The 56,315-nt window shown below is 56.9% G+C and carries 53 protein-coding genes (1 of these 53 running past the window's edge); 23 read left to right on the plus strand and 30 right to left on the minus strand.

The features are described from left to right. Positions 1-175 precede the first annotated feature (175 nt). Positions 176-2,482, plus strand: a complete 2,307-nt coding sequence (gene glyS / locus ATO67_RS15940; RefSeq protein WP_067651425.1) for a glycine--tRNA ligase subunit beta — start codon at positions 176-178, stop codon at positions 2,480-2,482. A 90-nt stretch (positions 2,483-2,572) separates the two neighbouring features. Here the strand turns inward: glyS and ATO67_RS15945 are convergent, their stop codons facing one another. The 3 genes from ATO67_RS15945 to purD form a co-directional block, all read right to left on the minus strand. Continuing rightward, positions 2,573-4,405: a methyl-accepting chemotaxis protein gene (locus ATO67_RS15945; RefSeq protein ID WP_067651428.1), complete on the minus strand. Its 1,833-nt coding sequence runs from the start codon at positions 4,403-4,405 to the stop codon at positions 2,573-2,575. A gap of 172 nt (positions 4,406-4,577) precedes the next feature. Continuing rightward, a complete protein-coding gene (locus ATO67_RS23890; protein ID WP_067651431.1) occupies positions 4,578-5,027 on the minus strand; it encodes a plant virulence effector HPE1-like domain-containing protein in 450 nt (149 codons plus the stop codon). A 104-nt stretch (positions 5,028-5,131) separates the two neighbouring features. After that, entirely contained in the window at positions 5,132-6,406 is a 1,275-nt protein-coding gene (gene purD / locus ATO67_RS15955) for a phosphoribosylamine--glycine ligase (RefSeq protein WP_067651434.1), read from the minus strand. Positions 6,407-6,577: 171 nt separating this feature from the next. Here purD and ATO67_RS15960 point away from each other — a divergent pair, with 171 nt between their 5' ends. The 3 genes from ATO67_RS15960 (at position 6,578) to ubiA (ending at position 11,322) form a co-directional block, all read left to right on the plus strand. Further along, the gene (locus ATO67_RS15960; protein ID WP_067651438.1) at positions 6,578-8,890 is read left to right on the plus strand and encodes a Tex family protein; all 2,313 of its coding nucleotides are present in this window, start codon (positions 6,578-6,580) and stop codon (positions 8,888-8,890) included. A gap of 154 nt (positions 8,891-9,044) precedes the next feature. After that, positions 9,045-10,301 carry a cyclopropane fatty acid synthase gene (locus tag ATO67_RS15965; RefSeq protein ID WP_067651441.1) on the plus strand — a complete coding sequence of 419 codons (1,257 nt, stop codon included), beginning with the start codon at positions 9,045-9,047 and terminating at the stop codon, positions 10,299-10,301. 67 nt (positions 10,302-10,368) lie between these two features. Beyond that, positions 10,369-11,322: a 4-hydroxybenzoate octaprenyltransferase gene (gene ubiA / locus ATO67_RS15970; RefSeq protein ID WP_067651444.1), complete on the plus strand. Its 954-nt coding sequence runs from the start codon at positions 10,369-10,371 to the stop codon at positions 11,320-11,322. Between the two features lie 63 nt (positions 11,323-11,385). Here the strand turns inward: ubiA and ATO67_RS15975 are convergent, their stop codons facing one another. From ATO67_RS15975 to ATO67_RS15990, 4 genes are all read right to left on the minus strand, one after another. Further along, entirely contained in the window at positions 11,386-11,952 is a 567-nt protein-coding gene (locus ATO67_RS15975; RefSeq protein WP_067651951.1) for a DUF6101 family protein, read from the minus strand. Between the two features lie 441 nt (positions 11,953-12,393). Continuing rightward, entirely contained in the window at positions 12,394-13,824 is a 1,431-nt protein-coding gene (locus ATO67_RS15980) for an FAD-binding oxidoreductase (RefSeq protein ID WP_067651449.1), read from the minus strand. A gap of 21 nt (positions 13,825-13,845) precedes the next feature. Beyond that, positions 13,846-14,823, minus strand: coding sequence for an L-threonylcarbamoyladenylate synthase (locus tag ATO67_RS15985; protein WP_067651453.1), 978 nt, complete (start codon positions 14,821-14,823; stop codon positions 13,846-13,848). Between the two features lie 102 nt (positions 14,824-14,925). Then, positions 14,926-15,534, minus strand: coding sequence for a DUF6656 family protein (locus ATO67_RS15990; RefSeq protein ID WP_067651456.1), 609 nt, complete (start codon positions 15,532-15,534; stop codon positions 14,926-14,928). Positions 15,535-15,855: 321 nt separating this feature from the next. Between ATO67_RS15990 and ATO67_RS15995 the strand changes: the two genes are divergently transcribed. The 4 genes from ATO67_RS15995 to ATO67_RS16010 all read left to right on the plus strand — a co-directional run bounded on the left by ATO67_RS15995 (position 15,856) and on the right by ATO67_RS16010 (position 19,538). Beyond that, positions 15,856-17,100: an aromatic ring-hydroxylating oxygenase subunit alpha gene (locus ATO67_RS15995; protein WP_067651954.1), complete on the plus strand. Its 1,245-nt coding sequence runs from the start codon at positions 15,856-15,858 to the stop codon at positions 17,098-17,100. An 11-nt stretch (positions 17,101-17,111) separates the two neighbouring features. Continuing rightward, positions 17,112-18,185 (plus strand): FAD-binding oxidoreductase, encoded by a 1,074-nt coding sequence (locus ATO67_RS16000; protein ID WP_173645946.1) that lies wholly within the window; start codon positions 17,112-17,114, stop codon positions 18,183-18,185. 156 nt (positions 18,186-18,341) lie between these two features. Next, positions 18,342-18,818: a BA14K family protein gene (locus ATO67_RS16005; protein ID WP_067651458.1), complete on the plus strand. Its 477-nt coding sequence runs from the start codon at positions 18,342-18,344 to the stop codon at positions 18,816-18,818. Positions 18,819-19,043: 225 nt separating this feature from the next. Further along, positions 19,044-19,538 (plus strand): BA14K family protein, encoded by a 495-nt coding sequence (locus ATO67_RS16010; RefSeq protein ID WP_067651460.1) that lies wholly within the window; start codon positions 19,044-19,046, stop codon positions 19,536-19,538. 60 nt (positions 19,539-19,598) lie between these two features. Here ATO67_RS16010 and ATO67_RS16015 read toward each other — a convergent pair whose 3' ends face one another. Further along, positions 19,599-20,594, minus strand: coding sequence for a transporter (locus ATO67_RS16015; RefSeq protein ID WP_067651463.1), 996 nt, complete (start codon positions 20,592-20,594; stop codon positions 19,599-19,601). A gap of 203 nt (positions 20,595-20,797) precedes the next feature. Here ATO67_RS16015 and ATO67_RS16020 point away from each other — a divergent pair, with 203 nt between their 5' ends. The 3 genes from ATO67_RS16020 (at position 20,798) to ATO67_RS16030 (ending at position 23,763) form a co-directional block, all read left to right on the plus strand. Then, positions 20,798-22,582: an acyl-CoA dehydrogenase gene (locus tag ATO67_RS16020; RefSeq protein WP_067651465.1), complete on the plus strand. Its 1,785-nt coding sequence runs from the start codon at positions 20,798-20,800 to the stop codon at positions 22,580-22,582. A gap of 9 nt (positions 22,583-22,591) precedes the next feature. Then, on the plus strand, positions 22,592-23,350 hold the full coding sequence (locus ATO67_RS16025; RefSeq protein WP_067651466.1) for a crotonase/enoyl-CoA hydratase family protein: 759 nt from the start codon (positions 22,592-22,594) through the stop codon (positions 23,348-23,350). A 92-nt stretch (positions 23,351-23,442) separates the two neighbouring features. Further along, on the plus strand, positions 23,443-23,763 hold the full coding sequence (locus ATO67_RS16030) for a hypothetical protein (protein ID WP_067651472.1): 321 nt from the start codon (positions 23,443-23,445) through the stop codon (positions 23,761-23,763). A 4-nt stretch (positions 23,764-23,767) separates the two neighbouring features. Here ATO67_RS16030 and ATO67_RS16035 read toward each other — a convergent pair whose 3' ends face one another. Continuing rightward, positions 23,768-25,018, minus strand: a complete 1,251-nt coding sequence (locus tag ATO67_RS16035; RefSeq protein ID WP_067651474.1) for a class I SAM-dependent RNA methyltransferase — start codon at positions 25,016-25,018, stop codon at positions 23,768-23,770. Next, the gene (locus tag ATO67_RS16040; protein ID WP_067651961.1) at positions 25,015-25,767 is read right to left on the minus strand and encodes a TlyA family RNA methyltransferase; all 753 of its coding nucleotides are present in this window, start codon (positions 25,765-25,767) and stop codon (positions 25,015-25,017) included. Before ATO67_RS16040 ends, ATO67_RS16035 begins: the two co-directional genes overlap by 4 nt. Before the next feature lie 271 nt (positions 25,768-26,038). Here ATO67_RS16040 and ATO67_RS16045 point away from each other — a divergent pair, with 271 nt between their 5' ends. Further along, positions 26,039-28,063 (plus strand): methyl-accepting chemotaxis protein, encoded by a 2,025-nt coding sequence (locus ATO67_RS16045; RefSeq protein WP_067651476.1) that lies wholly within the window; start codon positions 26,039-26,041, stop codon positions 28,061-28,063. A gap of 94 nt (positions 28,064-28,157) precedes the next feature. Here ATO67_RS16045 and dxs read toward each other — a convergent pair whose 3' ends face one another. From dxs to ATO67_RS16080, 7 genes are all read right to left on the minus strand, one after another. Beyond that, positions 28,158-30,068: a 1-deoxy-D-xylulose-5-phosphate synthase gene (gene dxs, locus ATO67_RS16050; protein WP_245304006.1), complete on the minus strand. Its 1,911-nt coding sequence runs from the start codon at positions 30,066-30,068 to the stop codon at positions 28,158-28,160. Between the two features lie 100 nt (positions 30,069-30,168). Then, positions 30,169-31,092, minus strand: coding sequence for a pirin family protein (locus ATO67_RS16055; RefSeq protein WP_067651483.1), 924 nt, complete (start codon positions 31,090-31,092; stop codon positions 30,169-30,171). 116 nt (positions 31,093-31,208) lie between these two features. Beyond that, positions 31,209-31,463: an exodeoxyribonuclease VII small subunit gene (locus tag ATO67_RS16060; protein ID WP_042618153.1), complete on the minus strand. Its 255-nt coding sequence runs from the start codon at positions 31,461-31,463 to the stop codon at positions 31,209-31,211. A 2-nt stretch (positions 31,464-31,465) separates the two neighbouring features. Then, positions 31,466-32,401 carry a histone deacetylase family protein gene (locus tag ATO67_RS16065; protein ID WP_067651485.1) on the minus strand — a complete coding sequence of 312 codons (936 nt, stop codon included), beginning with the start codon at positions 32,399-32,401 and terminating at the stop codon, positions 31,466-31,468. A gap of 34 nt (positions 32,402-32,435) precedes the next feature. After that, positions 32,436-32,999, minus strand: a complete 564-nt coding sequence (locus ATO67_RS16070; protein ID WP_067651488.1) for a biotin transporter BioY — start codon at positions 32,997-32,999, stop codon at positions 32,436-32,438. Between the two features lie 14 nt (positions 33,000-33,013). Next, positions 33,014-33,634 carry a CbiQ family ECF transporter T component gene (locus ATO67_RS16075; protein ID WP_067651490.1) on the minus strand — a complete coding sequence of 207 codons (621 nt, stop codon included), beginning with the start codon at positions 33,632-33,634 and terminating at the stop codon, positions 33,014-33,016. Beyond that, positions 33,631-34,311 (minus strand): energy-coupling factor ABC transporter ATP-binding protein, encoded by a 681-nt coding sequence (locus ATO67_RS16080; protein ID WP_067651493.1) that lies wholly within the window; start codon positions 34,309-34,311, stop codon positions 33,631-33,633. Before ATO67_RS16080 ends, ATO67_RS16075 begins: the two co-directional genes overlap by 4 nt. A 112-nt stretch (positions 34,312-34,423) precedes the next feature. Between ATO67_RS16080 and ATO67_RS16085 the strand changes: the two genes are divergently transcribed. Next, positions 34,424-35,614: a winged helix-turn-helix domain-containing protein gene (locus ATO67_RS16085; RefSeq protein WP_067651495.1), complete on the plus strand. Its 1,191-nt coding sequence runs from the start codon at positions 34,424-34,426 to the stop codon at positions 35,612-35,614. Between the two features lie 6 nt (positions 35,615-35,620). On the opposite strand, the gene ATO67_RS16090 is transcribed toward ATO67_RS16085, so the two are convergent. After that, the gene (locus ATO67_RS16090) at positions 35,621-36,100 is read right to left on the minus strand and encodes a carboxymuconolactone decarboxylase family protein (protein ID WP_067651497.1); all 480 of its coding nucleotides are present in this window, start codon (positions 36,098-36,100) and stop codon (positions 35,621-35,623) included. A gap of 62 nt (positions 36,101-36,162) precedes the next feature. Between ATO67_RS16090 and ATO67_RS16095 the strand changes: the two genes are divergently transcribed. Then, the gene (locus ATO67_RS16095) at positions 36,163-36,627 is read left to right on the plus strand and encodes a MarR family winged helix-turn-helix transcriptional regulator (RefSeq protein ID WP_067651498.1); all 465 of its coding nucleotides are present in this window, start codon (positions 36,163-36,165) and stop codon (positions 36,625-36,627) included. A gap of 54 nt (positions 36,628-36,681) precedes the next feature. On the opposite strand, the gene ribB is transcribed toward ATO67_RS16095, so the two are convergent. From ribB to ATO67_RS16110, 3 genes are all read right to left on the minus strand, one after another. Continuing rightward, the gene (ribB, locus tag ATO67_RS16100) at positions 36,682-37,782 is read right to left on the minus strand and encodes a 3,4-dihydroxy-2-butanone-4-phosphate synthase (protein ID WP_067651500.1); all 1,101 of its coding nucleotides are present in this window, start codon (positions 37,780-37,782) and stop codon (positions 36,682-36,684) included. 14 nt (positions 37,783-37,796) lie between these two features. Next, the gene (gene aroC, locus ATO67_RS16105) at positions 37,797-38,894 is read right to left on the minus strand and encodes a chorismate synthase (RefSeq protein ID WP_067651964.1); all 1,098 of its coding nucleotides are present in this window, start codon (positions 38,892-38,894) and stop codon (positions 37,797-37,799) included. 140 nt (positions 38,895-39,034) lie between these two features. Then, the gene (locus ATO67_RS16110; protein WP_067651502.1) at positions 39,035-42,184 is read right to left on the minus strand and encodes a bifunctional diguanylate cyclase/phosphodiesterase; all 3,150 of its coding nucleotides are present in this window, start codon (positions 42,182-42,184) and stop codon (positions 39,035-39,037) included. A 283-nt stretch (positions 42,185-42,467) separates the two neighbouring features. Here ATO67_RS16110 and ATO67_RS16120 point away from each other — a divergent pair, with 283 nt between their 5' ends. Continuing rightward, entirely contained in the window at positions 42,468-42,728 is a 261-nt protein-coding gene (locus tag ATO67_RS16120; RefSeq protein ID WP_067651511.1) for a DUF1344 domain-containing protein, read from the plus strand. 3 nt (positions 42,729-42,731) lie between these two features. Here ATO67_RS16120 and ATO67_RS16125 read toward each other — a convergent pair whose 3' ends face one another. The 4 genes from ATO67_RS16125 to ATO67_RS16140 form a co-directional block, all read right to left on the minus strand. Further along, positions 42,732-43,334, minus strand: a complete 603-nt coding sequence (locus ATO67_RS16125; protein ID WP_067651514.1) for a histidine phosphatase family protein — start codon at positions 43,332-43,334, stop codon at positions 42,732-42,734. 111 nt (positions 43,335-43,445) lie between these two features. Beyond that, positions 43,446-44,264: an enoyl-ACP reductase FabI gene (fabI, locus tag ATO67_RS16130; RefSeq protein WP_067651516.1), complete on the minus strand. Its 819-nt coding sequence runs from the start codon at positions 44,262-44,264 to the stop codon at positions 43,446-43,448. Positions 44,265-44,417: 153 nt separating this feature from the next. Further along, a complete protein-coding gene (locus tag ATO67_RS16135; protein ID WP_067651967.1) occupies positions 44,418-45,509 on the minus strand; it encodes a DnaJ C-terminal domain-containing protein in 1,092 nt (363 codons plus the stop codon). 218 nt (positions 45,510-45,727) lie between these two features. Beyond that, entirely contained in the window at positions 45,728-46,132 is a 405-nt protein-coding gene (locus ATO67_RS16140; RefSeq protein WP_425352224.1) for an RT0821/Lpp0805 family surface protein, read from the minus strand. Positions 46,133-46,234: 102 nt separating this feature from the next. Here ATO67_RS16140 and pdxH point away from each other — a divergent pair, with 102 nt between their 5' ends. After that, positions 46,235-46,855, plus strand: coding sequence for a pyridoxamine 5'-phosphate oxidase (pdxH, locus tag ATO67_RS16145; RefSeq protein WP_067651518.1), 621 nt, complete (start codon positions 46,235-46,237; stop codon positions 46,853-46,855). 104 nt (positions 46,856-46,959) lie between these two features. After that, entirely contained in the window at positions 46,960-47,265 is a 306-nt protein-coding gene (locus tag ATO67_RS16150; protein WP_067651520.1) for a pyrophosphohydrolase domain-containing protein, read from the plus strand. Here ATO67_RS16150 and ATO67_RS16155 read toward each other — a convergent pair. From ATO67_RS16155 to ATO67_RS16175, 5 genes are all read right to left on the minus strand, one after another. Beyond that, positions 47,258-47,920: an HAD family hydrolase gene (locus ATO67_RS16155; RefSeq protein WP_245304007.1), complete on the minus strand. Its 663-nt coding sequence runs from the start codon at positions 47,918-47,920 to the stop codon at positions 47,258-47,260. The genes ATO67_RS16150 and ATO67_RS16155 overlap by 8 nt on opposite strands. A 13-nt stretch (positions 47,921-47,933) precedes the next feature. Then, complete coding sequence (locus ATO67_RS16160; protein ID WP_067651527.1) at positions 47,934-48,371, minus strand: bleomycin resistance protein; 438 nt, start codon at positions 48,369-48,371, stop codon at positions 47,934-47,936. 13 nt (positions 48,372-48,384) lie between these two features. Continuing rightward, a complete protein-coding gene (locus tag ATO67_RS16165; RefSeq protein WP_067651530.1) occupies positions 48,385-48,927 on the minus strand; it encodes a GrpB family protein in 543 nt (180 codons plus the stop codon). An 8-nt stretch (positions 48,928-48,935) separates the two neighbouring features. Next, a complete protein-coding gene (gene tldD / locus ATO67_RS16170; protein WP_067651541.1) occupies positions 48,936-50,351 on the minus strand; it encodes a metalloprotease TldD in 1,416 nt (471 codons plus the stop codon). 65 nt (positions 50,352-50,416) lie between these two features. After that, positions 50,417-50,959 carry an invasion associated locus B family protein gene (locus tag ATO67_RS16175; protein ID WP_067651543.1) on the minus strand — a complete coding sequence of 181 codons (543 nt, stop codon included), beginning with the start codon at positions 50,957-50,959 and terminating at the stop codon, positions 50,417-50,419. A gap of 336 nt (positions 50,960-51,295) precedes the next feature. Between ATO67_RS16175 and coxB the strand changes: the two genes are divergently transcribed. The 6 genes from coxB to ATO67_RS16200 all read left to right on the plus strand — a co-directional run. Further along, positions 51,296-52,159, plus strand: coding sequence for a cytochrome c oxidase subunit II (coxB, locus tag ATO67_RS16180; protein ID WP_067651972.1), 864 nt, complete (start codon positions 51,296-51,298; stop codon positions 52,157-52,159). 17 nt (positions 52,160-52,176) lie between these two features. Beyond that, positions 52,177-53,871 carry a cytochrome c oxidase subunit I gene (gene ctaD / locus ATO67_RS16185; protein ID WP_067651545.1) on the plus strand — a complete coding sequence of 565 codons (1,695 nt, stop codon included), beginning with the start codon at positions 52,177-52,179 and terminating at the stop codon, positions 53,869-53,871. 119 nt (positions 53,872-53,990) lie between these two features. Further along, a complete protein-coding gene (locus ATO67_RS16190) occupies positions 53,991-54,944 on the plus strand; it encodes a heme o synthase (RefSeq protein ID WP_067651547.1) in 954 nt (317 codons plus the stop codon). Continuing rightward, on the plus strand, positions 54,944-55,075 hold the full coding sequence (locus tag ATO67_RS23740) for a hypothetical protein (protein WP_103086986.1): 132 nt from the start codon (positions 54,944-54,946) through the stop codon (positions 55,073-55,075). Before ATO67_RS16190 ends, ATO67_RS23740 begins: the two co-directional genes overlap by 1 nt. Positions 55,076-55,102: 27 nt before the next feature. Further along, positions 55,103-55,705: a cytochrome c oxidase assembly protein gene (locus tag ATO67_RS16195; protein ID WP_067651548.1), complete on the plus strand. Its 603-nt coding sequence runs from the start codon at positions 55,103-55,105 to the stop codon at positions 55,703-55,705. A 101-nt stretch (positions 55,706-55,806) separates the two neighbouring features. Further along, positions 55,807-56,315, plus strand: the 5' portion of a protein-coding gene (locus tag ATO67_RS16200; RefSeq protein WP_067651552.1) for a cytochrome c oxidase subunit 3. It continues 367 nt past the right edge of the window; 509 of the gene's 876 nt are visible here — the first part of the coding sequence; its start codon is at positions 55,807-55,809; its stop codon lies beyond the right edge, outside the window.

The following is a 56,315-nucleotide window of genomic DNA, read 5'->3' on the forward strand; positions in this document are numbered from 1 at the left end:
GCCGCAAATGGTTATGGGCACTGAGAACAGATCAAGCCACGGGCAGGCGCTGCCGCGTGAACGGCGAAGCGTGCGTGCAAGGAAGCCACCCCTATGACCGATATTAACATTGTGCATCCGCCTCAAATTTTGCTAGCAGAGGCCAACCGAAAATCCATGACACCGGAAAATAGATATGCCTGATCTTCTGCTTGAACTCCGCTCCGAAGAAATTCCCGCGCGCATGCAGCGGAAAGCGGCTGGTGATCTGAAGAAACTCGTCACCGATGCGCTGGTGGAACGAGGGCTGACCTATGAGGGCGCGCGCGAATACTGGACGCCGCGCCGTCTGACCTTGGATATTCGCGGCCTCAATGCGCGCTCTGCCGATGTGCGCGAAGAGAAGAAAGGCCCACGTACCGATGCCAACGAAAAGGCCATCGAAGGCTTTTTGCGCGGCGCAGGCCTCAGCGATATTTCGCAGGCACAGATCGTCTCCGACCCGAAGAAGGGCGATTTCTACATCGCCATCGTCAACAAGCCCGGTCGTGCGGCGGAAGACATTATTGCAGAGGTGATGCCCGGAATCATCAGGGGCTTCGCATGGCCTAAATCCATGCGCTCCGGCCCGGCTTCCATGCCGAAAGGTTCGAGCTATGGCGGCATCGAGGGCAAGGGGTCTGAAAGCCTGCGCTGGGTGCGCCCGCTGCAATCCATCGTCTGCCTGTTCGGTCCCGAACATGATGAAACGAAAGTCATCCCCTTCGAGATCGACGGCATTGTGGCCGGAAACATCACCTATGGCCACCGCTTCCACGCGCCAGAGGCCATCACCGTGCGCCGGTTCGAGGATTATTCCGCCAATCTGGAAAAGGCCAAGGTCATTCTGGATGCCGAGCGCCGCAAGGACATCATCCTGCATGACGCCAAGGATCTGGCTTTCGCAAACGGTCTGGACCTTGTCGAAGATGAAGGCCTGCTGGAAGAGGTCTGCGGCCTCGTGGAATGGCCGCAGGTGCTGATCGGCACCTTCGAGGAAGATTACCTCGAAATCCCAGCCGAAATCATCCGCCTCACCATCAAGACCAACCAGAAGTGTTTCGTCACCCGCCCGCAAGGCGCGACCGAAGGCCTGTCGAACCGTTTCATTCTGGTTTCCAACATTGAAGCCAAGGATGGCGGCAAGGAAATCATGCACGGCAACGGCAAGGTCGTACGCGCCCGCCTGTCGGACGCCAAGCACTTCTGGACCCGCGACCAGGGTGATCTGCCGGACCTTGATACACTCAAGGACTCCGCTGCGAAATTCGACCTCGACCTGAAAAAACCGCTGGACCAGCGCATGGCCAAGCTCGATGCGCTGAACGTGACCTTCCACGCCAAGCTCGGCACGCAAGGCGAACGCGTGGAGCGCATCCGTGCATTGGCTACCGAGATCGCCCAGGTCACGGGTGCCGATGTCGCGCTGGTGGACCGCGCCGTGGTTCTCGCCAAGGCCGATCTGCGCACCGAGGCCGTCGGTGAATTCCCCGAACTGCAGGGCCTGATGGGCCGCAAATATGCGGCACTTCAAGGCGAAAACGAAAGCGTAGCCGCTGCCATCGAAGACCATTGGAAGCCCAATGGCCCCTCCGACCGTCTGCCGCAAGATAAGGTTGGTCTGACCGTCGCACTCGCCGACAAGCTCGACACCCTAGTGTGCTTCTGGGCCATCGACGAAAAGCCGACAGGTTCGAAAGACCCGTTTGCGCTTCGCCGCGCGGCATTGGGTGTTGTGCGGATGATTTTGGAGCGGAATGTTCGGGCTTCGCTGCGCGAAATCGTTTTGTTTGCACTAACTCGTGTTGAAGACCATATGCGCGATGCCGAAAGTGATGCAGATTTTGAAGCGGCCTCACGTTTGGATGCGGCGGGCGATTCTGAGGCTTTAGAGCGAGTAATAGAGAGAACTTACCTGTCTCGTCTTGATGGCAGCGTTGTCAGCCGAGACCTCCTCTCCTTCTTCCACGACCGCCTCAAAGTCTACCTCCGCGATCTCGGCGCGCGCTACGATCTCATCGAAGCCGTGCTCACGCCCGAATCCGACGATCTCCTGATGGTTGCTCGCCGCGTCGAAGCGCTGACGGCTTTCGTGACGGATCAGGATGGCATCAACCTTTTGGCTGGCACCAAGCGCGCCACCCAGCTTCTGGCTGCGGAAGAAAAGAAGGGTACCGTGGTGGCGAACAGCGTTTCGGAAGAGCTGCTGAAGCTCGATGCCGAAAAGGCGCTTTACGCCGCGATCAAGACCGCCTCTGCCGATGCCGCCAAGGCGGTCGAGGCGGAAGACTTCCGCTCCGCCATGCAGGCGCTCTCCACCCTTCGTGCGCCCGTTGACAAGTTCTTCGAAGACGTCCTCGTCAATGACGAAGACAACGCCATCCGCGCCAACCGTCTGGCCTTGCTCAAGGCCATCCGCGAAGCCACGGGAACGGTTGCGGATTTCTCGAAGATCAGCGGATGAAGTGACAGGGGGTGTCGCACACACCCTCAAACAAAAAACGCCGGAGATGTCTCCCCGGCGTTCTCAACTCCATGATGATGTGAGCGAAGCCTAGCTCGCCCGGCGCATCTGCTGTGCCATGCCGTGCAGGCTGCCATTCTGGGAGCCGGAGACGCGGAATGTGCGGATGAGGTCGAGCAGTTCTTCGGTATCCACGGACAGCGATTCCGCCGATGCCGTGGTTTCTTCCGCCATCGCCGCATTGTGCTGTGTCGCCAGATCCAGCTGGTTCAGCGACGACGAGATGGAGCGCAAGGTCGTGTCCTGCTCGGACGCCGAATGGGCGATCTTGCCGACGATGTCGTTTGCCGATTTGATCTGGCCGGAAATGCGCTTCAGCGCTTCGCCTGCCTCGCCAACCAGACGAACCCCGTTCTGCACCTGACCCGAAGAACGGGCGATCTGGTCCTTGATTTCCTTGGCGGCAGCGGCAGACCGCTGAGCCAGTTCGCGTACTTCCTGGGCCACCACGGCAAAGCCCTTGCCGGATTCCCCGGCGCGTGCGGCCTCCACACCGGCATTCAGCGCCAGAAGGTTGGTCTGGAAGGCAATTTCATCGATGACGCCGATGATCTTTGAAATTTCCGCAGAGGACTGCTCGATGCCGGTCATGGCGCCAATGGCTTCTTCCACCACACGGTCGCTGCGGGTCGCTTCGGTGCTGACCGCACTGACGCGCTTTGCCGCCTCAAGAGCGCCGTCCGCCGTCTGGCGTACGGCAACGGTCAGCTCGTCCAGCGCGGCAGACGTCTCTTCCAGATTGGCGGCCTGACGCTCCGTGCGTTGCGACAACTCGCTGGAAGCCTTGCGGATTTCATCCTTGGAGCCACCAATATCGATGCCCTTGGAATTGACACGGGCCATTGCGGCATCGAGATGCGCAAGCGCCTCGTTGAAATTGTCGCGCAGATCGGCGTAGCGAGTGCCAAGATCGCTGCAACGCACCGTCAGGTCGCCCTGCGCCAGCTTTTCCAGCGCTTCACCGATCGTGGCGACGACACGGGCCTGAAGGTCTGCCTCGTCACGCTGCATATCGAGATTGGTCTGGCGTTCGCCGTCCAACTGGTTCTGTTGCTCTTCCTGGCGGCGCTGCATGTCGTGGCGCTCGCGCACCTTGTGCTGAAGCGCTTCCGTAGCCTTGGCCATCAGGCCGACTTCGTTTCTCATGTCGGTATGCGGAATAGCCATCGCAACGTTCTCGTTGGCCACTTCGCCGAGTGCATTGTGAATCTCGCTCAGCGGTTTGGTGATGCCGCGAATGATGACGATAGCAGCTGCGATTGCGAAAATGAGAATGCCAAAGCCGATGCTGATCGCCTTCCAGATTGCGTTGTTCACTTCGGCTTCAAGGTCGTCCATATAGAGGCCGGTATTGATGATGACGCCCCAGGGCTTATACTCGGCCGCATAAGCGGTCTTGCGGAAAAATGCGTCCTTGTCCGCACCTGGTTTGCTGGCCATGAAGTCGACGCGTCCGCCGCCCTTCATTGCCAGATCGACCAGCTTTTCGCGGTAGAGATTGCCAGTCGGGTCTGGCTTGCCCTTGAAATTCTGACCGACACGCTTGGTGTCGTAGTGGAACAACATGTTGATGTCGCGGTCATAGGCGAAGAAGTAGCCGTCCGGCTCGTAGCGCAGGGAAACCAACAGGTCGAATGCCTGCTTGCGGGCTTCGTCCATCGTCAATTGACCAGCTTTTGCCTTGTCATCGTAAAGTTTCAGAACGGAAATCGCTGTTTCGGTCTCGGTGCGCAGCATCTCGTAACGCTGCTGATAAATCGTTTCGGACGATGACCGGATCTGGAAAAATGTGGCCATGGAAAAGGCAAGGACAAGACCTCCAACGAGGAGGGCAAGCTGCGTGGAAATCTTGAGACGCTTCATAAAGGACCTGCGAACTGCATCAACTAACCGCTGTCAACATCCTCCCGGGAATGCCTCGCATGACAGCAGGCGGTGCTCCGCCAATGCTTGATCGCATCTCGGGAAAATTAGCAGGTGTTTATTAAAAAACGGTACGTCTCTTAAAAGTTGAAGAATATAATGAAAAAATGCATCACAGGGCTGGTCGCAGAGGCACCCCTGCAAGCTGTGGTTCGTTCTGAGGTCCATCAGAATTTGGCGTTACCGGTGACACAGCGGAGGTCTTAACAGCATCAGTGCCTGGCAATGTGTTTTCTGCCGTGCTTGGGATCGATGGTTCTTGAGGCAGCCATACGGCGTTTGAACTCACGAACGTAACGGGCGACCCGCCAAGCCACGCTTCCGTGCGTTGGATTTGTTTTTTCCCATTCACCTCGCGAATGGAAATGTCCTGCGTACCAGCAGCCAAAGATGGGGTGGTTTGTTGCAGCTTTGCTTTTCCTTTAAGCGGCGGGCATGCCGCGCAGGAAACCGGGACGATACTGTCGTTTCCGGTGCGATTTCCTCGGACAACATCAATGGATGAGGCCATGGCGGAACCACTTGCGAGCACAATCGCCACTGTCAGCAAAGTCCTGCCCATGAAAACACCCGTTCCGTCGCTTGAATACAGGTGCGATTTTACTGCGACTTCCTTTCCATAGCGTCAGTAATTTTGGTAAATATTGAGCGAAGTCCGCAGTTTGTTTACCTTGCTTTTTCGCGTGCTACGGCCTGCCAGCCAATATCGCTGCGGCTGAAGCCATTGTCCCACTTCACCTCGGCAGCCATGGCATAGGCGCGGCTTTGCGCTTCCGTCACGGTTGCGCCGAAGGCAGTCACGTTCAGCACACGCCCGCCGGTGGCGACCAGCTTACCGTCTTTCAGCGCTGTGCCGGCATGAAACACCTTGGCGTCCTCACGGGCATCGGGAATATGGGCAATCGGCGTGTTTTTCTCATAGGAAGCAGGATAGCCCTTGGAGGCCAGAACGACGGTCAGCGCCGCATCGTCACGCCACTCCGCCGTCACCTGATCCAGCGTGCCGGTGGCCGTGGCATAGAGGATGGGCAGCAGGTCGCTTTTCAGCCGCATCATCAGCACCTGGCATTCGGGATCACCGAAGCGGACATTGTATTCGATCAGCTCCGGGCCTTTTTTCGTGATCATCAGGCCTGCGAAAAACACGCCGGAAAACGGATTGCCGTCCTTGGCCATGCCCTTGATCGTCGGCTCGATGATCTCTTTCATCGTCCGTTCGACCATATCAGGCGTCATGACCGGGGCAGGGGAGTAAGCACCCATGCCGCCGGTGTTGGGGCCGGTGTCGCCATCGCCCACGCGCTTGTGGTCCTGCGCGGTGGCCAGCGCTAACGCGGTTTTGCCATCGGAAAGGCAGAAGAAGCTCGCTTCCTCACCATCGAGAAACGCTTCCACCACGACTTCCGCACCCGCAGCGCCAAAAGCGCCATCGAAACAATCGTCGATGGCCGACAGCGCTTCGGCTTCGGTCATAGCGACGGTAACGCCTTTACCGGCTGCCAGACCATCCGCCTTGATGACGATGGGGGCGCCCTGTTCGCGGACATAAGCCTTGGCCGGTTCTGCTGACCTGAAGCGTTGGTAAGCCCCTGTTGGAATGTCATAACGGGCGCAGAGGTCCTTGGTAAAACCCTTGGAGCCCTCCAACTGCGCTGCCGCCTTGGAAGGGCCGAAGGTGGCGATGCCAGCTGCATGCAGGTCATCCGCCAAACCTGCCACCAGCGGTGCTTCCGGGCCGACGATGACGAAGTCGATGGCGTTTTCTTTCGTGAAGGCAATGACGGCATCGTGGTTTTCGACATCAAGCGTCACAAGCGTAGCGTGGTCTGCAATGCCGGGATTGCCGGGGGCGGCAAAAAGCTGGGTGAGGCGAGGGGACTGGGCGATTTTCCACGCCAGCGCATGTTCGCGCCCGCCGGAACCGATCAACAGAACTTTCATGGTCAATACCCCTGTCATCTCGCAGTTTACCTTGTTGTTGGGGCGTTAAGGGCCGGGGCGGGAAAGGTCAAGCTCAGCACATGCTTTTCTGTGGAATCGCGGAAGCTTCTTGTTGTCATGCCATAATCAGCATCTATGTTCGGGCAGATTTGAAAACAGCCAGAGAACCATATGTCCGCAGATAATGCCCGCCTTGCTCCCCTGATCGCTTCCGAAATCAACGCCCGCGCCGAGCAGGTGACGGCGGCGATTGCGCTGCTGGATGAGGGCGCAACCGTCCCCTTCATCTCCCGCTACCGTAAGGAGGTGACCGGTGGTCTTGATGACACCCAGCTTCGCACGCTGGCGGAGCGGCTGTCCTATCTGCGCGAACTCAATGCCCGTCGTGCTTCAATCACCGAATCCATCAACGGTCAGGGCAAGATGACCGATGACCTGCTGCGCAAGATCGTCTCGGCCACGACGAAAGCGGAACTGGAAGACCTCTATCTTCCATACAAGCCCAAGCGCCGCACCCGCGCCGAGATTGCCCGCGAGCGCGGTCTTGGACCGCTGGCGCAGGCTATCTGGGACAACCGCAGCGCTGATCCGACGACGCTGGCGCAGTCCTATGTGCAGGGCGAGGTGGCAGACGTGAAGGCAGCACTCGAGGGCGCGCGCGATATCGTGGCCGAAACCATGACTGAGAATGCCGATCTGCTGGGCCGTCTGCGCGATTACATGCGCCGCAACGCCACCTTCCGCGCCAAGGTGGTGGAAGGAAAGCAGGCAGCGGGCGAAAAATTTTCCGACTATTTCGACCATTCCGAAAAATGGGCGACGGTGCCGGGCCACCGTGCCTTGGCCATGCTGCGTGGTTGGAACGAGGAAGTTCTGACGCTGACCATCGATGTCGATGCGGATGATCCATCACCGGTCAAACCGGCGCAGCGCACCATCGCCAACGCCTTCGATATCCGCAGTGGCGGTCCGGCGGATGCGTGGTTGATGGAAGTCGCGGGCTGGACGTGGCGCGTGAAGCTCTCCATGTCGCTGTCGCTCGATCTGATGCGCGAATTGCGTGAGCGTTCGGAAGAAGAGGCAATCCACGTCTTTGCTCGCAACCTCAAGGATCTGCTGTTGGCGGCACCTGCCGGTTCCCGCGCCACCATGGGTCTCGATCCCGGCATTCGCACCGGCGTCAAGGTGGCGATCATCGATGGCACCGGCAAATTGCTGGAAACGACCACGGTCTATCCCTTCCCGCCGAAAAACGACATTCGCGGCACGCAGGCAGAGCTTGCAAGCCTCATCAAGAAACACAATGTCGAGCTGATTTCCATCGGCAACGGCACCGGGAGCCGCGAAACGGAACGACTGGTGGCAGACATGCTGGGGCAACTGACCGGCGCAAAGCCCACGAAGGTCATCGTGTCGGAAGCGGGAGCGTCGATCTATTCCGCTTCAGCGAGTGCTGCTGCAGAGTTCCCCAATCTCGACGTAACCTTGCGTGGCGCGGTTTCCATCGCCCGTCGTCTGCAAGACCCGCTTGCGGAACTGGTGAAGATTGAGCCGAAGTCCATCGGCGTCGGCCAATACCAGCACGATGTCGATCAGGGCAAGCTGTCTCGCTCGCTGGATGCTGTCGTGGAAGACGCGGTGAACGCGGTGGGTGTCGATCTCAACACGGCATCCGCTCCGCTTCTGTCGCGGGTTTCCGGCCTTGGCGCATCGATTGCGGACGCCATCGTGCTGCATCGCGACCAGACTGGACCGTTCGCAAGCCGCAAGGAACTGCTGAAAGTGCCGCGCTTGGGGCAGCGCACATTTGAACAATGCGCAGGCTTTTTGCGCATTCCCAACGGTAAGGAGCCGCTGGATTCGTCCTCTGTTCATCCCGAAGCTTACGGCGTTGCCAAAAAGATCGTCGCTGCCTGCGGTCGCGATCTGCGCTCTGTCATGGGCGATAGTGCTGCGCTGAAATCGCTGGACCCGAAACAATTCATCGATGAGCAGTTCGGCCTGCCGACCGTGAAAGACATTATTGCCGAACTGGAAAAGCCGGGCCGCGACCCACGCCCGAGCTTTAAGACCGCGACATTTGCCGATGGCGTCGATGAAATCACCGACCTGAAACCCGGTATGTTGCTGGAAGGCACAGTCACCAACGTTGCCGCCTTCGGCGCTTTCGTGGATATCGGCGTGCATCAGGATGGCCTTGTCCACGTCTCGCAGCTTGCAGACCGCTTCATCAAGGACCCGCACGAGGTGGTCAAAGCCGGTGACGTGGTAAAGGTGCGCGTGGTGGAAGTCGACGTGAAGCGCAAACGCATCGGCCTCACCATGCGCAAGGATGGCGGCGAGGTTGCCCCCCAGCCGATGCGCGAAAAGGGCAACGCCAATGCCATGCGCCACGCCAGTGCCAAACCCCAGACGCGCACCGAAACAGCGCAACCCGGCGGTGCATTGGCGGCAGCTTTGGCAGAGGCCATGAAAAAACGCTGATCCAAGATTGAAAGCAGTGCCTCCCTCTTGAGGGGAGACACTGCTGCGGCATGAAGTCGTTCAATTTATTTGAAAGTAGAGCCGCTTGAAACTTTGACTGAAAGCGGTAGCTTTACTCCGATTGATAAGTGAGACTTAGCTTGTTGGGGGTAAAATGGCCTCGTCTTTGCATGCTCTTCTTGGAAAAATAGTCAAAACCGGCAATCTTGTCGTGACCGGCCCGGGCGGGCTGCATGTCTATGGTGACGGCACCGGTAAAAAGGTCGCTCTAAACTTCACAGATGATGCGGCGATGGATGAGATTGCCGCCGATCCCGCGCTGAAGCTGGCGGAAATGTTCATGGAAGGCCGCATGGTTGTCGTTGAAGGCGACATCTATGACTTTCTGGCGCTGATCAAAAGCAATACGTTGAGTGAAGCTTTGACCTTCGGCATGGTCTGGCGGGGCATGGCGCGCATCATTGCGTCGCGTATCAAAATGCATCTGCCGGTCAACCACAACAAGGATAATGTCGCTCACCATTACGATCTGAGTGCCAAGCTGTTCGATCTGTTTCTGGACGAGGATTGGCAATATTCCTGCGCCTATTTCAATCCGCCGGGCATCAGCCTTTACGAAGCGCAGGTCGCGAAGAAGCGGCACATCGCGGCGAAGTTGATGCCGCAGCCAGGGCAGCGCATCCTTGAAATCGGCTCCGGCTGGGGCGGCATGGCCATGTATCTGGCCGAAAGCTCGGATGTTGACGTCACAGGCATTACGCTGAGCGAAGAGCAGTTGCGTGTCTCGCGTGACCGGGCGGAGAAGCGCGGGCTGGCGGGCAAGCTGCGCTTCGAATTGCAGGATTACCGTTATCTGCCAGCTTCCAGCAAATATGACCGCATCGTTTCGGTCGGCATGTTCGAACATGTCGGCCCCACGCATTACCGCGAATATTTCACCAAGGCGGCGGAGTTGCTGGACGATAACGGCGTGATGTTGATGCATTCCATCGGCCAGCCTTATCCGGCGCTCGCCACCAATCCTTTTATTGAAAAATATATTTTCCCTGGCGGGTACATTCCGTCGCTCGCGGAGGTTTTGCCCGCAGTGGAGAAATCCGGCCTGCTGGTGCGCGATATCGAGATACTGCCGATGCATTACGCCCATACGCTGCGTAAATGGCGAGAGCGTTTCGTCGCCAACAAGGCAGAGGCCGTTGCGATCTACGACGAGCGTTTCTTCCGCATGTGGGAGTTTTACCTCGCTGGTTCGGAAATGGCTTTCACGCATGAGAACTTCTATATTTTTCAGATACAGCTGGCAAAACGCGCCGATGTGGTGCCGGATAATCGCGACTACATCGCAAGGAACGAAGAACGATTGCTGGAATTCGAAAAAACACGGCCACCGTTGGAAAAAGTCCTGTTTTGAGAGAGTAGGGTGCTGTGCCGAGGTGTTTTGCTTGACGCTTCGTAAACGCCGAGCGTAGAACGCTGGCATGGTTGACCAAGGCGATCTTTCCGGCCGCGTTTCCGACGCGCCATCCAACAATTGGGTCTATCGGATTTTGCCGAGGACGCTTTGGCCCTATGCGCAACTGGCCCGCTGGGATCGCCCCATCGGCTGGGAGTTGCTGATGTGGCCGTGCTTCTGGTCAGCGGCGATGGCAGCCAATGCAGCGATGCATCTCGGCACATTCTCCTGGGGCACCTTGCTCTTTCATCTCTTCCTGTTTTTTGCCGGTTCGGTCGCCATGCGCGGCGCGGGCTGCACCTATAATGATCTGGTCGATCACAAGATCGACATGGCGGTGGCAAGAACTCGCTCGCGTCCTCTGCCATCCGGTCGCGTCAGTCGCAAACAGGCGAAGATTTTCATCGTCATTCAAGCGCTGGTCGGGCTGCTGGTGCTGTTGTGTTTCAACGGTTTTGCCATTGTCGTTGGCCTGTCATCGCTGATCTTCGTGGTGATCTATCCCTTCGCCAAGCGCTTCACCAACTGGCCGCAGTTTTTTCTGGGTCTCGCCTTTTCGTGGGGCGCGTTGATGGGTTGGGCGGGTCAATTCGGGTCACTGTCGATTTCGCCGGTGTTGCTTTATGTCGGCGCTATTACCTGGACGATCGGTTATGACACAATCTACGCCCATCAGGACAGGGAAGACGACACGGCGGCCGGTATCGGTTCGACCGCGCTGTTGTTCGGCGATAAGACACACGGCTGGCTGAGCGGGCTTTATAGCTCAGCGCTCGCCTTTATCTTTCTGGCATTCCTGACGGCGGGCGTTAACTGGCCTGGCTACCTCGGCCTCGCCATCGCGGCATTTTTGCTGTTCCGGCAGGTGACGGTGCTGGATATCAACAATGTCGAGCAGTGTCTTGCTCTGTTCAAATCCAACAATCGCGTCGGCGTGCTGATCTTCGCTGGCCTGCTATTGCCCTTGCTTATTCGCTGATACGAAAAACCCGGCTGCGTCTTTCGACGCGCCGGGTTTTCCATTCATCCGCAGCATGGTGGATCAGCTGCGGGCTATGATTTCCTTGCCCTGAATGCGCATCGTCATGCCCAGCGAACCGGTGCTGCGGCGGACGAGGAAACGCGGGCGGCGGTCTGCGAAATAGGAGTGGCGGCGGCGCGGGCGGGTGGCCTTTGTGCTGATATGGCCAAGATGATCTTCCAGCGGACGGGCGATGCCATCGGCTTCCACCATCAGCATGGGAATGCGATACTTTTCCGACCAGCTGCGCCAATCGGCAGCGATGTCGCACAGGTCGTGCGCCACCAGCAGCGGAATGCAGAGATCCGGATCGTCGTGGTGAAGTTCGAGCGTCACGGTGACCTGTCCATCACCATGGTCGATGGCGCGGGCGGCAACACCCTTGAAGGCGCGGGCCGGAAGGGCAAAGGACAGCGGAAGACCGCTGGAATGAAGAACCTTGCGAAGAACCGCGCCGCGCTCGTCGAGCGTGATAGCCACATCGGCTGAACCCTTGTCCTTGCCGTAGGTGATCTGCTGCGGGAACCGTGTCGGGTCGAGCCGGAGTGTCGCGCCTGCCCATTCGGGCTTCAGAACAGTGTTGGTCATCATGCTATCCTTGTTTTACCTGAGAGCCGTTTCATGGCCTCGTCCGGGACTTTTCGTCCTCTGATAGGGAGAAGATAGCGGCGGCATCTTCGTGACAGCTTAAAAATCGAGGTTAAGAAAACTTTGCATTCCCAAATGGTTAGCAAAACGCAGACCGATAGGGTTTCGAATTCCTGAATTGGCACGGCAGCCTATTCGCAAGCCCTTGTGCCGACATAAGATTTTTGGTTCCTGCCATCAGGAGAATGCGTGTTTGCCGTCCCCACGCGCATCGCCTTGAAAACAGCTAGCACAGAGAAAATCGCTTTCGACAATCGTCAAAGGTGGGAAAGCCAAAAATGGATGGGGATGACGTGCGCGTAGCCCAAAAAAGAACAGCGACTTGAGCGCCTGCAGGTGATGCCGGGCGCTCTTTCCTGGGGCTGAAGCGATAAACTCGCCCTAAATTTTAACAACCTTGCCCGGGTTCATCACGCCCGCGGGGTCAAAGGCTGTCTTGATTCGGCGCATCAGTTCCATTTCGATACCGGGGCGGATATCGGCAAGCTCGTCACGCTTTAACTGACCAATCCCGTGCTCGGCGGAGATCGAGCCGCCATGCGACAGTACGATGCCGTGAACGATGTGGTTGATCTCGCGCCAGCGGGCAATGAACTCCGCCTTGTCGGCACCAACCGGCTGGGAGATGTTATAATGGATATTGCCATCGCCCAGATGACCAAAGGCGCAGATGCGCGCACCGGGGATGGCCTGCAGGACGCCTGCCTCCGCTTCGGCCATGAAGTCCGGGATTTTCGAAACCGGCACGGACACATCATGCTTGATGGAGCCGCCTTCCGGCTTTTGCGCATCCGACATGCTTTCGCGCATGTGCCATAGCGCCTGACGCTGCGCTTCAGAGGATGCGATGACCGCGTCCTGCACGATGCCAGCCTCGAAGCCTTGCTCCAGCAGGGTCTCGATCATGGTCTGCGCCGTCTCTGCTTTGTCGGATGTGGAGATGTCGATCAGCGCATACCACGGATGTGGTGTTTCCAAGGGGTCGCGGACGCCGGGAATGTGCTTTGCGGTGAATTCTATGCCGATGCGCGGCATCAGCTCGAAGCCGGTCAGCGCCGCGCCGCAGAGCGTCGAGGCACGGTCGAACAGCGTCAAAGCGTCTGCTGGCGAGTTGAGCCCGGCAAAGGCAACCTGATGTCCTTTAGGCTTGGGAAACAGTTTTAGCACTGCGCCGGTGATGATACCGAGTGTGCCTTCGGAACCGATGAACAGATCGCGCAGATCATAACCCGTATTGTCTTTCTTGAGACGGCGAAGGCCGTTCCAGATTTCGCCCGTTGGCAAAACGACCTCGAGCCCGAGGCACAGTTGACGCATATTGCCGTAGGCCAGAACGGCTGTGCCGCCAGCATTGGTGGCGAGGTTTCCGCCGATACGGCAGGAGCCTTGCGATCCCAGCGACAGCGGAAACATTCGCTCCACTTTCTCCGCCGCCTGATGGACCGTATCGAGAATGCAGCCACCGTCCACAACGATGACATTGGCAACGGGATCGATGTCGCGAACGCGGCTCATGCGTTCCAGAGACAGAATGACATCGCTTGCATCGCTGCGTGGCGTCTGCCCGCCCACAAGGCCGGTGTTGCCCGTCTGCGGCACGATGGCCGTGCCGGTTTCGCTGGCGATTTTCATGATGGCGGCGACCTCTTCCGTCGAGGCCGGTTTCAACAAAAGCGGCGAGGCACCTTTATAAAGGCCGCGATTCTCCACCAGATGAGGAGCTAAATCGGCCTGATCTCGCACGGCGTTCTTGTCTCCGACGATGGACACGAAACGCTGGATCAATTCGTCAGGCAAAATGGTCATCGGCATGAAGTCCTCGTAATGATATTATCAGCTGCGCGGTGCGGCAGCACGTGAGAGCCGGTCGTTGATGGCCTCGCCCAGCCCGGTATTAGGAATGGGCGTGATGGCGATGCTATCCGCACCGCTGGCATCGGCAGTCTTGAGGTGATCGAAAAGATTGGTTGCCGCTTCTGCCATATCGCCACTGGCGCTGAGATCAAGAATGATTGCGGCATTGTGTTCATTGGCGACGGGTTGCCCTCCGAAGCGGATCAGCGCTTCGCCATTTTCGACGGAGACCGCGTTCAGTCGCACCGCCGCACCAGGCGCGTAATGGGACGCCATCATGCCGGGAGCCTCGATGGTAGCGGACGCCTTTTCCGGGCGAATAAGTTTGATGCCGATCACATGCTCTATATCTTCAGCAACGAGGCCGCCCGGCCGCAACAGTCGGACGGAGCCATCTTTTTCAACCTTGATAATAGTGGATTCCACACCGACATGTGCCGCGCCCCCATCCAGGATAAGGCCGATTTTCTCACCCAGATCGGCCTCCACATGGGCGGCACTGGTGGAGCTGATCTTGCCGGAACTGTTAGCGCTGGGCGCTGCCAACGGTTTGCCGAAGGTGGCGATCAGATCGCTGGCGAAACCTTCGGGAATACGGATTCCGACAGTATCGAGACCGGCCGTTGCCAGTGAATGGATCGGGCTGTCGGGCTTCAGGGGTAGAATGAGAGTAAGCGGTCCGGGCCAGAATGTTTCCGCCAGCTTTCGCGAAACAGGATCGAAGATCGCGTGATCTTCCGCCATCACGATGCTGGCCATATGGCAGATCAGCGGGTTGAACTGCGGGCGGCCCTTGGTTTCATAAATACGCGTTATGGCAGAAGGGTTGGTCGCATCTGCGGCAAGGCCGTAAACCGTCTCGGTTGGAATGGCGACGGGATAACCGGACGACAGAACCTGAACGGCCTCGCGAAGTGCCGTTTCCCTGTCTTGTTCGATGTGAATATGACGCGCCATGGATGCTTGAGCCTTTCAGGCGTGCCGCCTGAAGCGTCACCCTTTCGCGCGGCATGCTTTAGAGGTTTTCAGCTCGATTGGAAAGCCGTTTGCAGTATGGCTTTACAGGGTGCTGATGAACTTGCGCATTTCGTTGGAGCGAGTGCCCAGCATCAGGACGTTCTTGAGCGCAATCTTCGGATCATGCGTACGAAAAAGCAGGCCATCCCGGTGCATGGTCTTGTCGATCTTCACAGTTTTGTCGGCTGCCATATCCATGGCGACGGCGAAATACATGCGCGAATGGCGGGGATCAATGTTTTCGAAGAACTGTTCGTCGCCACATAGTTCCGAAAAGAAATTGGCGAAATAAAACGACCAGTTGACCTGCTTTTGCATGTCGAAACTGGTGCGCGACGCTGTCACGTGGCAATAGCCCAGATGCGGGCTTGCTTCGATAGTGCGGTGAAACACCATTTGTGGAAAACGGATGGAGCTGTGAAACGAATTCAGTCGCGAATGGGTCATTTCACCGGCGGTTTGCAACTTGCGACCGGTTATTTCCGCGACTTGATCATGCGTCAGATAGCGTGGCTCTCGGGGAACCCACTTTTCTTCATAGCGCGCTATTTTACCGGTGCGCAGAAAATCGGAGTGGGCAGTTTTCGAGCGTGAAGGCGCCGCGATACGGGCATTCGCATCGAAGTAACGAATCTGCGTTCCCTTCTCCATCGGAGAGCTCCTTTTGCCGGTCCACATATTTTTACGGGAAGGGGGTTAAGATTTTCTTGTTGCATGGTTGTGAGTGTTAACAACTGCGAGGACGGCGTTTGTGTCATATTGCGACGGATTTCCCCGGGAAACGACGAATAAGCTGCTGTTTTCGAAACGAAATTACTTGTTCTAGCATTTAATTGCCATGTCGCAATTTGTCGCCAATGCGGAAGCCGATGTCGCTGTATGTGGTGCTGAAGATCATCGCGAATGATTAGATAATTCAATGTAACGCGGCATATGCTTGAAGGCGGACCGCGACTTTTCGAGGACATGGCCATGGATTTGCGTGAAACCGTATTGCGCCAACTGAAAAACCGCCGTGAAGGCTTCACTTTGGAGCAGCCTTTCTACGTGGATCAGGAGTATTTCCAGCTTGATATGGAAAATATCTGGTATCGCGACTGGCTTTTCGTTGCCCATGATTGCGAAGTTCCGAAGGCTGGCAATTATCTCACCGTGCAGATCGGCGACTATGCTGTCGTCATCGTTCGCGGCAAGGATGGCGCCATTCGTGCGTTTCACAACTCCTGCCGTCATCGCGGGTCGCGCGTCTGCAACAGCCAGAAGGGGCAGTCGGCCCGCCTGGTCTGTCCTTATCACCAGTGGACCTATGATCTGGATGGCAAGCTTCTGTTCGCCCGCCACATGGGCGATGATTTCGACAAGGCCAATTTCAGTCTGAAGCCAATCGCTTGCGAATCCGTGGCCGGTTACGTCTTTATTTGTCTTGCAGAACAGCCGCTGGATTTCGCGCCGATGCGCGCCGAAGTCGAAGCCTATATGGCACCGCACCGCATATGGGAGGCCAAGGTCGCCCACGAAAGCACAATTATCGAAAAGGGTAACTGGAAGCTCGTCTGGGAAAACAACCGCGAATGCTATCACTGCGCCGCCAACCACCCGGAGCTCTGCCGCACCTATCCTGAAAACCCCAGCGTGACGGGTACCGATGGCGGGGCTAGTGATCCTGAAATCGGTGGTCATTGGGCGCGCTGTGAAGCGGCGGGTCTACCCAGCCGTTTCAAGATCGATCCAATGGGTCAGTTCCGAGTGGCACGCATGCCGCTGATTGGAGAGGCCGAAAGCTATACGATGTCAGGCAAGCGTGCCGTGCGTCGTCCACTCTCCGATGATGTGGCCATCGACCACATCGGTGCGCTACTTCTGTTCCATTACCCCACGACCTGGAACCACTTCCTCGGCGACCACCTCATTTCCTTCCGGGTGCTGCCACTTGGGCCGCAGGAAACGCAGGTCACGACGAAATGGTTGGTGCACAAGGATGCGGTGGAGGGCGTCGATTACAATCTCGAAGACCTGACCCATGTCTGGAACGAGACCAATGATCAGGATCGACGGATTGTCGAGGAAAATGCCTTCGGTATCCGCTCGCCTGCCTATGAGCCCGGCCCCTATTCGATGGAAGACGAGGGTGGTGTCATGCAGTTCGTGAACTGGTATTCCGATTTCATGATCGGCCGTCTCTCAGGCGACAAGCAAAAACTCTCGGCTGTCGCATGACGGCAATGAACATGAAGACGACATACAAGCATATCGATGAGATGAAGCCGTGGAGCGACAAGCTTCACATGCTGGAATGCATTTCAGTCACGCCCGAAACGCCTGACGTGATGACATTCCTGTTTCGCTCGGAAGGCACCAACTGGTTTCGCTATCTGCCGGGCCAGTTTGTGACGCTGGAATTGCCGGTGGGGCCGGAGCCGTTGTTTCGCACCTACACGCTGTCATCCACTCCGTCGCGTCCCTATGCGGTGGCGGTGACTGTGAAGGCGCAGGCCACAAGCGTCGGTACACGCTGGATGTTCGATAACCTCAAGCCGGGCATGAAAATCCGGGCGCTGGGACCGCTTGGAGATTTCTCCTATGTGCGTCATCCCGGCGACAAATATCTGTTCATCTCGGCGGGTTCCGGCGTTACGCCAATGATGTCGATGGTGCGTGATATGAGCGACCGCGCACCGCAGAGCGATATTTCTTTCATCAACTGCTCGCGTTCGCCCTCCGATATCGTCTTCCGGCACGAGCTGGAATATCTCGCCCGCTTCATGCCCAACCTGTCGCTCGGTTTCATCGTCGAGAATTGCGGCCGTACCGATCTCTGGTCTGGGCTGAAGGGCATGGTGGACAAAGCCAAGATCGCGCTGCTGTCGCATGACTTCATGGATCGCACCGTTTTTTGTTGCGGGCCGGGGCCGTTTATGGCCGCGATCCAATCAATGCTGGAAGCCTCTGGCTTCGATATGGACCGCTACCATCAGGAGAGTTTTTCTCCGGCAGCGCCAGTAGTGGTTGGCGAAAGCGATTTGCCTGACGACGGCGAAGTATTGGCAAAAATCGGCTTTACACTGTCAGGCAAGGATGTGCCATGTCAGCCGGGACAAACGATCCTGATGACGGCTCGTGCCGCAGGCGTTCGTATCGGTGCTGCTTGCGAATCTGGCATATGCGGAACATGCCGCGTGCTGAAAATATCCGGCGAAGTGGAAATGAACCACAATGGCGGCATTCTCGATGAAGATATCGAGGAAGGTTACATCCTCGCCTGCTGCTCGCGACCTTTGACAGACGTGCAAGTAGAAGCCTGATTATACTTGGCTCCATTTCGCAGATTCTAACCGTTGAGGTGTCTTTTGTACGTCAAAAAAGGCATGGGACGCTACAATGGAACCAATATCGAGTTTTCTCGTTAGTTGACCATCAAAGCGCGGTCTCGACGCGTAGTATCATAACGGAGGAAATCCATGTTGAATTTGCGCAAGACCAGTGTTGCGACAGCCTTTATCATGCTTTTGACGAGCTTTACGCCGTCTCAGGCATTCCAGGCCCCAGTTCCTATGGTAAAGCCTATTCAGTCAACAACGACGACAACGGATAATGTCGTGCAGGTGCAGTACGACGGGCAGCGTCGTATCTACCGCGATCGCAATTTCCGCAACCGCGACCGTGATTTCCGCCGCCCATCGTACCGTCAGGGCTATTACAATGGTCACCGCGGCTACCGTGACCGTCGCCCCGGCTATCGCCAGCACAATGGCATGTGGTTCCCGCTCGCAGCTTTTGCGACCGGTGCAATTATCGGCGGTGCAATGTCGCAGGGCCGTCCGGCTTACGGCAGCAGTCATCAGCAGGCATGTGCAAGCCGTTACCGTTCGTACCGCGCGTCTGACAACACATATCAGCCAAACAATGGTCCGCGCAGACAGTGCATTACCAACTAATCAGTGATTTCAGAAGAGCCCGGCGAGTGTCGGGCTTTTCCTGTTTTATTTATTGAGAGCCCATCAAGTGACTGTGAACGTACTGTTAATGCTGGGTTCAGCTAACAATTTATAATCTGAGTAATATATAAAAAGCTCGCATTTCGTGGGTTGGAATACCGAAAGAAGAACATCGTTATTCACAATGCGCCGGCAGAGTAACCGGTCGTGGATGGAGGAAATCAGATGCAAAATTATGTAAAGACCGTTTGGGCTGCAGGCTTCTCGGCGTTGATCGCTGCGGGCTCGTTCGTGCCAGCACAGGCAATGCCGATCAATGTCGCTCCGCCTGTTGTCGACAAGGCTGATAGTGGTGTCGTGAATGTTCAGTACTGGCGTGATCGCGGTTATAGGCGAGATTACGGCGGCGGTTACTACAGAGGCCATCGTGGCTATCGCGACTACCGCCCTGGCTATCGCCACCACAATGGTTACTGGTTCCCGCTCGCAGCATTCGGTGCTGGCGCCATCATCGGCGGAGCGCTGTCTCAGCCGCGTGAAGTCTACCGTCCGGTGCCGGAATATCGTCCACGTCCGGTCTATCGTGCAGCGCCACGCGTCGGCGTGAGCCAGAGCCACGTCAACTGGTGCTTCGGTCGTTATCGCTCTTACGATGCCTATAGCAACACGTTCCAGCCTTATAATGGCCCACGTCAGACTTGCTATTCGCCTTACGGCTGATCGATTGACAGGTTGAAACGACAAACGCCGTCCGGCTCCATCCGGGCGGCGTTTTTGCGTCTAGAGAATACCGGCGCGGCGCAACACGACCCATGCAAAAAGGATTGATGCGACGATGAAGCTAGCCGCATAGGTCGTACCGCTCGTGCCTTCGGTGAAGGGAAGGGCTCCGGTGTTCATTCCGAAAAAGCCCGTGACCAGCGTTGGCGGCAACAGAAACGCCGTCATCAGCGACAAAATGTAGAGGTGGCGGTTCGTCTCTGAAGACAATTTGGAATCGACTTCCTCATGCAGCAGGCGTGCGCGGTCCTGAAGTGCATAGACGTCGTGATCGACGGCTTCCAGCCGCCCCGTCAGGCGCGTTGCAACGTCTTCGAAACCGGCTGGCATATCTTCTTCATCGGCTGCGGATACCCTTCGCATCAATGTCAAAACCGTGCGCAGATGCCGATGCAGGCGCACGACGGTGCGCCGTACGGGCGCCAACCTGCGGCGCTCGTCGCGCGGGGTGCTGTCATAGACGATATCTTCGATGGCGTTGAGTTCTTCGGTGGTTTCCATCACGAGTGCAATCAGGCTTCGTTGAAACTCGGCGACCATGCCTTCGAAAACGTGAGAGGGCGTGGAAAACCGCTTGGGGTTTTTGTCGATCGCCGCCCGCAGTCTGTCCACGGAGCGCAGCGGCTGTAGCCGGGTGGTGATGATATAGCGTTCGGTGAGAGCAAAATGCAGCCAGCCAATATCACGTGTCTCTTTATCGAACTCGCGCTGGAAATCCACCAGCGTTCCATAGATCGCGCCATCATCCACGACGATGGACGGGTGGGTTTCATGCGTCGTTAGGCTAGCCTTTACACTCTCGTCAAGGCCCGGCATCGCCTCCAGAAAACCTGTGACGCGCGTGTCTGCCAGATTGAGATGCAGCCAGAAAAAACCGTCTTCAGCCTCCAGCTCGCTAAGCTTCACATCCGGGGATAGGCGGGTGCAAGGCCCGGTGGCTGGACGGAAACGATAGGCCCAGACGAGACCGGGTATGGCGGGAAAAGGGATATCCATGGGCGTGATCCTGAAACGGCAATCGCGATGGGGAGCGGCGCAAGGCTCCGCTTATGCGACAGTCTATGCAGACCAGAGTTTTATGACAGTTTGATCACAGTCAGCTGATCCGGCCACGGGATTTTTCAAATTGACGTTTACGTAAAAATCAATTAGCCCCGAAGGTAATCGCATTGCAAGCTGACGCTTCGGGAGGAGGCAGGATGTATATCGCACCGGTAGACGATATTGCTTTTACGCTGAAACATGTGGCGGGTCTGAAATCCGCGCTCGACCAGGGAGCGTTTGGTGAGCTTGATGAAGACACCGTCGATGCCATTCTCCATGAAGCCGGTCGTTTTGCCACCGATGAGGTCGCACCGCTGGGCGATATCGGTGACAAACAAGGCTCCAAGATGGTGGATGGCGCGGTGCGCACACCCGATGGCTGGGCTGACCTTTATCGCCGCTGGGCCGAAGGCGGCTGGAACGGCCTGACCGCACCGGAAGAGTTCGGCGGACAGGCGCTGCCACATCTGTTGAATGTCGCAGCACTGGAAATGTGGAACTCCGGCTCCATGGCCTTTGCGCTCTGCCCGACACTGACGATGGGTGCGGTAGAAGCCATAGCCGCTCATGGCAGCGGAAACCTCAAGGCCGCCTATCTCGAAAAGCTGGTGTCCGGCGTCTGGACCGGCACGATGAACCTGACCGAACCGCAGGCTGGATCGGACCTTGCCGCGTTGAAGTCACGGGCCGAGCGCGTCGGTGATGGCAGCTACCGGATTTTCGGCCAGAAGATTTACATCACCTGGGGCGAGCACGACGCGGCCGAAAACATCATTCATCTGGTGCTGGCACGCCTGCCGGATGCGCCTGCCGGCACACGCGGCATCTCGCTGTTTCTTGTCCCGAAATTTTTGCCCGATGCGGCCGGTAATCCCGGTGAACGTAACGATCTGTTCTGCCACGCGCTTGAGCACAAGCTCGGCATCCACGGATCTCCTACCTGCACGATGATTTTCGGAGATGGCCGTTATGGTGCCGAAAAGGGTGCCATCGGCTGGATTGTCGGCGAGGAAAACAAAGGCCTCGCCTGCATGTTCACGATGATGAATAATGCGCGTCTGGCCGTTGGCATGCAGGGTGTCGCGATCTGCGAAGCGGCGACGCAAAAGGCAATTGCCTATGCCAAGGAGCGCACGCAGGGCAAGGCGCCGGGCGCCAAGGCGACCGGTATGAGCCCGATTATCGAGCATCCCGATATTGCCAGAACGCTTTTGACGATGAAGGCGCTGACGCAGGGGTCTCGCGCCATTTCCTTCTCTTGCGCCCATGCCATCGACATGAGCCACGCGACAAGCGATCCCGCCAAGGCTAGGTTCTGGCAGGAGCGTGCGGCCCTTTTGACTCCCATTGCCAAGTCCTTTTCCACTGATGCCGGTGTGGATGTTGCCTCGCTTGGCATTCAGGTTCACGGCGGCATGGGCTTCATCGAGGAAACCGGTGCGGCTCGCTACCTGCGCGACGCCCGTATCGCGCCGATCTACGAAGGCACGAACGGCATTCAGGCCATCGACCTCGTCACCCGCAAGCTGCCGCTCTCCGAGGGCGCGCAGGTACGCGGCTTCATTGCCGAGCTAAAAGAGCAGGCCGAGGCAGTGAGAGCGTCGAATACACCGGAGCTTGGCGAAACCGCGCGCTATCTTGACCGGAGCATCATCGATCTCGAAGAGGCAACCGAATGGCTGCTGGATGCCCTGGCAAAGGGCGAAACATCAGCAGCACTTGCCGGTGCTACGCCGTACCAGCGACTGTTTGGACTGGCGCTAACGGGTGCCTATCTCGCCAAGGGTGCTCTGGCATCTGTTGACGACGGGCAGGGGGCAAACCGCACGGCCCTATGCCGCTTTACCGCCGAAAACCTTCTAGCAGAAACCTCTGCCCTGAAGGATCGTGTGATTTCCGGCGCTGCGAGCCTTGAAGCGGCCCGCGCCGTGCTGGGTTGAGGAGTTCCCATGTCTGCCGACCATATTCTCGTTGAACGTCCGCAAGCCGCACCCGGCGTGCAGGTCATCCGATTCAACCGCCCGGATAAGAAGAACGCCATCACGGATGCGATGTACCGCACCATGATCGAGGCATTGCAAGCGGCAGATGCGGATGATGATATCCGTGTTGTCGCCTTTCTTGGCTCCAACGGCTGCTTTTCAGCGGGCAACGACATGGCCGATTTCATGGCTTTTGCCATGTCCGGTGGAAAGGGACGGTTGGCAGCGGGGGATTTCCTGCACGCACTGGTCAGCGTCGGCAAACCCATCGTCTCAGGTGTCGATGGCTTGGCCATTGGCATCGGCACGACACTCAACCTGCATTGCGACTTGACCGTCGCGTCGAGCCGCAGTCTGTTCAAGACACCCTTCGTTGATCTGGCGCTGGTGCCGGAAGCTGCCTCCAGCCTTCTCGTGCCGCGCATTATGGGCCACCAGCGTGCCTTTGCGCTTCTGGCCGCGGGCGAAGGGTTTTCTGCCGAACAGGCGCTTCAGGCCGGTCTGATCTGGAAGGTGGTTCCCGAAGCTGACGTCGAGGCGGAAACCTTGAAGATTGCTGCTTCGCTGGCAGCAAAGCCGCCACAAGCGCTGAAGATCGCCCGTGATCTGCTGCGGGGTGACGGTGCGGATGTGCGGGCGCGGATCGACGCGGAGATCGTGCATTTTGCAGCGCAGTTGCAAAGTGCCGAGGCGAGGGCGGCCTTTGAGGCGTTCATGCGCCGTTAAGCGTCGCTGAAGAAAACTGGCAGTCTTTACGGAACCGGAAGAGATGGCGGTTATTCCCTCGAATAATGTCCATCTCGTAGAAAGCCGCCGCCATGCGCAACCTCGTTTTCACAACGCTTGCCCTCATGTCTTTCGCTAGCTTCGCGGAAGCAGCAAGCTTCCAGCCGCCTCAGATGTCGCAGCCAGCGCAAAGCGATGTCATCGAGGTGCAGAATTTCAACAGCCAGGCTGGGCCGTCGAACCGAAACAACAATTCCGACCGTCGCCACCCGCGCTTCGTCTGCGTGGTAACGCCGCCGGAAAGCGCCAACCGCTCGCGTCCTTACGTCTGCCCCGTGCAGCAGGGCCGCGTCGGCGGACGCTGCCGCTGCAACGGCGTGGTTGGTAATGGCAACATTGATACGGCCTGGTAAGGCCTTACTTCTCCAAGGTCGCGACAGCTTCGACATGCGGCGACCATAAAAACTGGTCGATAGGTGTCACACTGGTAATGCGGTAGCCGCCCTCGACCAGAATGGAGAGATCACGTGCCAGTGACAGCGGATTGCAGCTGACGGCAACGATCTTCTTGACCGAGCTGCGAGCAAGCTCCTTGCACTGGGCTTCGGCACCCGCACGTGGCGGATCGAAGACTACGGCGTCGTAGTTCTTGAGGTCCTTGACGGTCAGTGCGTGGCGGAAAAGGTCGCGCTTTTCAATGGTGACGGGTTTGAGCCCCTGCGTGTTGCGGGCCGCCAGATCAAGCGCCTTCAGCGCTTTTTCTTCGGTTTCCACCGCATGCACTTTACCAAGGCGTGCAAGTCGCAGCGCAAATGTCCCGGACCCACTGAACAGGTCCGCAATGCGTTTTGATTTTCCAACATGGCCCAGCACCAGATCAGCCATGGCATCTTCGGCCTGCTTGGTGGCCTGCGCAAAACCGCCCGATGGCGGCGAGATATTGACGCCGTCAAATTCGATGACAGGTTTCTGCGGCTCGATCAGGATTTCACCTGCGAGTGAAACGCGGGCGATACCGCGCATCGACAGCACGATTTCCGTAACCGACCGTCTCTGTTTGTCACCGGCAGACTTTATGCCCTCGAAAGAAATATCAAGCCCGGACAGCGTCTCCATGACGGTGATACGAAACGGCTCGGCATTGGCGGCGAGTGGCGTAGCGATGGCGCGGATCGCATCCAGACGGGATACGATACCATCGGTCGTGACGGGACATTCCTCGATAGCCACGATGTGATGGCTGTTGGCCTGGCTGAAGCCCAGCAACAGGCCTTTTTCGGTCTTGCGGGCGGTGAAGATGACACGGCGTCTTTCGCCGGGACGACATTGCACGAGTGCGCCGACTTCCACATCCAGTCCCTTGGACTTTAGTGCTGAAACCACAAGGCTGCGCTTAAAGACGTGATAGGGCTCATCGGCAAAGTGCTGCAACGAACAACTGCCGCACGTGCCGTTCTTTCCATCCGGGCCGAAGTGACGGCAGGCTGGCGCGCGCCGCTCCGGTGCCGGGTCAGCAATCGACATGATGGTGCCCTGGTCCTTGACACGGGCAATCGCCACGGTCTCTCCGGGCAAAGCGAACGGCACGAAGACAGGACCATCGGCAGAGTGCACGATGCCGTCGCCCTGCGCCCCGAGGCTTTGTATCTTGACGGTTTGGGCGGTCATGGCTTCCGGCCTCCGAGAAGAAACTCTTCGTTTCCGTCACCGCCCGCGATCGGCGAGGGGATGAGGCCGAGGCTGATCCAGCCCATGTCTTCCACCAGCCAGCGCTCAAGCTCTGCGGCAACCGCAGGTGCAGTTTCCGGTTCCTTGAGGAGACCTGCCTTGCTGATGGCGTCCCGCCCAGCCTCGAATTGTGGCTTTACCAGCAATACGGCCAGTGCGTTTGGCTCTGCCAGTTGCAGGGCAGGTGCCAGCGCCAGCTTGAGCGAGATGAACGACACATCGGATACGATGAAGCTGATCGGGCGATTGTCGATATCGTCGCTGGTCAGAAAGCGTGCGTTGAAACCTTCGATGCTGGTGACGCGCCTGTCGTTTTCGATGCGAGGGTGAATCTGGCCATGGCCGACATCAATGGAAGTGACGTGGGACGCGCCGCGTTTCAGCAATACTTCGGTGAAGCCGCCCGTCGAGGCGCCGACGTCCAGACATTCGCGATTGCGTGGGTCAACCTGAAAATGGTCGAGCGCCGCAACCAGCTTCAAGGCTGCGCGCGAGACATAATCCTGCGCGGGATCGCTGACCTCGAAGACGACATTTCCGGGAAATGTCAGACTGGGTTTGGTGACGACCTTGCCGTTGACGCGCACGGTGCCGCGCGCAACAGCGTCGCGCGCACGGGAGCGGCTGGCGAACAGGCCGCGTGATACCAGAAGCTGGTCCAGCCGGTGATTTTCAGATGAATTAGACATGGCCGTGTCAATGACTGTCAAAAGCCCGGAAAGCAAGCGTTTTGTAAGGCTGCTCCCGTGAGTGGAGCATGAACGGTGATTTCAGCGACGTGTATCCATTATGGTCATTCCGCGCGTTTAAGCGAAAATAAACGGCTTGATGGCATGGTCTCGTAAAGCTGAGTTAAGGCTCAACATTGCCGCCATGAAGGCGGGCCTCCCCAATGCAGTAAGTGGTAGCACAGATCGTTTTACGATCGGTCACACCTGAAGCGTGTCGAAAGAGCTCTCGATGTCTTTGAAAAATCTACCCATCAACTTGAAGCTGGTTGCCACGTTCGTTGCCTTGATGGCGGTATGTCTGGTGGCGTCAGCGGTTGTTTTCCTGCAAACGATAGAAGCCAAGAAAGTTTCCGGGCAGCAGACGAACACAGCTAAGATCATTTCGAACGTCGATGACGCGAAGGCGGCGATGCTGGAGCAGGCGGTCAATCAGCGTGGCTACCTGCTGTTTCGCAGTGACAGCACGTATAATGACGTGTTTGCCCAGCGTGAGCTGATGCTGAAAAAACTGGATGAGGCTCGCGCTCTGGCCGTCGGTCAGCCGGAAATCCTGAAATCCATCGACGACATGCAGGCGACGGCAACCGTATTTTATACACAGCTCGGGCAGCCACAAATGGCGGCCCGAAAGACGACAGAAGCACCGATCTCGGAAATCATCGAAATTGGTCGCAATCAGGCCAAGGGTCAGTTGGACAGCTTTCGTTCTGCCGCTGCAAAGATCAAGGAACAGTTGACTGCGGCTTCAACTGTCCAGGTTGCTATTCAGGAAAACGCTCACCGTAATCTTGAACTGGCACTTCTGGGCGGCGGCGCTGCCGCTGGACTTGTCGCTGTACTGCTCATCTGGGCTTTGTCGCGCGCCATCGTGGCACCGATCGTCGGGATGACGGATGCGATGGGCCGCCTTGCCGGTGGCGATACGACTGTGGACGTTCCTGCGCTCGACCGTGGCGATGAAGTCGGCAAGATGGCCAAGGCCGTTCTGGTCTTCAAGGAAGCCAGTATCGAAAAATCCCGCCTTGCAGATGAAAGCGACCGCATGCGTTCTTCGACCGAAGCCGACCGCCGCCGCAACGAAACGGAAAAGGCACGGGCTGACGCCGAGCAGACTTTTGCCAGTGAAGAACTGGCGAAAGGCCTTCAGTCTCTCGCCGATGGCAATCTGGTCTACCGCATCGAGACGCCGTTTGCAGAATCCATGGAGCCTTTGCGCATCAACTTCAACACCTCGCTGGACAAGCTTCAGGAGGCTCTTCGAAACGTGGGTGAAAATGCATCTGCCATCAATGCTGGTGCTTCCGAAATGCTGTCATCCGCCGACGATCTCTCCCGCCGCACCGAACAGCAGGCGGCATCCATCGAAGAGACGGCCGCTGCGCTGGAGCAGGTCACGACGACTGTCCGAGACAGTGCAAAGGGCGCTGAAGAGGCGAGCGCTCTGGTTCAGCGCGCTCGCTCTGGCGCGGAAAACTCTGGCATCGTCGTTCGCAAGGCTGTGGCAGCCATGCAGGAAATCGAAAAGTCGTCCGGTGAGATTACCAATATCATCGGCGTTATCGATGACATCGCGTTCCAGACGAACCTTCTGGCGCTGAATGCCGGCGTTGAAGCGGCACGCGCCGGTGAAGCGGGCAAGGGCTTTGCAGTTGTGGCACAGGAAGTGCGTGAACTGGCACAGCGCTCTGCCAATGCTGCCAAGGAAATCAAGGCGTTGATCAGCGCATCCAGCACGCAGGTCGAAAACGGTGTGAACCTCGTGGGTGAAACCGGCAAAGCCTTGCAGGCGATTATTACCGAAGTCGAGGAAATCAACTCGCACGTCGCAACCATCGTCACAGCTGCCCGCGAACAGGCAACCGGCCTGCAGGAAATCAACACGGCGGTCAACACCATGGACCAAGGCACGCAGCAAAATGCCGCCATGGTGGAAGAACAGACTGCCGCCAGCCACGCCTTGGCACGGGAAGCCGAAAGCCTGAACGAACTCATCGGTCAGTTCAATCTCGGCAATGGTTCGCGCCCAGCCGCAGCATTCAGACCCGCACCGCATAGCGTACCGCGGTCTGCGTCCGTACCGGCACCAAAGCCAAACTACTCTGCTGCACCGCGTCCGGCCGCAAAGATTGCGCAGCCCACTGCGCGTCCAGTTTCGTCACCCGCGCGTGCACTTGGACAGAGCCTGGCAAAAGCCTTTTCGCCAAAAACCGAGGCCGCTGCCAAGCCGGTTGCTCAGGATTGGGAAGAGTTCTGAGACCAGTTACAGTCTGACAGACAAAACCCGCCGGGATCGCTCCGGCGGGTTTTTTGTTGTCTTGCAAGAAGCCAGAGACTTCATAAAAAGACAATTAACCGGCCACGCCAAGCCCAGCCTGCGTCTGACCCAGCGCATTGAAAACGGTGGAGACGATGCCTGCCCGGTCCAGCCCGGCGTTGGCATACATGATCTCAGGCTTGGCCTGCTCGACCCACTGGTCGGGAAGCGTAAGCGTGCGGACCTTCAGACCGGTATCGAGAAGACCGGCACTGGCCATGAAGTGCAGCACATGCGCGCCAAAACCGCCCGCCGAGCCCTCTTCAATAGTAACGAGCACCTCGTGGTGGCTGGCAAGCTGGCGAATGAGGTCGAGGTCCAGCGGCTTGGCAAAACGCGCATCGGCAACGGTCGTGGAAAGTCCAGCCGCGTCCAGATCTTCCGCAGCAGCCAAGCATTCCGCAAGGCGCGTGCCAAAGGACAGCAGTGCGATTTTTGTGCCCTCCTTGACGATGCGACCCTTGCCGATTTCCAGAATTTCGCCGCGCACAGGCATTTCGATGCCGACACCTTCACCGCGTGGGTAACGAAAGGAAATGGGACCTTCGTCATAGGTGGCTGCCGTGCGCACCATATGTTTCAGCTCCGCTTCGTCCGATGCGGCCATCACCACCATGCCCGGCAATGTGGCAAGGAAGGTCGTGTCGAAGGAGCCGGAATGGGTGGGTCCATCAGCGCCGACGAAACCGGCGCGATCTATCGGGAAGCGGACAGGCAGGCTCTGAATGGCAACATCATGCACCAGCTGGTCGTAACCGCGTTGCAGAAAGGTGGAATAGAGCGCGCAGAACGGCTTGTAGCCGTCGGCAGCAAGGCCCGCCGCGAAGGTCACCGCATGCTGTTCGGCAATTCCAACATCGAAGCTGCGTGTGGGGAAAAGCTCTGCCAGCTTGTCCAGTCCCGTGCCGTTGGGCATGGCGGCGCTGACGCCGACAATCTTGTCGTCAAGCGTCGCTTCCTGGATCAGCGCTTCGGCAAAGACGCTGGTATAGCTCGGTGCATTCGGCTTGGCTTTCGCCTGCGCGCCGGTGATCACATCGAATTTGTTGACGCCATGATATTTGTCGGCAGCGGCTTCGGCTGGCGCATAACCCTTGCCCTTCTGCGTCACGACATGGATCAGCACCGGGCCTTTCTGGTTGTCGCGCACATTGCGCAGCACGGGCAAAAGATGCTCGAACGAATGACCGTCTATGGGGCCAATATGATAAAAGCCAAGCTCCTCGAACAGCGTGCCACCGGTGACATAGCCACGTGCATGGGTCACGGCGCGAGTAATGGCACGATCGATGGTCTTGCCGAGATAGGCCGTCAGCTTCTTGCCGAAATCGCGGAAGCCCATATAGGTGCGACCGGATGCCAGACGCGCGAGATAGGCGCTCATGGCACCCGTCGGCGGCGCAATCGACATGTCGTTATCGTTGAGGATGACGATCAGGCGCGCATCCAGCGCACCGGCATTGTTCAACGCCTCGAACGCCATGCCAGCCGACATGGAGCCGTCGCCGATGACGGAAATCACCTTGCGGTCGCTGCCATCCAGTTCGGCGGCCACGGCCATGCCCAGACCGGCGGAAATGGAGGTGGAGGAGTGACCAGCACCGAAATCGTCATATTCGCTTTCCGCGCGGCGGGTGAAGCCGGAAAGGCCACCCTCTTGGCGTAAAGTGCGGATGCGATCGCGACGACCGGTGAGGATCTTGTGCGGATAGCACTGATGACCGACATCGAAAATTAGCCGATCCTCGGGTGTGTTGAACACCTTATGAATTGCAATCGTCAGTTCCACCACGCCGAGGCCTGCACCCAGATGCCCGCCGGTCGTTGACACGGCGTCGATCATCTCATCGCGCAATTCCCTTGCCAGCTGCGGCAGGTCGCGATCCTCGATCGACTTGAGATCGGATGGGAATTTCACCCGGTCAAGCAATGGTGTCTCTGGCATTCCGGTCAATCGTTCGGCCTTCGTATTTTGATGTTCGATCCGCGCCTCCAGATGGTGTGCACGCTGGACTTCGACAAGACTGAATTCGTTTTAACGAATTTCAACCCTGCGGCAAAGGGACAAACTCCTCTTCATCCCCCGGGACGATGTCGAAGCGTCCGGTTCTCCACTCTTCCTTGGCTTTTTCTATGCGTTCTTTTGATGACGACACGAAATTCCACCAGATATACCGCTTGGAATTGAGTGCCGCGCCGCCAAAAATCATGATGTGGCAGCCAGCTATGCCGCCTTTCAGGGTTATATCGTCACCAGCGCGAAACACGATCAGTTGATCAGCCGCAAACACATCGCCGGCCACTTCAAGGCAACCCGAGAGAATATAGATTGCCCGTTCCTCATGATCGGCGGCGAACGGAAATTTGACGCCCGCACCGAGCGTCAGGTCGACATAGAGTGTATCGGTAAGAGTCTTGACCGGAGACGATATCCCCGCAAATGAGCCTATGACGACACGGCCCGATGCACCTGTCTTATCGATGACAGGCATGGCATCCCGCCCGGTATGTGAAAAATCCGGCGCGATCTCTTCCTTGTTATCGGGCAAGGCAAGCCATGTTTGCAGGCCCGACATGGAAAGCGGATGACCGCGCAGGTTTTCCGGCGTTCGTTCCGAATGGACGATGCCGCGCCCCGCTGTCATCAGGTTGATATCGCCCGGCCGGATGGTAAGTTCGGTGCCGAGGCTGTCGCGGTGCTTGATTTCGCCATCGAACAGATAAGTGACTGTAGACAGCCCGATATGTGGATGCGGTTTCACATCCAGTGCTTCCCCGGCCTTGAGAATGGCAGGGCCCATGCGGTCGAAAAAAATGAACGGACCGACAAGTCGCCGGTCTCGTGTGGGCAATGCTCGTCTTACCGCAAAACCGCCAATATCGCTCGAACGCGGGATGATAAGGTTCTCGATGGCATCACAGGCGAAGGCATCGCCTACGGCGGGATCATTTCCGGGAAAAAACGACATGGTAATCTCCTGCGATGAGCCCGCATATTACCATGATCCGCAGCGTTCGTGAGGAAGCAATAATAAACGGTTTGTTCTAGTGCCGCAGCCACATGGAAGGGCAGGGGCCAGCGAGCTTACTCGCCGTCCAGTGGCTCCACGCCCACCGGCTTGCCCGCACGGTCCAGACGAATTTTCTCGATGCGCTTTTCAGCAGCCGTCAGCAGGGTTTCGCAATGTTTTTTCAGGGCTTCGCCGCGCTCGTAAATGGCGATGGATTCGTCCAGCGCTACGTCGCCGCGCTCCAGACGGGCGACAATGCTTTCCAGCTCGGCGACAGCCTTTTCGAAAGAATAACCGCTGACATCGGCTGTGTTGGCATTTTCCGTCATGTTCAACCCTTCATCATTCTCAAAATATGCATGGCTGCCGATTCCGCCAACCCTTCCAGATCATAGCCACCTTCAAGCAGGCTGACGACCCGGTTCGCGGCGAATTTGTCGGCCATCTCCAGAATTCGCCCCGTTGCCCAATCGAAATCATCGCCCACCAGATTGATCTGCGCCAGTGGATCGCGGTGGTGCGCATCAAAGCCTGCGGAGATAATAATGATATCCGGGGAAAAATCTGACAGCGCAGGCAGCACGCGCGATTTGAACGCTTCGCGAAAGTGGTCGCTACCGGTATTGGGCGAAAGCGGCGCGTTGACAACATTGTTTTTGATGCCGGTCTCTTTTTTATCACCACTCCACGGGTAAAGCGGCATTTGGTGGGTGGAGCAGAACAGAACAGATGTGTCGTTCCAGAAAATATCCTGCGTACCATTGCCGTGGTGGACATCCCAATCAACGATGGCGACACGTTCTGCGCCATGCACCTTCTGCGCATGGCGTGCGGCGATGGCGGCATTGTTGAACAGGCAGAAACCCATGGCCTTCTCGGTCTCTGCATGATGGCCGGGCGGGCGGCTGGCGACGAAGACGTTATCGGCCGCACCGGAAAACACGTCATCCACCGCCGCCATGGCAGCGCCGATGCCGGTCAGCGCCGCTTGCAGGCTTTTGGGTGAGGCATAGGTGTCGGCTTCGATGCGGTTGATCTCGCCGTCGTCCTCGGGAATTTGCCGCATGATCGAAATCAGATGACTCTCCGGGTGCGCCAGCAACACAGCATCTTCATTTGCCTGCGGTGCTTCTTTCCGCTCCAGCCGCTCGAAATTCGGATGCTCCAGCGCGATGTTGAGCGAGCGCAACCGGTCCGGTCGCTCCGGGTGCCCTGCAGGCGTTATGTGTTCCAGGAATATCGGGTGCTCGTAAAGCCGTGTGGCCATGGCGGTGACTCCTGAACTTGGGCAGTTGGCAGCGTTATGCGCGTTGCGGCAAAAGTGGATATCCGGCTATGACAGCGCGGCCAGCCAATGCTGCAAGAACGGCCTTGACGACGTCACCTGGAATGAAGGCCATGGAGCCAAGGAAGGCCTTGTTGAAACCGATACCCGCTGCAAAACCGAGATAGGTGATGCCGAATGCGTAAAGGACGATTACGCCACCGGCAACACTGGCCAGAAAGAAGCTGCCGACTTGTACGAGGCTGGATTGATCTCTGTTGACCAGACGCTCAGACAGATATCCGGTGGTGAAGGCCGCAGCGATCCAGCCGATCAGAAAGCCGGTCGTCGGAGTGTAAAAAATGGAAAGGCCACCGCGACCGCCCGACAGCACCGGCAGGCCGATAGCGGCGATAAGGATGGTGAGCAGCACTGCCAGCGTGCCACGCTTTGCGCCCAGCACCACACCGGCCAACATTACGCCGAGCGATTGGGCTGTGATCGGCACGGGAATGAAACCTAGTGGTATTGGTGGCAACAGGCCAAGCGCGATGATGATGGCTGAAAACAGCGAAATCAGAACGAGGTCACGGGTCTTCATGCAATGGTTTCCCTCTAAATATCCGGAGACGAGGTTTGGCCTCTGAAGCCGCGCGCGTCAATGGCGTCGGCAATGGCATCAGCATCCTTCAACGTCATAATGATGAGCGGCACCAGAATAGTATATGGCCGTACCCTCATCCCGCGAGCGCGATGCGCATCCTGCAACGTCTCGAAACGATTGATGACCTCTGGCACAAAACGAACGACGAGGCCAACCGCGAGGCCAACATCGGCAGCATTTGCGAGCCCCATTTTTTCCAGGGGGCGAAGCGCAAATGCGATCTCATCCATGAACTGCGAAATGCTGACGCTTGCCGTTATAGCCGTTGCTAGCAGCGTTAGCGCCGTCAACCGAAACAGGGCAATCGTCGCATCCAGCGCCGAGATCAGCAGGAAACTGAAAACGGCGATGATGGCGATGGTCAGCAAAACAGGACGCAGGCGCGCCACAGCTTCGCCAAAGCCCAGATGCGCTTGCCACAGTACAAGCCCCGCCAAGGCAACGGCTGCTGACAGGATGAGCGGATCGCGGGTGAGGAATAGAGCGATGCTGAAGAGCGCAAGGCCCGCAAGTTTGATGCGCGGCGAAAGCCGATAGAGCCTGCCTGTTCCTTCGACGTGAAGGCTTTTCATGTCAGCGCCAATTCGCGGTAAAGACGAATGGCGTCAGTGGGCGATGCATCGGCGTGAAGCCTGTTGCCATGGAACAGAAGCACGCGGTCAAAACTCTCCAGCAGCGGCAGATCGTGGGTAATGACGATCAAATCCTCCTCTAGGGCGGCCATGGTTCGCTCCACCAAAGCGCGGTTCTTCAGGTCCAACTGGTTGGTCGGCTCGTCCATAATGAGGATTTTCGGGCTGGTGATAGCCAGCGCGGCCAAGGCCGATAGCTGCAGTTCCCCACCGGAAAGCTCATGTGCGCGGCGCTTTGCCAGATGTTTGATATCGAAACGCAGCAAGGTGGCGTCTACCGCCGCATCGATGGCCGACGTGTTCAGCCCCTTGTTTTTCAGGCCAAAGGCGATGTCATCGCGAATGATAGGCAAGATGATCTGGTTCTGCGGGTTCTGGAAAATGAAGCCGACATCCTTGAGAACGGCTGGCCCGTCCTTGATCGTATCCAGCCCATTGACAGTTACATGGCCGCTGGTGGGCTTGGTCAGGCCGTTGATCATCCGCGCAAATGTAGTTTTGCCTGAACCGTTGAGGCCGATGATGCCGATGCGACTTTCGGTCAGCACAAGCGACAGCGGTTCGACAGCCGCTCTGCCTTCAAACGCCACGCCTGCCTCGTGAAAACGAATATCCAACTGCCGGTCCCCAAAATGCGCTTACCGTTCTATAAACGCAGGGGAGGGTAAACGAAATAAGGAACAAAAAAAGAACATTGATTTTTCAGTCCCGCAACCCTAGGCTTTTGCCATGGCGATTCTGATTTCCAACGAAGCAGCACGACGTATTTTTCTGGCGCGACAGGGGCTTTCCGCATCGCCCAGTTGTGCCATGAGCAAAGCCGATCTGCTGAACTTGATCACGAACCTCGGCTTCGTGCAGTTGGACAGCATTGCAACGGTGGAGCGGGCGCACCACCAGATCATCTTTTCCCGCAACCAGACCTACAAACGTCAGCATCTTACAGACCTGTTGGAGAAGGATAGGGCGCTGTTCGAACACTGGACGCATGATGCCTCTATCCTGCCTTCGGCCTTCTACCCCTACTGGAAACATCGCTTCCGCCGTCGGGAGCCAGTTATTCTGGAACGCTGGCGCAGGTGGCAAGGGGAGGGGTTCGATGCGGCCTTCGAGGAAACCTATCGCCGCATTGCTGAAAATGGTCCTGTCATGTCACGGGATATGAAAGCCGAGGGCCATCAATCCGGTGGCTGGTGGAACTGGCACCCGTCCAAGACCGCGCTCGAATATCTCTGGCATACCGGTAAACTGGCCGTGGCTGGCCGGGTGAATTTTCAGAAGGTCTACGATCTCGCAGAACGCGTCATTCCGGCTGAACATCACGATAAAGAGGTCCACCATGACGAGTTCGTGGACTGGGCCTGCCGCCAAGCGCTGGCGCGGCTGGGCTTTGCGACATCAGGAGAAATCTCAGCCTTCTTCGATATCATCTCGCCGCAGGAAGCGAGGCAATGGATCGCAACCCATCGTGAAGAATTGTGCGAGGTTTCTCTGGCGTCCTCAGATGGCGGCAAAGACCGCATATCCTATGCTTTCGAAGGATTTGCCGTTGATGCCGAAGCAGAGATCGCGCCGCCCAACCGCATCCGCGTCCTCAGCCCGTTCGATCCGCTGCTGCGCAACCGCGCCCGAACCGAGCGGCTGTTCGGTTTCTACTACCGCATAGAAGTCTTCGTGCCGGAGCCGAAACGGCAATACGGCTATTACGTCTTCCCGCTTCTCGAAGGGGACAGGTTGATCGGTCGGATGGATATGAAAGCGGAGCGCAAAGGCGGAACGCTGGATGTAAGGCGCCTCTGGCTCGAAAAAGGTGTGCGTCCGTCTTCAGGTCGTCTTGCCAAGCTGGACGCGGAGCTGAACCGGCTGGCTAAGTTTACGGGTGTGGAGAGCGTGCGGTATCTGGATGGCTGGTTGGAGTGATATCGGTCAGCTTCCGCCTTTGGGCACCGGCGGCGCAAAACGGAGGGCCCCGGCAATCCTGTTCCAGGCGCTGATCTGACCAATGGCGACCGTCAGATGGGTCGTTTCGGCGTCGCTGAAGACGGTACAAAGCTCGGCATAGGCGTCCTGTGGAATGGGTTTTGCATCCATCCGCGCCAGATATTCGGCCCAAGCGAGCGCTGCTCTTTCACGGACCGAGAACAGACCGGCATCGCGCCACACGGCCAGCAGGTCGAGTTTGCTGGCGGCGACACCTATCTTTCGCGCTACGTTCAGATGAAGCTGGGTGCAGAAAGCGCAGCCGTTGATCTGGGAAACGCGCAGCTTGACCAGTTCTGTCAGTTCTTTTTCCAGTCCGCTATCATCAATAGCCTTCCCAAGCGCGGCGAGCGCTGCAACGGCGCTTGGAGCGGTTTTTTGAAATGTTTCATAGTTAAACGGAGCGGAATGGCGCGGGGCGGTCATGGTGGATTTCCTCTCGATTGTCTGTATTGTAAGAGTGCTGATAACATATAAGAGTTCTTACAATGAGTCGAAAAACCTTTCAACCGGATTTGCCGCAGCCCGGCGATGGAAAGCGCGGTAGCGACGGTTATCTAGGCTATCTTCTTCGGCAGGCGGCCCATGCCTATCGTGTTCAAGCCGAACAGGCTCTAGCTGATGTCGCTCTGACACTGCCACAGTTTTCAGTGCTGACCATGCTTGCCAGCTATCCTGGCCACTCCAATGCCGATCTTGCTCGTCTAGCTCTTCTGACGCCGCAGACCATGAGTGTCATTGTCGCCAATCTACTCAAGGCTGGATTGGTGGTGCGACAGGATCATGCCGTTCATGGCCGTATTCGCCACATCGTGTTGACGGAGAACGGTCTGACCGTGCTCACTCTCGCCAAGCAGCGGGTTTATGCGATTGAGAATGACATGCTGGAAGGCCTGAGCGACGCAGAGGAACAGACCGTGCGCGACTGGTTGGTCCGAACTGCGAAAGGCTGATCGAGAGGGGAACCGGCAGCCGGATCAGGAAATCCGACTGCCGCAAATGTTCGATTACCCAATATCGGTCGAGCTGATCTTGATACCAAAACCTTCGAGGCCGACATAGTGGCGCTCGCGCGTGGTGAGAAGCTTGATCGAGCTGATGCCGAGTTCCTTGAGGATCTGCGCGCCAAGGCCGATTTCCAGCCATTCGTCATCGCGGGAGCGAGCTTGAGCATGCGCTTCTTCCGGGTCACGGGACTTGCGGCGTCCGGCGACCTGTCCGACGCCGACGGAACCTTCACGCAGATAGATGATGACACCTCGGCCTTCGGCGGCGATCTTTTCCATGTAGTGCTGCACGGGCTGCTTTTTGCCGAAGACGTCGTCGGCCACGTTTTCCGGGTGCAAGCGCACGGGAATATCGACGCCATCACGGATATCGCCGAAAATGACCGCCATGTGCTCCATCGGGTCCCAGGGCAGGGAATAGGTTTGTGCCTTTGCAGGTCCGAATGGCGTATCGAGCGTGAACTCGCTTTCCTTCTCGACCAGCGTTTCCTTGCGCTGTCGATAGGCGATGAGATCGGCCACCGAAACCTGTTTCATGCCGTGCGTCTCGGCAAAGGCCGAAACCTGCGGCCCGCGCATGACGGTGCCGTCGTCATTTACCAACTCGCTGATGACGCCGATTGGTGGCAGGCCAGCCAGCTTGCACAAATCGACAGCCGCTTCGGTATGTCCAGAGCGCATCAACACGCCGCCTTCGCGCGAGACCAGCGGGAATATGTGGCCGGGGCGGGTAAAATCGGCAGCGCCCGCGTTGGGATTGGCCAGATTGCGAACCGTCACGTTGCGGTCGCTCGCGGAAATGCCAGTCGTTGTGCCGTGTTTGAAGTCTACCGAAACGGTAAAGGCAGTGGTGTGGGCGCTGTCGTTTTCCGCGACCATGGCGTTGAGGTTGAGGCGTTTCGCCTCTTCTTTCGGCATGGGGGCGCAAACGATGCCGGAGGTGTGGCGCACGATGAAGGCCATCTGTTCAGGCGTGCAATGCACGGCGGCAACGATGAGGTCGCCCTCGTTTTCGCGGTCGTCATCATCCATGACGACAACAATCTCACCGGCCTCGAAGGCACGAATAGCTTCAACGACACGCTTCTGATCATATGTCATGGTGGCTCATGTTCCTATTTCAGGCGGCCGGTCTGGCCGCGGTCTCTCAGATAATGGTCGGCAACCGTGCATGCCACCATCGCCTCGCCAATCGGCACGGCGCGGATGCCCACGCAGGGGTCGTGGCGACCCTTGGTGCGGACATCGACATTATTGCCATCGGTATCGATGGATTGTCGTTCCGTCAGAATGGACGAGGTCGGCTTGATCGCAAAGCGCGCAACAATGGGCTGGCCAGTCGCGATACCGCCCAGAATGCCGCCGGAATGATTGGAAAGGAAAAGTGGCTTGCCGTCATTGCCCATCCGCATTTCGTCGGCGTTTTCTTCGCCCGTCAGTTCGGCCGCGGCAAAACCTTCACCGATTTCCACGCCTTTGACGGCGTTGATCGACATGAGGTTGGAGGCGATGTCCTGATCGAGTTTGGCATAGATGGGTGCGCCAATACCGGCAGGCACGCCTTCGGCCACAACTTCAACGACAGCACCGATCGAAGAGCCAGCCTTGCGGATGCCGTCCAGATACTCCTCCCAGACAGGAACCATTGCGGCATCCGGGCAAAAGAAGGGGTTCTGATCGACCTGGTTCCAGTCCCAGTTGGCGCGGTTGATCTTGTGCTTGCCGATCTGCACCAACGCGCCGCGAACATCGAGACTCGGCACCACTTTGCGGGCCAGCGCACCGGCTGCAACACGCGCTGCCGTCTCACGCGCAGACGAGCGACCGCCACCACGATAATCGCGAATTCCGTATTTCAGATCATAGGTGAAGTCGGCGTGGCCAGGCCGGAAACTTTTGGCGATCTCGCCGTAATCCTTGGAACGCTGGTCGGTGTTTTCGATCATCATCGACACCGGCGTTCCGGTGGTGATCATCGTCTCACCGTCTTCATCCAACATCACGCCGGAGAGAACCTTGACGATGTCGTCTTCGCGGCGCTGGGTTACAAAGCGGCTCTGGCCGGGTTTGCGCTTGTCCATCCACTGCTGAACTTCCGCGAGCGTGAAGCGGATGCCGGGAGGGCAACCGTCGATGACGCAACCAAGCGCCGGACCATGGCTTTCACCCCAGGTGGAAACACGGAAGAGATAACCGAAGGTATTATGCGACATGTGATCAGACCGAGGCAGTGGCATTCCGCATGCGGAACGCATTTCTAAAAAGAGGCGGACTTTTCATAGTGTAAAAAACAGAGAAGGCAAAAGGCTTTCTTTTGCCATTTCCGTTCCCTTGAAACATGAAATGGCGCGTTTCACGAAACCATGCGCCATTCCTTGGCGGTCGCGAAAGCCGAGAACTCTTCCGGCGGAAGCGGCTTGGAGAAAGCGTATCCTTGCAGCATATCGCAACCCATCTGTCGCAATAAAACGGCGTGATCGTGCGTTTCCACACCTTCCGCGATGGTTTCGACACCCAGCGAGCGGGCAATATCGACGATGGAGCGGACGAGTGACCGTTCCTGCGGGGACGCGATGATGGGCATGACCAGCTGCCTGTCGATCTTCAGACGCTTGGGCTTGAGGCGCAACAGGCTGATGATCGACGTATGACCCGTGCCGAAGTCATCGATTTCGATGTCGATTCCCAGAGCTTTGATGCGCTCGATATTGCTCGTTGCAATATCTTCGTTTTCATCGAGGAAAATGGACTCGACCAGCTCGAATGTGATCTCGCCGGGTTTGATGGCAAGCTCCTTGAGACTGTCGATCAGGTGGTCGTCATGCAGGCGGCGAACCGAGACATTGACGGATATGCGAGGTACATCAATGCCCCTCAGACGCCAGATTTCCTTGTCTTGCAGGGCGTGTTGCAGAACGATCTGATCTATCGTGGACACGACGTTCAGCTCTTCTGCAATTTTCAGGAACTTGTCCGGGGTCAGAATGCCTTTGGCGGGATGGCGCCAGCGGACAAGCGCTTCCACACCGGTCAGTGCGTGTGTGTTGGCGCAAAACTGCGGCTGGTACCAGGCTTCGAATTCGCCTCTCTCCAGTCCAGCCAGAATTTCGTCTGCCGTTCGTTTGTGATTGACGATTTCAGCCTGAAGGTTCTGGGTGAAGAACTCGAAGCGGTTTCGCCCGGTTGCCTTGGCGCGGTAGAGTGCAAGATCGGCGTTGATCAACGTGCGGCGCGCATCCGCAGAACCGGATTCTGCAAATGCAATACCGATCGAAACGCCGCAGCGGCAGGTAAAACCTTCAAAATCGAAGGGGTAGCTGAAGGCCGAGATAATTTTCGTCGCTATCGATTTGACGTTGTCCTTTTCGCCCAACTGGGAGAGGAGGATCACGAACTCGTCACCGCCTATGCGCGCGACGATATCGCCCTCGCGCACGTTGCGGACCAGTGTTTTCGCCGCGTGGATGAGAACTGCATCGCCAGCGGCATGACCGAGCGTGTCGTTGATCTGCTTGAAGCGGTCGAGATCCAGATGGAGAATGGCAAAGCGTTTGCGCTCTCCGGAAGAGGGCGATGACAGGGCATCCAGATGCTGGTCAAGCTTGCGGCGGTTCGCAAGCCCGGTGAGTGGGTCATGGAGAGCATTATGCTCGATGCGGGTTTTCGCCTGTTCAAGTTCTGCGTTTCTGGCTTCCGCTTCGTCTTTGGCGGAGTTGAGTTGTTCCGAGAGCAGGACGTCTGCGGTAACATCGAAGGCGATGCCGACGACCTTTCTGGTGCCGTCGCGGCTGCTGTTAAGCCGCCCGACTGCCCTGACATATCGAAGGCTGCCGTCCGGCAATATGATGCGTTTGGTCGAGATGCGATCTGGACTTTCGCTATCTTTGGACACGCCACCGAAAACCATGGATCGTTCATCAGGGTGGAGACAGGCCAGATAGTCGTCCTTCGTCACATGCCTGCCCGCCTCGGGTGGCAAGCCGTGGAGCTCGCACATACGCTCGTTCCAGATCGCGTTGGAATAGTCGTGGGTCGCTTCCCAAATGCCGCAATTGTAGGAGTCCAGCGCAAGCGTTAGGCGTCCCGACAGTTCCTCCAGCTCATGTTCACGGCTCGATAGCTCGTGGAGAGCCAGTTCGAGTTCGGCGTTCTTGATATCGCTGTTATCTTTCGCTTCGCGCAGCTTTTGCGCCATGATCATGTCTGATGTGACGTCCCACAAAATACCGGTCGTCTGATATGATCCGTCCGGTTTGATGTAGCTGGAGCCGGCAGAACGCAGGTAACGAGTGGCTCCGCCCGGGAGCGGAACCCTGTAGACCTCTGACGAGGTCTGCTGATTGGATGAGCAGTTGAAGAAAAACCTTGCCGCTTTCGAGCGGTCCTCGATCACGAGTGCCGTCAACCACTCGGTCAGGAGCAGACGCCGTTCCAACATAGGGAAGCCATGCAGACCGGCTGCGCGTTCGTCCAGGTAGCAGCGTGATGTATCGTTTTCTATTTCCCAGATGCCGATGCTGGAGGAGTCCATCGCCAGCCTGAAGCGCTGGGAAAGCTCGAGAAGTTTCGTCTCGCGTAGACGAAGTGTTTTTATGTTGCGATTTCTCTCGGAGAGAAGCAGTCCCGCCACGAGAATGGGCAGAAGCATGGAGATCGCTGCGATGGCAAGGGTCGTTCGCAGAGATTTGTAATAGGGCTTGACCGCATCCCAGCCAGAAACAGGTGTGGCGCTTATTTCCCACCGCGATCCGGGCAAATCCACCGCCCTGATGACGGGATCCTCGTGCAATGGTTCCAGCACGCTGCCCACCACTTCATTCGTCAGCGTGTCGCGGATTTCGAACCTGATCTGGCCGGAACTGGCATCGAGCGGCGTCGTGGTGTCGTGGCCGATTGTCTCGAAAAGTTTTCTGCGATCGACGACGGCCAAGACCAGATCGTCTTTCTCGGCGCCGACCGACGAAGCTGGAGGAACGGTCACGATCACCATGATGGTGCCGCCTGCAGCAGGCTCGAAGACTTGCGTTTCCGGCAGGCGATCCTGTGGCGGAAGGGCTGCAAGTTTTGCCAGCCGGTCCCTCAGCATCGTTCCTATCTGGTCTCGGGGAAAATCGGGTACAGATTGCGACGTGTAGAGTTTTTCCAGGTGAAAATCGCGTGCGAACCCGATGGCGATGAAATGATGGGATTGCTGCAACTGGTAGTCGGCGATTTTGTCCAGTCCCGCCGAGGTTTCGCCCGGGGTCAGTGTCGCGTAGTGCCCAAGAGATGTCAGTGTGGAGACATCGTTGTTCAAACGCATGACAAGGCTGTCGTGCAGAACATCGAGCGCATATCGGGTGTGCGTTTCCAGGTCTTCGCGAAGCGACGCCGCGCCCCGGTGGTCGATGAGGTTGAACGCGCCAAGCATCATGCCAGCCATTGCCATCGCCAACAGGGCGGCGACGATCCTGCGTCTGACGATTTCGTTAAGGCGTCCCCCGATATCGGCCCAAGCAGTCACTCAATTTATCCTTTGGCAGTATCGCATTTTTCTCTGCTATACAGCCTAAAATACAATATAATCTGAATCGAAGACTACAGTTCTCATTTTAAATCACTCTAAAGCAACGTTGATGCGGATGAGGCGATCAAAAGGGGTGAGCTCTCTAAAGGCTTGATTAAAGGTTAAAATCCGTTCATCAATTGGATTGAAAATGTCATGCTTGCGGGCGAATTCCGCCACATTCGGGAGGCAAATCTTGTCGCATATGAAGTTTTTCAGCACCTTTAAGAAAGCCATAGCGATGCGTTTGATGATTGCCGCACTTTTGGCCACAGCCGGTCTGTTTGCTCCCTTCAATGCGTTCGCGCAGAGCGTGGATGTGGAATCGACGATCAGCAAGGTTGACGTCAAAGGGCTGACGATCACGCTCGAGGACGGCAAGAGTTACAAGGTGCCGGAAGAATTCAACTTCGATGGCTTGCAGGCGGGTGTGAAGGTTGTGGTGTTCTACACTGAAGTCGATGGCAAGCGCGTGGTTGATGACCTCGAGGTCATCCAGTAGCGATCACGCAGCGGCGTCGATCCACTCGGCAATACCCCGTTCCGTTTCCACTTTTAAAATACGGTCCTGTGGAATTGGAATTTCCGCGGCGATGTCTTTCTCAATGCCGGATACGAGGCGAAACATCGAACGTATCACGCCGCCATGGCAAACGCAGACCGTCTGACGATCAACCGAAGACAGCCAGGCACCGATACGCCACGAGAGAATTTCGTAGCTTTCAGCATCCTGCCCCGGCGGGATGAAATCCCATTTTGCGGCTTTGCGGGCTTTTACTTTCTCGGGTTCGGTGATCTTCAGTTCGGGAAGGGTTTGGCCCTCCCAGTCACCGAAGGAAATCTCCACAAGACGCTCATCCGTGCGGTAGGCTGTCGGGTCCAGTCCCATAGCCCCGCGCAGCAGTTCCATCGTTTCGCGTGTGCGGCCCAATGGACTGGCGACATAATCGAAATCGTTGACGGTCTTGCCAAGGATGCGGGAAAGGGTCTTGCCGTTTTCAGTGGCTTGCGAACGACCGAAGTCGTTGAGGGGAATATCCTTTTGACCTTGCAGTCTGCGGATTGCATTCCAGTCTGTCTGTCCGTGACGGATAACATAGACCAGCAATACTCAACCCCTGTCTTGGTCTTTCGACGATGCGCCGAAGCGCTGCATGTCGCTTTTCATTGCATATCCCGCGCAAAACGACTGTACACGTTTGCGCGAGATATCTGTCATTCAGTCTTTTACAACGGAGATATCAGGGGCGTCCACCGCCTTCATGCCAATCGTATGGTAACCGGAATCGACGTGGTGAATTTCACCCGTAACGCCCGTTGACAGATCGGAAAGCAGGTAGAGGGCGGACTTGCCGACTTCTTCGATGGAAACGGTGCGCTTGAGCGGTGCGTTATATTCGTTCCACTTGAGAATATAGCGGAAATCACCGATGCCTGAGGCAGCCAGCGTTTTGATCGGGCCTGCCGAAACAGCATTGACGCGAATGCCACGATTGCCGAGGTCTACGGCCAGGTAGCGTACGCTGGCTTCCAGAGCAGCCTTTGCAACACCCATGACATTGTAGTTCGGCATGACTTTTTCAGCGCCGTAATAGGTCAGCGTCAAAAGTGCGCCGCCATCGTTCATTACCGGTTCGGCGCGTTTTGCAACCGCAGCCAGAGAATAAACCGAGATATCCATAGTGCGATTGAAGTTGTCGCGGCTGGTATCGAGGTAACGGCCGGTCAACTCATCCTTGTCGGAAAAGGCGATGGCGTGAACGACGAAATCGATCTTGCCCCAATGCGCTTCGATGTTGGTGAAAACGCCATCGATCGTTCCAAGGTCAGTCACGTCGCAATGTCCAGCCATAAACGCGCCAAGTTCCTTGGCCAATGGCTCTACACGCTTCTTCAGCGCATCACCCTGCCAGGTGAAAGCGAGTTCAGCACCGGCATCGGCGCAGGCCTTTGCAATGCCCCATGCGATGGAACGATTGTTTGCGATGCCCATGATGAGGCCACGCTTGCCAGCCATGAGGCCAGATGTCTGAGCCATTCTGTGCTCCCTATTCTTAAATCGAACTTGCCTATGGCATAGGCAGAACGCCTGTTCAAGCAGGGCTGGATCATCTCATGTTAGGGAACGTAACAATGGGTGCGTTGTTCACGCCTTTCGTGAGCAACAAGGTCAAAAAACGCTGAATGCGCTCTACAGATAGAGCCCTTCGCGCATATGGCGCATGAGATCCATGACTTTTGCGTCCGGCGACTCCAGCAGAATGATGCGAAGTTCTACAACGAAATCACCGTAGCCGCCTGATCCGTCCTTCAACCCTTTGCCTTCGACGTGGATCGCGCGATCAGAACCAGACCATGCCGGAACGGTCACTTTCAGCTCGCCATGGGGAGACTGAACCGTAGCTTCACAACCGAGAACAGCGTCCGCCAGTGAGATCGGGAACGTTGTGTGGATGTCGAAATTCCTGATCGAGAATGTATCATTGCGCGAAGCCAAAAGCGTTACCACCAGATCGCCGCGTGCCGATTCGGGTAGTTTCAAGCCTTGCCCTTTCAGGCGAACGACATGACCGTCCGTCATGCCGGGTTCCAGCTGAAAGCGGACTTCACGATCTTCCGGCATGCCGACCGTCACCCATTTCTGCTCGATGAGATCGGAAACGGTTACGATGGCCTCGGCAGTGATATCGGGCGCCTTTTCGGGTACTGTAGTGGTGCCGCGAATGCGGCGCATAAGGGCGCTGAAAAAGCTGCTGGCCTGCGCTGCACGTGCTTCCATCTTCTCGGTTTGCGCAGCAGCACGCTCTTCGGTTGACATGTTCGGATCTTCGGAATTGCTCTCAGGTTTTGTGGAAGCTACCTTCGCCTTTGCGTCGGCGCCGAAAATACGCTCCAGCATGTCCTCGGCTGATTCCGGCTTCGCGTTGTCAGTGTTTGGGTCTGCTTTGCTGGTTCGAGCCTGCGCCTTCTCAAGCTCTTCCATCAGCTTTTCGGCAGCTTTGGCGCGTTGTGCGGCTTCTCTGGCGGCAGCGCGCTGCTGCATGATGGTCTGGTCGCGCTTTTTGGTTTCTGCCACGCGCCGGGCCTGATCGTACAGGCCGCGCTTTTGGGGGTCCTTCAAGAGATCATAGGCTTGGCCGATTTCTGCAAAACGTGCGGTTGCGTCCGGATCTGTCTGGTTGTGATCGGGATGCACGGCTTTCGCTTGCGAGCGCCAGGCTGCTTTTATTTCATCTGATCCGGCATCTCTTTGAACGCCCAGAATAGAGTAAGGATCACGCATCCGAACCACCAATCACCCCAACCGGTGCAGGCCGTATTTTTTCGTCATGAAAAGCCTGCAACATGAAGACCACCCGTCTTGAACGTGCACACAGACTTTGCGTTGCATCGTTCAGTTTGAAATCGGATTTGACTGTCGCAAGAACTTGCTAATCAGACCTTTACAGGGACGTGACTTGGCCGGTCGCCGGGCCTGTAATGATAGACAGGGTAAATGTTTTATTTCTGGCTGAAGCTGGTCATCAACCATTCGCCTGTCTCGGAAAGGCAAGCTTGCCCGCTGTAGCTGGCAACACCTTCAAAGGAATGGCGTGTGGTATTGAAGTTGCGGCAGACGAAACCGGTGTTTCTGTCTTCGCGAATGGCGGTTACAACGCCAGCACTTCCCGTTGCTGCGTTGGCCCATGGAAGGGGAGAATCCGAAATCTTGGCAAGATCGGCAGAGGTGACGGCGTTGCGGATGGTCGCATCATCTGAAAGTGTCTGGGTCGTCTGTTGGTTGGGGACGGAAGCGGTGGACAGGGATTTGTCGACCTTTTCGCCACCAAACAAATCCAGACTGACGCAACCGGTCAATATGACGAGCATGCAAGCAGCGGCGGAAACATCCACGACTGAAGACAAGAAGCTCTTTGTTCGACTGTTCGACTTTGCTATGACGATCACCATCTCTAGGCCAGAATACATTTCTGGTACGCAAATCAGCTCAGGAGCATTTTATTCAATATGTCGGAAAGTCGGTTAACATCCAGTGACTTTACAGAGGAAAATGAACCTTTTGCACTTTTTGCGGATTGGTTGCGGGATGCAACAGCCTCTGAAATCAACGATCCAAACGCCGTGGCGCTCGCCTCGGTGGACGAAGAAGGCATGCCGAGCGTTCGCATGGTTCTGCTGAAACATGCCGATGAACGGGGTTTTGTTTTCTACACGAACTTTGAAAGCCGCAAGGGGTTGGAACTGTTGGGTCAACAGAAGGGCGCCATGTGTTTTCACTGGAAAAGCCTGCGCCGGCAGGTGCGGGTTCGTGGTTCCGTCGCGGTTGTCAGCGACGAGGAGGCAGATGAATATTACACATCGCGTCCACGCGGCAGCCGCATCGGCGCTTGGGCATCCAAGCAGTCCCGTCCTCTGGAAAGCCGATTCGCGCTGGAAAAAGCCGTCGCGACCTACACCGCAAAATACGCGATAGGCGATATTCCCCGCCCCCCGCACTGGTCTGGTTTCCGCATTCAGCCTTTGACCATCGAGTTCTGGCAGGACGGCAAGTTCCGCCTGCACGACCGCGTCGAGTTTCGCCGCGAAACGCCGGAAGGTGAGTGGTCCAAGGTACGGATGTACCCTTGAACACACAAAATAATGCGACGCGGCCGAAACGCCGCGCCGCATTATCGGTATCGACACCCCATCGAAAATATGATCAACATTGCGCATGAACAAAGGAAGAACATATGCTTTCTCAACTCATGCAGCAATTCGAACTCGCCTCGCAAAAATATGCGCTCGCCAATGGTATCGAGCGAGATCCCGACTGGTATCTTCTCAAGCTTCAGGAGGAGGTCGGCGAGGTGACGCAAGCGTGGAACCGGCTGAGCGGACGTGGACGCCGTAAAGGCAAGACCGCAGAGGAAATGCGTCAGGATCTATCGGATGAAACCGCAGACCTTCTCGGTCACGTCTTGCTTCTCGCCCATAATAGCGGGCTTGATCTGGAGGCATCCATCCAACGAAAATGGCGCTTCGAACCGGCTATTTAGCCTCCGCGGATTTCAGAAGTCCCGCGACCTCGAAGAGGTTGTCGCAGATCGCCACGCATTTTTCCCGCATCGCATCCGTTGCTGGTGCGACGTCCGGAACCATAATTGTCTGTGTTCCGGCGCTCCATGCGGACTGGACGCCGTGATAGGAATCTTCAAGCGAAAGACAGTCCTGTGGCGAAAACCCCAGGCGTTTGGCGGCGCTGAGATAGGGATGGGGAGACGGCTTCGGCTCGGCATAGTCTCCACGCGCCAGTATATGATCGAAGCGTCGGGTCAGATCGAATGGCCCCAAGTGGCGGTTGACGGACTCATGGCCGGATGAGGTGGCAATAGCCCGTGGTATGTGCAGTTCATCCAGCAGATCGAGGATTTCGAGGACGCCGTCTTTTAGCGCCACACCATCCGCCATCTGGATTGCCAGGTGCCGAAGCCACGCATCGCGAAAATTATCCATTGGAAAATCTTCGCCATATTCAGAGCGAATGGTTTTCGTGATGACATCCCACGGACTGCCGCAAACCCGCTGATACACATCGACGGCCATGCCGTGCCCACCCTCATCGGAGGCGGCTAAAAACGAGTCCCGATAGTGCTTCTCGCTTTCGATCAGAAGGCCGTCCATATCGAAAATAACGGCTTTCGGCCTGAGCAAAACGTTCTCCATATCAACCGAATCGAAAAGGGCGCTCGCCCAGGCTTTCGAAGGGCCGGATGAGATAACCATCAGGGTCCGCTACAATAAACTGCCGGTTGCCGACTTCCGTCTCGCCCCGTCGATACCATTTTTCCTCAAGTGGCAAAAACAACTCGATGCCCGCACGTTGCAAGCGCTCGAGAATGTTTTCCAATGATGGCACAATAAGCTGCAGGTTCATGCCGCGGCCGAAGGGGTATGTAACGGGAACGGTTTCATCCTCGAAGGTTCGCCCGGCACCCATCTGGTCGATCATCAGTTGCGCATCGCCGAGCGCGAGATAGGTGAAGCCTTCTTCCGGTCTTTCGTAAACCACATGAAAACCAATGAGATCACAATAAAAAGAGCGGCTCTTCGGCCAGTCGCTGACGGCCAGTTCGGGAACAAGAGCATTTGCTGTAAAAGTCATGTCGTCCTTGGAATTACCTGGGTGGGTTTTGCCGGGACGTACCAGCGTCGTGGATATTCTGATATCGGGTCAATATGTTGCGTATAAAATCTGTTTTCGCAACTGTGTATGCGTCACCATCGTGCGAGTGGCGTTCGGCCAGCATCTTTTTGAGTGCTGCATAGTCCTGCCTGATGTCATCGTGGAAACGTAAAATGTCACAAAAAAGCAAACGTTGTCTGTGTGTTTCGTTTTTGGGCGGACATAGATAGATACGCTGGCCTGGAAGAGGGCTTCGGATCATGAAGGCCCAGACACCATCACCGTGCCTGCTGCCACGCGCTTCGTAACCGGCTTGCTCTAGCAATAAACGACAGGGGTCGATATCTATGATGTCTGAGAGCACAATATCGACATCTATAAAAGGATTTGCATCCAGACCCGGGACGGCAGTACTGCCGATATGGTGGATTTCGGCAATTTTTGAACCCAGCAGGTTTTTCAGTCGGCCCTCGATCATGACGTAGATCGAAGACCAAGAAGGATCGTGGGGGACGATCTTGACTGGTGTTCCCATGCTTGCCTTCAGGCCTTCGTCCCGCCCACCGTGATCTGATCCATGCGAAGGTGCGGTTGGCCCACGCCGACTGGTACCCACTGGCCGGCCTTGCCGCAATTGCCGATGCCGGTGTCGAGCTTCATGTCGTTGCCGATCATCGTCACACGCTTCATTGCATCCGGTCCATTGCCAATCAGCATCGCACCCTTGACCGGTGCGCCAATCTTGCCGTTTTCGATGAGATAGGCTTCCGTGCAGCCGAAGACGAATTTGCCGGAGGTAATATCCACCTGGCCGCCGCCGAACGAAACGGCATAGATGCCCTTCTTGACCGAAGCGATGATCTCTTCCGGCGTCTTGTCGCCACCGAGCATGTAGGTATTGGTCATGCGTGGCATGGGCACGTGCGAATATCCTTGGCGACGTCCGTTGCCGGTGGCTTTCATGCCCATCAATCGGGCGTTCTGCCGGTCCTGCATATAACCGACAAGCTTGCCGTTTTCGATTAGCACATTATAGGCGGAAGGCGTGCCTTCGTCGTCTACCGTCAGTGAGCCACGACGGTTGTCGATTGTGCCATCATCCACTACGGTGACGCCGGGAGCGGCGACCATCTCACCGAGAAGTCCCGCGAAGGCAGAGGTTTTCTTGCGGTTGAAGTCACCTTCCAGCCCGTGGCCGACGGCTTCGTGCAGCATGACGCCCGGCCAACCGGCACCCAGTACCACATCCATGGTGCCAGCGGGCGCATCGATGGCCGTGAGATTGACCAAGGCTTGCCGCAACGCCTCGTCGGCTCCGCGCTGCCAGTTTTCAGTTGTGATGAAATCGCCGAAACCGACGCGTCCGCCAATGCCGTAGGAACCGCTTTCCTGCCGGTCACCTTCCCCCGCAATCACGGAAATATTGATGCGGGTCATGGGGCGGATATCGCTGACACGATGACCATCGGCGCGAAGGATGTCCACGATCTGCCAGCTTGCCGCGACGCTTGCCGTGACCTGACGCACCTTCGGGTCCTTGTCACGCAGATAGGTGTCGATTTCGGTCAGAAGCTTGACTTTTTCCTCAAAACTTGGCGCCCCGATCGGGTTTTCATCACCGTAGAGCTTCTTGTTGGTGCGCTGTGGGGCCGCCGCATAGGAGCCTGCATAGCCCTTTGTGACTGCGCCGACAGCATCGGATGCGCGCCTCAGCGCCGCCAACGATAGCTCGCCCGCATGCGCGTAACCCACTGTCTCACCAGCGACGGCACGAAGCCCGAAGCCCTGGTCGGTATTGAAGCTTCCACCCTTGAGGCGGCCATTGTCAAAGGTAAGCGATTCCGCCTGTGCATGCTCAACGAACAACTCGCCATCGTCAGCACCTGAGAGAGCATCGGCGATCTGGGCGCGCAACCGTCCTTCGTCGCAATCGAAAAGGGTCAAAAGGTCTTGGGTCATCGCGGGCTCCAGTCGTGGCTGTTAACAGCGCATTTAAGTGCTGGAGACCTAAGGCGCAAGATTGATCAGGGAAGCGTGTCGTAGCCTTCGGCAAAGCCGCGCAATTCGATTGGAATGCCGACGCGGTCCTGATCGACGGATTCGCGCAGTGCAAACACGGCATTCTTACCGGCGCGCAGAACCTTCAGCAGCTCGTCATCGATGTCGACTTCCACGTAGCAACCCTCGGAAAAGCAGCGTGTGAAATAGGCACGACCGATATTGTTATTGTCGATATAGAGCTCCATGCCGTCCTTGAGGAGAACACCAAGTGGCGCGAGAATGCGCAGAATACGGGATTTGCGATCCGCCGTTTTCAAGATCACGACGGAAAGGCCGACCTCGGGCCTGTCGTCTGCAATCACGTTCTGCATCAAAGCGCATTGTTCTTCGGAGGCACCGGCAGGTTTGTCACAAATGACGGACCACGCGCCATGCGTCGATTTTGGCGTTCCCGGCTGCTGCGGCTGAACCGGTGCCGGTTGCTGCTGCGCAAAACCTGCGGCTGGAACGATAATGGAGAGACCGGCGGCGATAAAAAAAGCGCGCGCAATCGGGGACAGACGCATGGATACCTCAGGATTCGAATCAGTGCGGCTATTTTGACGTCCCGACCGGGAAATGAAAGAGCCATCCTCCTCAATTCCAAGGGAGTGCGGCCAAAATAGGACTTTGCGCATGTGACGTTGCGCGAATGCTGTCTCGCAAGGGCCGCCTAGGGCCGACCGGAAGATGGGATAGGCTGAAAAATCAGACCGTTGCCAACCAAGGCGATATTGCGGCGAAAGACAAACTATGATTTGAGTCATTGATATAAGCATGGATTCTGCGTTTGAGAGTGATCATGATCAAACGCGTGAGGGAGAGGTACCGTGACTAACAGAATTTACGCAAGCTTGGTGGGCATGATCTGTCTACTCACGGCGGTCGGTGCTCGTGCCGATCAGCCGAGAGATTGGCAGATGGGATTGCAGGAGGCGGCAACGCCCATCATGCATGAAATTCGATGGTTCGAACAATATACGCTTTGGTTCATCGTTCCGGTCACGCTTTTCGTGCTTGTCCTGTTGATTGTGGTGGCGGTAAAGTTCCGCGCATCGAAAAGCCCGGTTGCATCCAAGACCAGTCATAACACCGCCATCGAAATCGTCTGGACGCTCGCTCCGGTTCTGATCCTGATGTTCCTGGCATTCCCTTCCTTCAACCTGCTCAACGCACAGCTGACTCAGCCGGAAAATCCGGATTTGACGCTGAAGGCGACCGCAACGCAGTGGCAGTGGAATTACGAGTACACGGCAGCCGAGGGTGTAGAAGCGCTGGCGTTCGACAGCTACATGCTGAAGGATGTTGACCGCGCAGCAGCCGGCAAAGACGATAAGGCTGTCTATCCGCGTCTTCTGGCCGTCGATAACGAAATGGTCGTTCCTGTCGGCAAGACTGTTCGCCTCCTGGTTACAGCGGCACCAACAGATGTCATTCACGCGTTTGCGATGCCAGCTTTCGGCGTCAAGATCGATGCCGTTCCTGGTCGTTTGAACGAAACATGGTTCAAGCCCGAAAAAGTAGGCCTTTATTATGGGCAATGTTCCGAGCTTTGCGGCAAGGATCACGCCTACATGCCAATCGCCATACGGGTGGTTTCCGAAGAGCAATACAAAACCTGGTACGCCGCTGCCGCCTCAGATTTGAGCGGTGCGAACCGGGCGCTCATGGCTTCGGTGGATGGTGCGCAAAGCACCGTTCAGGTCGCCGAAAACGAAACCAAATAACGTAAGGAGTGAGGACAATGGCTGGACATTCCACACACGACGATCATCACTCTGTCGAGCGCGAAGCGCATCATGATGATCACGCGCACCACGCGCACACACCGAGCTTCGCTCAGCGTTGGTTGTTTTCGACCAACCACAAAGACATCGGTACGCTCTACCTGATCTTTGCGATCATCGCAGGCATCATCGGTGGTGGCCTTTCGGTTGTCATGCGTATGGAGCTTCAGGAGCCGGGCATTCAGATTTTCCACGGCCTCGCTGCCATGGTTTATGGTTTTGAGGGTGATGCTGCCATCGATGGCGGCAAGCACATGTATAATGTGTTCACGACTGCACATGCGCTTATCATGATCTTCTTCATGGTCATGCCAGCCATGATCGGCGGCTTCGCCAACTGGATGGTGCCGATCATGATCGGCGCGCCGGATATGGCGTTCCCCCGCCTCAACAATATTTCGTTCTGGCTGATCGTACCGGCTTTCATCCTGCTGCTTCTGTCGCTCTTCGTTGAAGGACCGGCCGGTGCCTATGGTGTCGGCGGTGGCTGGACCATGTATCCGCCGCTTTCAACCAGCGGCATGCCAGGGCCCGCGGTGGATCTCGCAATCTTCGCGCTCCATATTGCCGGTGCGTCTTCCATTCTCGGTGCCATCAACTTCATCACCACAATTTTGAACATGCGCGCACCGGGCATGACCCTGCACAAGATGCCGCTGTTTGCGTGGTCGGTGCTGGTCACAGCGTTTCTTCTGCTCCTGTCTCTGCCTGTTCTGGCGGGCGGCATCACCATGCTTCTGACAGACCGCAACTTCGGGACGTCTTTCTTTGCGCCTGAAGGCGGCGGTGACCCGATCCTGTATCAGCACCTGTTCTGGTTCTTCGGTCACCCGGAAGTCTACATTCTGATCCTGCCCGGTTTCGGTATCATCAGCCACATCATTTCGACCTTCTCGAAAAAGCCGATCTTCGGTTATCTCGGAATGGCTTACGCCATGGTCGCCATCGGTGCGGTCGGCTTCATTGTGTGGGCGCACCACATGTATACCGTCGGTCTGTCGCTGGAAGCGCAGCGTTACTTCGTCTTCGCGACCATGGTCATCGCTGTGCCAACAGGCATCAAGATTTTCTCCTGGATCGCAACGATGTGGGGCGGTTCGCTGACCTTCACGACGCCAATGATCTGGGCGATCGGCTTCATCTTCCTGTTCACCGTCGGTGGCGTGACGGGCGTTCAGTTGGCCAATGCCGGTCTCGACCGTTCTCTGCATGACACCTACTATGTGGTCGCGCACTTCCATTACGTGCTGTCGCTGGGTGCGGTGTTTGCGATCTTTGCGGGCTGGTATTACTGGTTCCCGAAAATCACCGGCTACATGTACAGCCAGAAGATCGGCAATCTGCACTTCTGGGTGATGTTCGTCGGCGTCAACTTGATTTTCTTCCCGCAGCACTTCCTCGGATTGGCGGGTATGCCACGTCGTTACATCGACTATCCGGATGCCTATGCCGGTTGGAATGCGGTGTCGTCCTACGGGTCTTATATCTCCGCCGTGGCCGTCCTCATCTTCCTCGCCGGTGTGTGGGAAGCGTTTGCCAAGAAGCGTGTGGCTGGCGATAACCCATGGGGTGAAGGTGCGACAACACTGGAGTGGCAGCTGTCTTCGCCGCCGCCATATCACCAGTGGGAACAGCTTCCCCGGATCCGCTGAGGCATTTTGTCAGAGCGTGTGTCCCGGCTGAACATGATAGATGTCAGTTTCACGCTCAGACAAAAGACGTAAAAGGAGCGCCGCATATATGCGCGGCGTTTCCTATGAAAGCAGGAAAAATGACTGTTATCGACAATCACGACGCGCTGGACATGGATAGCTTCAAGCTGTCCGAGGCGGGCGCGCGCGATTATTTCGAACTGCTGAAACCCCGCGTCATGTCGCTGGTGGTGTTCACCGGTTTTGCTGGCCTCGTCCTGGCACCTGGCAGCATCAACCCCGTATTGGCAGTGGTGGCCATCCTTTGCATCGCGGTGGGTGCTGGCGCGTCCGGCGCATTGAACATGTGGTATGACGCCGATATCGACGCGGTCATGAGCCGTACCGCCAAGCGCCCGATACCCTCCGGCCGCATCCAGCCGGGTGAGGCGCTTGCCTTTGGTCTGACGCTGTCCGTGTTTTCGGTTGCCATTCTTGGTCTGGCCGTGAACTGGTTTGCCGCCGGCCTGCTGGCTTTCACGATTTTCTTCTATGCCGTGGTTTACACGATGTGGCTGAAGCGCTCGACGCCGCAAAATATCGTCATCGGTGGTGCAGCTGGCGCGTTTCCACCCATGCTCGGCTGGGCTTGCGTCACCGGTGGTGTATCGCTGGACAGCACCATCCTGTTCCTCATCATCTTTCTTTGGACGCCAGCCCATTTCTGGGCTCTGGCACTCTTCAAGATGCGCGATTACGGCTCGGTTGGTATTCCCATGATGCCGAATGTTGCCGGTGAACGCTCCACCAAGAACCAGATGATCGCTTACGCAGTTCTGACAGCTTTCGTCGCAGTGGCACCTTACTTTACGGGCCTGGCAGGTGGCGGCTACGGTATCTTTGCAGCCGTTCTCAGCGCCATCTTCATCTACTGTTCCATCTCGGTCCGGCGCATGCCTGACGGAGATGAGCGGATGTTGCAGGCGAAAAAGATGTTTGCCTATTCCGTGTTCTATCTCTTCGCGATTTTCTCGGGGCTTCTTGCCGATCATCTCGCGCCGTCATTTCTGACATTGATTCAAGGGGTGGCATAATGGAAACGATCAAGCTGAACGATGCGCAGAAGCGATCGCGCCGTGGTCGTAACATCGCTCTTGGCGTCGTGCTGGCAGCACTGGTCGTTCTTTTCTACGTCATCACCATTATAAAAATCGGCGACTTTTAAACGCCGGACGGCACGAGGGGGAGGGATATGACAGCAACACAAACATCAGCAAAGAAAACGAGCAACAGCTCGATCCTAGTGCTGTGTCTGGTTTTTGTCTGCGGCATGGTGGGCATGGCCTATGCGTCGGTTCCGCTATATCGCCTTTTCTGCCAGGTCACCGGCTATAACGGCACGACACAGCGCGTCGAACAATATTCGGATGTCATTCTCAACAAGACGATGAAAGTGACGTTCGATTCGAATACCTCCAACGGTTTGAACTGGGATTTCCAGCCAGTTAGCAAATCCGTTGAACCAAAAATCGGTGAAACCGTACAGGTCATGTTCAGGGCGACGAACCGTTCACCGGTGGCTACCACCGGAAGTGCGGTCTTCAATGTGACGCCGATGGAGGCGGGTGCCTATTTCAACAAGGTGCAATGTTTCTGTTTTACGGAAACGACCTTGCAGGCGGGCGAAACGCTTGAGATGCCGGTCGTATTCTTCATCGACCCTGAGATCGTCACTGCTCGGGAAACGAAGAACATCCATACATTGACACTGTCCTACACATTTTATCCGTCGAAGACGGAAAAACCGGTTGCGTCCTTGCCGGTAAAGACTGAACGTGACGAAACGAAGCTTTGAGTGAGGGAGGTACGACCGGTTTTGGTCGTGCTGCATGAGTGGCATCTTAACGGATGCGACTATATTGAGTGACTAGGGAAGAGCCTGCGGGGATCGTTCACATGGCAGAGACACATCAGAAAAAACATGACTACCACATCATAGACCCCAGCCCCTGGCCGCTTTTGGCCTCGGTCGGTGCATTTTTCATTGCCTTTGGCGCCATCTGTTACATTCGTTACCTGAATGGTGGCTCGTTCAAGATGTTCGGTCTGGAATGGGCTAACCCTTGGCTGTTCTATGTCGGCTTGGCCATCATTCTTTACGTGATGTATGCTTGGTGGGCAGATACCGTGAAGGAAGGGCATGAGGGCCACCATACCCGCGTGGTAGCGCTGCATTTGCGCTATGGCATGATCATGTTCATCGCGTCGGAAGTCATGTTCTTCGTTGCATGGTTCTGGGCCTATTTCGATGCCAGCCTCTATCCACATGAGGCTATTCAGGCGTCGCGTCTGGAATTCACCGGCGGGCAATGGCCACCAAAGGGCATTGAAGTTCTCGACCCTTGGCATCTGCCGCTCTACAATACCGTCATTTTGTTGCTGTCCGGCACATGCGTAACATGGGC

It is taken from the genome of Agrobacterium bohemicum, assembly GCF_001562555.1.
GTDB lineage: Bacteria > Pseudomonadota > Alphaproteobacteria > Rhizobiales > Rhizobiaceae > Agrobacterium > Agrobacterium bohemicum.

What these genes read in the sequence shown, in the direction of transcription:
- glyS (WP_067651425.1), top strand. Translation starts at nt 176, where the DNA reads ATGCCTGATCTTCTGCTTGAACTCCGCTCCGAAGAAATTCCCGCGCGC.
- ATO67_RS15945 (WP_067651428.1), bottom strand. Translation starts at nt 4,405, where the DNA reads ATGAAGCGTCTCAAGATTTCCACGCAGCTTGCCCTCCTCGTTGGAGGT.
- ATO67_RS23890 (WP_067651431.1), bottom strand. Translation starts at nt 5,027, where the DNA reads ATGGGCAGGACTTTGCTGACAGTGGCGATTGTGCTCGCAAGTGGTTCC.
- purD (WP_067651434.1), bottom strand. Translation starts at nt 6,406, where the DNA reads ATGAAAGTTCTGTTGATCGGTTCCGGCGGGCGCGAACATGCGCTGGCG.
- ATO67_RS15960 (WP_067651438.1), top strand. Translation starts at nt 6,578, where the DNA reads ATGTCCGCAGATAATGCCCGCCTTGCTCCCCTGATCGCTTCCGAAATC.
- ATO67_RS15965 (WP_067651441.1), top strand. Translation starts at nt 9,045, where the DNA reads ATGGCCTCGTCTTTGCATGCTCTTCTTGGAAAAATAGTCAAAACCGGC.
- ubiA (WP_067651444.1), top strand. Translation starts at nt 10,369, where the DNA reads ATGGTTGACCAAGGCGATCTTTCCGGCCGCGTTTCCGACGCGCCATCC.
- ATO67_RS15975 (WP_067651951.1), bottom strand. Translation starts at nt 11,952, where the DNA reads ATGACCAACACTGTTCTGAAGCCCGAATGGGCAGGCGCGACACTCCGG.
- ATO67_RS15980 (WP_067651449.1), bottom strand. Translation starts at nt 13,824, where the DNA reads ATGCCGATGACCATTTTGCCTGACGAATTGATCCAGCGTTTCGTGTCC.
- ATO67_RS15985 (WP_067651453.1), bottom strand. Translation starts at nt 14,823, where the DNA reads ATGGCGCGTCATATTCACATCGAACAAGACAGGGAAACGGCACTTCGC.
- ATO67_RS15990 (WP_067651456.1), bottom strand. Translation starts at nt 15,534, where the DNA reads ATGGAGAAGGGAACGCAGATTCGTTACTTCGATGCGAATGCCCGTATC.
- ATO67_RS15995 (WP_067651954.1), top strand. Translation starts at nt 15,856, where the DNA reads ATGGATTTGCGTGAAACCGTATTGCGCCAACTGAAAAACCGCCGTGAA.
- ATO67_RS16000 (WP_173645946.1), top strand. Translation starts at nt 17,112, where the DNA reads ATGAAGACGACATACAAGCATATCGATGAGATGAAGCCGTGGAGCGAC.
- ATO67_RS16005 (WP_067651458.1), top strand. Translation starts at nt 18,342, where the DNA reads ATGTTGAATTTGCGCAAGACCAGTGTTGCGACAGCCTTTATCATGCTT.
- ATO67_RS16010 (WP_067651460.1), top strand. Translation starts at nt 19,044, where the DNA reads ATGCAAAATTATGTAAAGACCGTTTGGGCTGCAGGCTTCTCGGCGTTG.
- ATO67_RS16015 (WP_067651463.1), bottom strand. Translation starts at nt 20,594, where the DNA reads ATGGATATCCCTTTTCCCGCCATACCCGGTCTCGTCTGGGCCTATCGT.
- ATO67_RS16020 (WP_067651465.1), top strand. Translation starts at nt 20,798, where the DNA reads ATGTATATCGCACCGGTAGACGATATTGCTTTTACGCTGAAACATGTG.
- ATO67_RS16025 (WP_067651466.1), top strand. Translation starts at nt 22,592, where the DNA reads ATGTCTGCCGACCATATTCTCGTTGAACGTCCGCAAGCCGCACCCGGC.
- ATO67_RS16030 (WP_067651472.1), top strand. Translation starts at nt 23,443, where the DNA reads ATGCGCAACCTCGTTTTCACAACGCTTGCCCTCATGTCTTTCGCTAGC.
- ATO67_RS16035 (WP_067651474.1), bottom strand. Translation starts at nt 25,018, where the DNA reads ATGACCGCCCAAACCGTCAAGATACAAAGCCTCGGGGCGCAGGGCGAC.
- ATO67_RS16040 (WP_067651961.1), bottom strand. Translation starts at nt 25,767, where the DNA reads ATGTCTAATTCATCTGAAAATCACCGGCTGGACCAGCTTCTGGTATCA.
- ATO67_RS16045 (WP_067651476.1), top strand. Translation starts at nt 26,039, where the DNA reads ATGTCTTTGAAAAATCTACCCATCAACTTGAAGCTGGTTGCCACGTTC.
- dxs (WP_245304006.1), bottom strand. Translation starts at nt 30,068, where the DNA reads ATGCCAGAGACACCATTGCTTGACCGGGTGAAATTCCCATCCGATCTC.
- ATO67_RS16055 (WP_067651483.1), bottom strand. Translation starts at nt 31,092, where the DNA reads ATGTCGTTTTTTCCCGGAAATGATCCCGCCGTAGGCGATGCCTTCGCC.
- ATO67_RS16060 (WP_042618153.1), bottom strand. Translation starts at nt 31,463, where the DNA reads ATGACGGAAAATGCCAACACAGCCGATGTCAGCGGTTATTCTTTCGAA.
- ATO67_RS16065 (WP_067651485.1), bottom strand. Translation starts at nt 32,401, where the DNA reads ATGGCCACACGGCTTTACGAGCACCCGATATTCCTGGAACACATAACG.
- ATO67_RS16070 (WP_067651488.1), bottom strand. Translation starts at nt 32,999, where the DNA reads ATGAAGACCCGTGACCTCGTTCTGATTTCGCTGTTTTCAGCCATCATC.
- ATO67_RS16075 (WP_067651490.1), bottom strand. Translation starts at nt 33,634, where the DNA reads ATGAAAAGCCTTCACGTCGAAGGAACAGGCAGGCTCTATCGGCTTTCG.
- ATO67_RS16085 (WP_067651495.1), top strand. Translation starts at nt 34,424, where the DNA reads ATGGCGATTCTGATTTCCAACGAAGCAGCACGACGTATTTTTCTGGCG.
- ATO67_RS16090 (WP_067651497.1), bottom strand. Translation starts at nt 36,100, where the DNA reads ATGACCGCCCCGCGCCATTCCGCTCCGTTTAACTATGAAACATTTCAA.
- ATO67_RS16095 (WP_067651498.1), top strand. Translation starts at nt 36,163, where the DNA reads ATGAGTCGAAAAACCTTTCAACCGGATTTGCCGCAGCCCGGCGATGGA.
- ribB (WP_067651500.1), bottom strand. Translation starts at nt 37,782, where the DNA reads ATGACATATGATCAGAAGCGTGTCGTTGAAGCTATTCGTGCCTTCGAG.
- aroC (WP_067651964.1), bottom strand. Translation starts at nt 38,894, where the DNA reads ATGTCGCATAATACCTTCGGTTATCTCTTCCGTGTTTCCACCTGGGGT.
- ATO67_RS16120 (WP_067651511.1), top strand. Translation starts at nt 42,468, where the DNA reads ATGCGTTTGATGATTGCCGCACTTTTGGCCACAGCCGGTCTGTTTGCT.
- fabI (WP_067651516.1), bottom strand. Translation starts at nt 44,264, where the DNA reads ATGGCTCAGACATCTGGCCTCATGGCTGGCAAGCGTGGCCTCATCATG.
- ATO67_RS16135 (WP_067651967.1), bottom strand. Translation starts at nt 45,509, where the DNA reads ATGCGTGATCCTTACTCTATTCTGGGCGTTCAAAGAGATGCCGGATCA.
- pdxH (WP_067651518.1), top strand. Translation starts at nt 46,235, where the DNA reads ATGTCGGAAAGTCGGTTAACATCCAGTGACTTTACAGAGGAAAATGAA.
- ATO67_RS16150 (WP_067651520.1), top strand. Translation starts at nt 46,960, where the DNA reads ATGCTTTCTCAACTCATGCAGCAATTCGAACTCGCCTCGCAAAAATAT.
- ATO67_RS16160 (WP_067651527.1), bottom strand. Translation starts at nt 48,371, where the DNA reads ATGACTTTTACAGCAAATGCTCTTGTTCCCGAACTGGCCGTCAGCGAC.
- ATO67_RS16165 (WP_067651530.1), bottom strand. Translation starts at nt 48,927, where the DNA reads ATGGGAACACCAGTCAAGATCGTCCCCCACGATCCTTCTTGGTCTTCG.
- tldD (WP_067651541.1), bottom strand. Translation starts at nt 50,351, where the DNA reads ATGACCCAAGACCTTTTGACCCTTTTCGATTGCGACGAAGGACGGTTG.
- ATO67_RS16175 (WP_067651543.1), bottom strand. Translation starts at nt 50,959, where the DNA reads ATGCGTCTGTCCCCGATTGCGCGCGCTTTTTTTATCGCCGCCGGTCTC.
- coxB (WP_067651972.1), top strand. Translation starts at nt 51,296, where the DNA reads ATGATCTGTCTACTCACGGCGGTCGGTGCTCGTGCCGATCAGCCGAGA.
- ctaD (WP_067651545.1), top strand. Translation starts at nt 52,177, where the DNA reads ATGGCTGGACATTCCACACACGACGATCATCACTCTGTCGAGCGCGAA.
- ATO67_RS16190 (WP_067651547.1), top strand. Translation starts at nt 53,991, where the DNA reads ATGACTGTTATCGACAATCACGACGCGCTGGACATGGATAGCTTCAAG.
- ATO67_RS23740 (WP_103086986.1), top strand. Translation starts at nt 54,944, where the DNA reads ATGGAAACGATCAAGCTGAACGATGCGCAGAAGCGATCGCGCCGTGGT.
- ATO67_RS16195 (WP_067651548.1), top strand. Translation starts at nt 55,103, where the DNA reads ATGACAGCAACACAAACATCAGCAAAGAAAACGAGCAACAGCTCGATC.